This window comes from Shigella sp. SIG6, from assembly GCF_053555815.1.
This window is the reverse complement of the sequence record NZ_JBQZXC010000017.1, coordinates 1-45,147: the sequence shown is the minus strand read 5'-3', so window position 1 is coordinate 45,147 and position 45,147 is coordinate 1. Positions and strand designations below refer to the sequence as shown.

The 45,147-nt window shown below is 51.3% G+C and carries 40 protein-coding genes, 5 tRNA genes and 2 pseudogenes; 14 read left to right on the top strand and 33 right to left on the bottom strand.

From position 1 onward, the window contains the following. Both ACUU1M_RS05120 and ybhA read left to right on the top strand, forming a co-directional pair. Positions 1-577 (top strand): tyrosine-type recombinase/integrase (locus ACUU1M_RS05120; RefSeq protein WP_449144648.1); only part of this gene is annotated, 577 nt, incomplete at its 5' end. 235 nt (positions 578-812) lie between these two features. Continuing rightward, positions 813-1,631: a bifunctional pyridoxal phosphate/fructose-1,6-bisphosphate phosphatase gene (gene ybhA, locus ACUU1M_RS05115; protein ID WP_005049371.1), complete on the top strand. Its 819-nt coding sequence runs from the start codon at positions 813-815 to the stop codon at positions 1,629-1,631. On the opposite strand, the gene modC is transcribed toward ybhA, so the two are convergent. The 4 genes from modC to acrZ all read right to left on the bottom strand — a co-directional run bounded on the left by modC (position 1,632) and on the right by acrZ (position 4,471). Beyond that, positions 1,632-2,690 (bottom strand): molybdenum ABC transporter ATP-binding protein ModC, encoded by a 1,059-nt coding sequence (gene modC, locus ACUU1M_RS05110; protein ID WP_000891699.1) that lies wholly within the window; start codon positions 2,688-2,690, stop codon positions 1,632-1,634. A 2-nt stretch (positions 2,691-2,692) separates the two neighbouring features. Then, positions 2,693-3,382 carry a molybdate ABC transporter permease subunit gene (gene modB, locus ACUU1M_RS05105; RefSeq protein WP_000604036.1) on the bottom strand — a complete coding sequence of 230 codons (690 nt, stop codon included), beginning with the start codon at positions 3,380-3,382 and terminating at the stop codon, positions 2,693-2,695. After that, positions 3,382-4,155, bottom strand: coding sequence for a molybdate ABC transporter substrate-binding protein (modA, locus tag ACUU1M_RS05100; RefSeq protein ID WP_000101994.1), 774 nt, complete (start codon positions 4,153-4,155; stop codon positions 3,382-3,384). Before modA ends, modB begins: the two co-directional genes overlap by 1 nt. A 166-nt stretch (positions 4,156-4,321) precedes the next feature. Next, entirely contained in the window at positions 4,322-4,471 is a 150-nt protein-coding gene (acrZ, locus tag ACUU1M_RS05095; RefSeq protein ID WP_000891515.1) for a multidrug efflux pump accessory protein AcrZ, read from the bottom strand. 128 nt (positions 4,472-4,599) lie between these two features. Between acrZ and modE the strand changes: the two genes are divergently transcribed. From modE to gpmA, 7 genes are all read left to right on the top strand, one after another. Beyond that, positions 4,600-5,388 (top strand): molybdenum-dependent transcriptional regulator, encoded by a 789-nt coding sequence (modE, locus tag ACUU1M_RS05090; RefSeq protein ID WP_001147439.1) that lies wholly within the window; start codon positions 4,600-4,602, stop codon positions 5,386-5,388. A gap of 67 nt (positions 5,389-5,455) precedes the next feature. Next, a complete protein-coding gene (gene modF, locus ACUU1M_RS05085; protein ID WP_000096895.1) occupies positions 5,456-6,928 on the top strand; it encodes a molybdate ABC transporter ATP-binding protein ModF in 1,473 nt (490 codons plus the stop codon). 260 nt (positions 6,929-7,188) lie between these two features. Then, on the top strand, positions 7,189-8,205 hold the full coding sequence (gene galE / locus ACUU1M_RS05080) for a UDP-glucose 4-epimerase GalE (protein WP_001265431.1): 1,017 nt from the start codon (positions 7,189-7,191) through the stop codon (positions 8,203-8,205). 9 nt (positions 8,206-8,214) lie between these two features. Further along, complete coding sequence (gene galT, locus ACUU1M_RS05075; RefSeq protein WP_000191537.1) at positions 8,215-9,261, top strand: galactose-1-phosphate uridylyltransferase; 1,047 nt, start codon at positions 8,215-8,217, stop codon at positions 9,259-9,261. A 3-nt stretch (positions 9,262-9,264) separates the two neighbouring features. Further along, positions 9,265-10,413: a galactokinase gene (gene galK / locus ACUU1M_RS05070; protein ID WP_000053442.1), complete on the top strand. Its 1,149-nt coding sequence runs from the start codon at positions 9,265-9,267 to the stop codon at positions 10,411-10,413. Then, entirely contained in the window at positions 10,407-11,447 is a 1,041-nt protein-coding gene (gene galM / locus ACUU1M_RS05065) for a galactose-1-epimerase (RefSeq protein ID WP_000931389.1), read from the top strand. The genes galK and galM overlap by 7 nt, the downstream gene beginning before the upstream one ends. A gap of 202 nt (positions 11,448-11,649) precedes the next feature. Further along, positions 11,650-12,402: a 2,3-diphosphoglycerate-dependent phosphoglycerate mutase gene (gene gpmA, locus ACUU1M_RS05060; protein WP_005073358.1), complete on the top strand. Its 753-nt coding sequence runs from the start codon at positions 11,650-11,652 to the stop codon at positions 12,400-12,402. Between the two features lie 166 nt (positions 12,403-12,568). Here the strand turns inward: gpmA and aroG are convergent, their stop codons facing one another. Then, on the bottom strand, positions 12,569-13,621 hold the full coding sequence (gene aroG / locus ACUU1M_RS05055; RefSeq protein ID WP_152028977.1) for a 3-deoxy-7-phosphoheptulonate synthase AroG: 1,053 nt from the start codon (positions 13,619-13,621) through the stop codon (positions 12,569-12,571). A gap of 315 nt (positions 13,622-13,936) precedes the next feature. On the opposite strand from aroG, the pseudogene ACUU1M_RS05050 reads away from it, so the two are divergent. After that, positions 13,937-14,317, top strand: a pseudogene (locus tag ACUU1M_RS05050) (YbgS-like family protein). Positions 14,318-14,430: 113 nt separating this feature from the next. Beyond that, a complete protein-coding gene (gene zitB / locus ACUU1M_RS05045; RefSeq protein ID WP_001120660.1) occupies positions 14,431-15,372 on the top strand; it encodes a CDF family zinc transporter ZitB in 942 nt (313 codons plus the stop codon). Here zitB and pnuC read toward each other — a convergent pair. The 20 genes and pseudogenes from pnuC to mngA all read right to left on the bottom strand — a co-directional run bounded on the left by pnuC (position 15,369) and on the right by mngA (position 32,376). Beyond that, complete coding sequence (gene pnuC, locus ACUU1M_RS05040) at positions 15,369-16,088, bottom strand: nicotinamide riboside transporter PnuC (RefSeq protein ID WP_000345425.1); 720 nt, start codon at positions 16,086-16,088, stop codon at positions 15,369-15,371. The two genes, zitB and pnuC, sit on opposite strands and share 4 nt — an antisense overlap. 37 nt (positions 16,089-16,125) lie before the next feature. Continuing rightward, complete coding sequence (gene nadA / locus ACUU1M_RS05035) at positions 16,126-17,169, bottom strand: quinolinate synthase NadA (protein WP_000115305.1); 1,044 nt, start codon at positions 17,167-17,169, stop codon at positions 16,126-16,128. 248 nt (positions 17,170-17,417) lie between these two features. Beyond that, positions 17,418-17,493, bottom strand: a tRNA-Lys gene (locus ACUU1M_RS05030). 3 nt (positions 17,494-17,496) lie between these two features. After that, positions 17,497-17,572: transfer RNA gene (locus ACUU1M_RS05025), tRNA-Val, on the bottom strand. 51 nt (positions 17,573-17,623) lie between these two features. Continuing rightward, a tRNA-Lys gene (locus tag ACUU1M_RS05020) sits at positions 17,624-17,699 on the bottom strand. A 2-nt stretch (positions 17,700-17,701) separates the two neighbouring features. Further along, a tRNA-Val gene (locus ACUU1M_RS05015) sits at positions 17,702-17,777 on the bottom strand. A gap of 35 nt (positions 17,778-17,812) precedes the next feature. Further along, positions 17,813-17,888 (bottom strand) — tRNA-Lys (locus ACUU1M_RS05010). 164 nt (positions 17,889-18,052) lie between these two features. After that, on the bottom strand, positions 18,053-18,844 hold the full coding sequence (gene cpoB, locus ACUU1M_RS05005) for a cell division protein CpoB (RefSeq protein WP_000097580.1): 792 nt from the start codon (positions 18,842-18,844) through the stop codon (positions 18,053-18,055). A gap of 9 nt (positions 18,845-18,853) precedes the next feature. After that, positions 18,854-19,375 carry a peptidoglycan-associated lipoprotein Pal gene (gene pal / locus ACUU1M_RS05000; protein WP_001295306.1) on the bottom strand — a complete coding sequence of 174 codons (522 nt, stop codon included), beginning with the start codon at positions 19,373-19,375 and terminating at the stop codon, positions 18,854-18,856. A 34-nt stretch (positions 19,376-19,409) separates the two neighbouring features. Continuing rightward, positions 19,410-20,702 carry a Tol-Pal system beta propeller repeat protein TolB gene (gene tolB / locus ACUU1M_RS04995; protein WP_001295307.1) on the bottom strand — a complete coding sequence of 431 codons (1,293 nt, stop codon included), beginning with the start codon at positions 20,700-20,702 and terminating at the stop codon, positions 19,410-19,412. 132 nt (positions 20,703-20,834) lie between these two features. Then, a complete protein-coding gene (gene tolA, locus ACUU1M_RS04990) occupies positions 20,835-22,076 on the bottom strand; it encodes a cell envelope integrity protein TolA (RefSeq protein WP_152028929.1) in 1,242 nt (413 codons plus the stop codon). A 64-nt stretch (positions 22,077-22,140) separates the two neighbouring features. Then, the gene (gene tolR / locus ACUU1M_RS04985) at positions 22,141-22,569 is read right to left on the bottom strand and encodes a colicin uptake protein TolR (protein ID WP_000090097.1); all 429 of its coding nucleotides are present in this window, start codon (positions 22,567-22,569) and stop codon (positions 22,141-22,143) included. A gap of 3 nt (positions 22,570-22,572) precedes the next feature. Then, complete coding sequence (gene tolQ / locus ACUU1M_RS04980) at positions 22,573-23,265, bottom strand: Tol-Pal system protein TolQ (RefSeq protein WP_000131314.1); 693 nt, start codon at positions 23,263-23,265, stop codon at positions 22,573-22,575. After that, positions 23,262-23,666, bottom strand: a complete 405-nt coding sequence (gene ybgC, locus ACUU1M_RS04975; protein ID WP_001098384.1) for a tol-pal system-associated acyl-CoA thioesterase — start codon at positions 23,664-23,666, stop codon at positions 23,262-23,264. Before ybgC ends, tolQ begins: the two co-directional genes overlap by 4 nt. A 149-nt stretch (positions 23,667-23,815) precedes the next feature. Then, on the bottom strand, positions 23,816-24,109 hold the full coding sequence (gene ybgE, locus ACUU1M_RS04970) for a cyd operon protein YbgE (RefSeq protein WP_000034602.1): 294 nt from the start codon (positions 24,107-24,109) through the stop codon (positions 23,816-23,818). Further along, positions 24,109-24,222 carry a cytochrome bd-I oxidase subunit CydX gene (gene cydX / locus ACUU1M_RS04965; protein ID WP_000270282.1) on the bottom strand — a complete coding sequence of 38 codons (114 nt, stop codon included), beginning with the start codon at positions 24,220-24,222 and terminating at the stop codon, positions 24,109-24,111. The genes ybgE and cydX overlap by 1 nt, the downstream gene beginning before the upstream one ends. A 14-nt stretch (positions 24,223-24,236) precedes the next feature. After that, positions 24,237-25,376, bottom strand: a complete 1,140-nt coding sequence (cydB, locus tag ACUU1M_RS04960; RefSeq protein WP_000568275.1) for a cytochrome d ubiquinol oxidase subunit II — start codon at positions 25,374-25,376, stop codon at positions 24,237-24,239. A gap of 15 nt (positions 25,377-25,391) precedes the next feature. Further along, positions 25,392-26,960: a cytochrome ubiquinol oxidase subunit I gene (cydA, locus tag ACUU1M_RS04955; RefSeq protein ID WP_000884361.1), complete on the bottom strand. Its 1,569-nt coding sequence runs from the start codon at positions 26,958-26,960 to the stop codon at positions 25,392-25,394. Between the two features lie 848 nt (positions 26,961-27,808). Next, positions 27,809-30,442, bottom strand: a pseudogene (gene mngB / locus ACUU1M_RS04950) (mannosylglycerate hydrolase). 17 nt (positions 30,443-30,459) lie between these two features. Then, positions 30,460-32,376 carry a PTS 2-O-a-mannosyl-D-glycerate transporter subunit IIABC gene (gene mngA / locus ACUU1M_RS04945; RefSeq protein ID WP_005073381.1) on the bottom strand — a complete coding sequence of 639 codons (1,917 nt, stop codon included), beginning with the start codon at positions 32,374-32,376 and terminating at the stop codon, positions 30,460-30,462. A gap of 169 nt (positions 32,377-32,545) precedes the next feature. Between mngA and mngR the strand changes: the two genes are divergently transcribed. Then, positions 32,546-33,268, top strand: coding sequence for a mannosyl-D-glycerate transport/metabolism system transcriptional repressor MngR (mngR, locus tag ACUU1M_RS04940; protein ID WP_000509906.1), 723 nt, complete (start codon positions 32,546-32,548; stop codon positions 33,266-33,268). A gap of 103 nt (positions 33,269-33,371) precedes the next feature. On the opposite strand, the gene sucD is transcribed toward mngR, so the two are convergent. The 8 genes from sucD to sdhC all read right to left on the bottom strand — a co-directional run bounded on the left by sucD (position 33,372) and on the right by sdhC (position 43,078). Next, positions 33,372-34,241, bottom strand: a complete 870-nt coding sequence (gene sucD / locus ACUU1M_RS04935; protein WP_000025451.1) for a succinate--CoA ligase subunit alpha — start codon at positions 34,239-34,241, stop codon at positions 33,372-33,374. Further along, positions 34,241-35,407, bottom strand: coding sequence for an ADP-forming succinate--CoA ligase subunit beta (gene sucC, locus ACUU1M_RS04930; RefSeq protein ID WP_001048600.1), 1,167 nt, complete (start codon positions 35,405-35,407; stop codon positions 34,241-34,243). The genes sucD and sucC overlap by 1 nt, the downstream gene beginning before the upstream one ends. A 93-nt stretch (positions 35,408-35,500) precedes the next feature. Continuing rightward, positions 35,501-36,718, bottom strand: a complete 1,218-nt coding sequence (gene odhB, locus ACUU1M_RS04925; protein WP_152028930.1) for a 2-oxoglutarate dehydrogenase complex dihydrolipoyllysine-residue succinyltransferase — start codon at positions 36,716-36,718, stop codon at positions 35,501-35,503. A 14-nt stretch (positions 36,719-36,732) separates the two neighbouring features. Then, the gene (gene sucA, locus ACUU1M_RS04920) at positions 36,733-39,534 is read right to left on the bottom strand and encodes a 2-oxoglutarate dehydrogenase E1 component (protein ID WP_001181462.1); all 2,802 of its coding nucleotides are present in this window, start codon (positions 39,532-39,534) and stop codon (positions 36,733-36,735) included. Positions 39,535-39,834: 300 nt separating this feature from the next. After that, a complete protein-coding gene (sdhB, locus tag ACUU1M_RS04915; protein ID WP_001235263.1) occupies positions 39,835-40,551 on the bottom strand; it encodes a succinate dehydrogenase iron-sulfur subunit SdhB in 717 nt (238 codons plus the stop codon). A gap of 15 nt (positions 40,552-40,566) precedes the next feature. Continuing rightward, entirely contained in the window at positions 40,567-42,333 is a 1,767-nt protein-coding gene (gene sdhA, locus ACUU1M_RS04910; RefSeq protein ID WP_000775540.1) for a succinate dehydrogenase flavoprotein subunit, read from the bottom strand. Beyond that, a complete protein-coding gene (sdhD, locus tag ACUU1M_RS04905) occupies positions 42,333-42,680 on the bottom strand; it encodes a succinate dehydrogenase membrane anchor subunit (protein ID WP_000254365.1) in 348 nt (115 codons plus the stop codon). The genes sdhA and sdhD overlap by 1 nt, the downstream gene beginning before the upstream one ends. Continuing rightward, positions 42,674-43,078 carry a succinate dehydrogenase cytochrome b556 subunit gene (gene sdhC, locus ACUU1M_RS04900; RefSeq protein ID WP_000263347.1) on the bottom strand — a complete coding sequence of 135 codons (405 nt, stop codon included), beginning with the start codon at positions 43,076-43,078 and terminating at the stop codon, positions 42,674-42,676. The genes sdhD and sdhC overlap by 7 nt, the downstream gene beginning before the upstream one ends. A 380-nt stretch (positions 43,079-43,458) precedes the next feature. Between sdhC and ACUU1M_RS04895 the strand changes: the two genes are divergently transcribed. Further along, a complete protein-coding gene (locus ACUU1M_RS04895) occupies positions 43,459-43,566 on the top strand; it encodes a hypothetical protein (RefSeq protein ID WP_001305582.1) in 108 nt (35 codons plus the stop codon). A 205-nt stretch (positions 43,567-43,771) separates the two neighbouring features. Further along, complete coding sequence (gene gltA, locus ACUU1M_RS04890) at positions 43,772-45,055, top strand: citrate synthase (RefSeq protein WP_000785836.1); 1,284 nt, start codon at positions 43,772-43,774, stop codon at positions 45,053-45,055. The last annotated feature ends 92 nt before the right edge of the window (positions 45,056-45,147 follow it).

The following is a 45,147-nucleotide window of genomic DNA, read 5'->3' as shown; positions in this document are numbered from 1 at the left end:
TCTTGCCGAAGAAGATCCAGCTTCTGCAACCAGGCCATTCAGAACTGAAGTGAAGCGCAGTCGACTGTTAATTGACGAGTATCTGTTAATCAGGAAAATAGCAGACGTCCAGAACGAATGGTTCGGCCTTTGCATGGATCTTGCACTGGTAACAGGACAGCGCGAAGGAGATCTGGCGGCTATGAGATGGGAGGATATAAGAGATGGCAGGCTATACGTGGAACAACAAAAAACAGGGGCAAAAATTCGCATTTCTCTCCCCACCACGATTTCCAGATTGAATTTAACACTTGCCGATGTACTGGATAACTTGAAAAAAATAAACGGTAAAAACGAAAAGTTACTCGGAGGGAAGACAGCCAGGACAATCGCAGCACAGTTCAGGATTGCCCGAGACACATCCGGATTGAAATGGGAAGGTGACCCACCGCCATTTCATGAAATCCGAAGTTTATCCGGTCGCCTGCACTCAGCAGAAAAAGGCAGTGATTTCACTCAGGCGCTCCTTGGACATCGTTCATCCAGCATGACGGATAAATACCGTGACGGACGAGGGAGGGAATGGAAAGACATTTAGAATTAATTTCGAATGATTTCGAAATACCACTTGTAATTAATTGATTGTAAAGGATTAATTCCTAAAGAGCATTTGCTTCATGAATGCTCCTTTGCATTTAGCAACTGACTGTAACAGCTAAAATTAGTCGCTTTTGGCGGTGAATGCTGAATTAAAACGCAGAATTTTGTCCGATAGTGGTATCGGTGTACCATTCGCGCAGACGAAAATTCTTAACCTTAATCTGGAATACGCCATGACCACACGCGTGATTGCTCTCGACTTAGACGGCACCTTATTGACCCCGAAAAAGACCTTGCTTCCATCATCGATAGAAGCCCTGGCCCGCGCTCGCGAAGCAGGCTATCAATTAATCATCGTCACAGGTCGCCATCACGTCGCTATTCATCCTTTTTATCAGGCGCTGGCGCTGGATACACCTGCTATTTGCTGTAATGGCACCTATTTGTATGATTATCATGCAAAAACCGTGCTGGAAGCGGACCCAATGCCCGTTAATAAAGCCCTGCAACTCATTGAGATGCTGAATGAACACCACATTCACGGTCTGATGTATGTCGATGATGCAATGGTCTATGAGCACCCGACCGGGCATGTCATTCGCACGTCTAACTGGGCGCAAACCCTGCCGCCGGAACAGCGTCCGACTTTCACACAAGTCGCTTCTCTGGCTGAAACGACGCAACAAGTTAACGCCGTATGGAAGTTCGCCCTGACGCACGATGACCTGCCGCAATTGCAGCATTTTGGTAAGCATGTCGAACATGAACTGGGACTGGAGTGTGAATGGTCCTGGCACGATCAGGTTGATATTGCACACGGCGGCAACAGCAAAGGTAAACGTTTGACGAAATGGGTTGAGGCGCAAGGTTGGTCGATGGAAAACGTCGTGGCATTCGGCGATAACTTTAATGATATCAGTATGCTGGAAGCCGCTGGTACAGGCGTGGCGATGGGCAACGCCGATGACGCGGTAAAAGCGCGCGCCAACATTGTGATTGGTGATAACACCACCGACAGCATTGCCCAGTTCATTTATAGCCACCTGATTTAATCAGGCGGTTATCGACACACTTTTAATTTGCGCGTACAGCCACAGGCCAGGTTTGATCGCCAGTTCATCCCTGGCCCACGGGCTGATACGCGCCCACAGCGTTTTACCGCCGACTTCCAGCTCCACTTCCACCTGGCCGTTGTCGTCATAACTATTAACAACTTTTGCCCGCAATACGTTACGAATGCTGGTTTGCTGCGGCGGTTGTAAAACCAGAGAAACATCGGAAGCCTGAATGCGGATACGTAGCGCAGCTTGCAGCGGTTCGCCCAGCTTATTGACCCACAAATGCTGATCGCCCAGCGCCAGCGCGGTCATCGCGTAATGCGGATGATGCTCAAGCACCGTCACTTTCAGAATGCTACTTTGTTGCTCTTTCGGCAGCCACGGATTCATCACGCTACTGCCCCACACTTCCTCCAGCGCGCCAAAGGCTTTCACCTGACCGTTTTCCAGTACCATCACTCTGTCTGCCAGATGGAGGATCTCATCCAGCGAATGGCTGACATACAACATCGGAATGTTGATTTCCCGTGTCAGCCGTTGCAGATAAGGCAACAGTTCGCGTTTACGCGGAATATCCAGTGACGCCAGCGGTTCATCCAGCAACAGCAATTCCGGTGCTGTCAGCAAAGCCCGACCAATCGCCACGCGCTGTTTTTCGCCTCCGGACAGGCTGCCTGGTAAACGGTCAAGCAACGGTTCAATGCCTAAAAGCGCCACCAGCTTATCGAACTGAACGACCATACTTTTCGACATGCCGTAGCGCAGATTGCCACGCACTTTGTAATGCGGGAACAACCGCGCATCCTGAAAAACATAGCCAACACGACGCTTTTCCGGCGTCAGGCAGATACCTTTTTCGGCATCATTTAGTACCCGCCCATTGAGGACAATCCGCCCTTTTTGCGGGCGCGTCAGTCCACTGATGGCGTTAATCAGCGAAGTTTTTCCGGCACCGGAGACGCCAAAGATAGCAGTGATGCCATTGGCGGGCAGCGTTTCATTAATGGTCAGGCAATGGTTGCCCAACGTCTGGGAAAAATTCAGCTCCAGCATGATTAGCGCCCCGCCCGTTCACGGCTGATTCTGGCCAGCCATTCTGAAATCAACAGGGAGATCATCGCCAGCGCAATAGAAATAATGCACAGTCTCGCCGCGCCACTTTCCCCGCCGGGGGTCTGGATCAGGGTATACATGGCAGAAGGAATGGTTCGCGTTTCGCTAGGAATGTTCGACACAAAGGTGATGGTTGCACCAAACTCACCGAGAGAACGAGCAAAAGCCAGTACCGTACCAACAATAATTCCCGGTAAGGTCAGCGGTAACGTGATAGTAAAGAAAACGCGCCAGCGCCCGGCACCTAGTGTTCTTGCGGCCTGTTCCAGTTTGACATCAACCCCTTCCAGCGCCAGACGAATTGCCCGCACCATCAGCGGAAACGACATGACGGCGGCAGCGAGAACCGCGCCGCGCCAGCTAAAGGCGAAGGTAATACCAAACCAGTCATACAGACGTTCACCGATAAATCCGCGCCGTCCCATCGAAACTAATAATAAGTAACCGACGACCACGGGCGGTAACACCAGCGGTAGATGCAGTACGCTGTCGAGCAGAGCTTTGCCCGGAAACGTGCAACGCACCAGTAACCAGGCAAAAAAGATCCCAAACGGCAGGCTAAACAGCACAGCCAGGGAAGAAACTTTCAGGCTTAATAAAACTGCCTGCCATTCTGGATCGGTCAGTATCATTACTTGGTTGTAAATCCGTAACGTTTAAAGATTTCCGCTGCCTGCGGTCCCTTCAGATAATCATAAAATGCTTTCACTGTCGCATTGTTATGCCCTTCCACAACAGCAACCGGATATTCCACTTTTTTATGTGAATCTTCCGGGAAGGTGGCAACCACTTTTACCCCTTTGCTGGCAACTGCGTCAGAACCGTAGACAATGCCCAGAGGCGCTTCGTTACGTTCGACCAGCGCCAGCGCCCCACGAACATCTTCCGCTGGGGCCAGTTTCGGAGAGAGCGTATCCCATGCGCCCAGTTTTTGCAGTGCTTCTTTTGCATAAATGCCAGCGGGAACATGTTCCGGATCGCCAACCGCCAGGCGACCGCCATTCAGCAGCGAAGTCCAGTTAGTTTTGCTGTCGATGGTGAAATCTTTCTGCTCGCTGGCTTTCGGTGCTACAACGACCAGGCTATTGCCGAGCAGTGTCTGACGCGTAGCAGTATCGATCGCTTTTTTATCAACCGCATAATCCATCCATTTCTGATCGGCAGAAATAAACAGATCCGCAGGGGCACCCGCTTCAATCTGACGGGCGAGAGTAGATGACGAAGCGAAAGAAGAAACCACATCCACGCCTTTCTCTTTTTTATACTGCGTAGCAATGTCCTGCATTGCGTTAGTCAGTGATGCGGCGGCGAACACCGTGATTTTCCCTTCATCTGCCAGTGCATTGCCAGCAACTGCGAAAGAGAGTGCCGCCCCGGCAAACAAGTTCAACCATTTACGAGCCATTGGTAACCCCTTAATGTAACGTTATGTAGGCGACAATATAACGACTAACTCGGAATTTTCCCAGCAGTTATTGCTAACCTTTGTGAGGTAGATAAGAAAAAATATCGGCAGGAAAAGCAGGAAGTTGAGAAAAAGAAAATGCCCGACTAAGCGGGCATTCAGGGAATCAATGATTTTGTCCGGGCTGGTCTTTTTTACCAACACCAGAAAAGATGTTGAATACTTCACCAAGACCGTAAATCAGACCCAGGATGATGGCCATCACGACAGGTACCATGATTACGGCGAATACCAGACTTTTTAATAACTCTAACATGGTCAACTCCAGATATAGTCATGAGACTATTCTAACCGCTAAGCACAGAAAAGCACTCCCCTTTTGTGCGGTCAGCTTTGCGTGGCGTTCGTTTTCCGTCACAATAAGACTTTTGCTAGGACATTGTTATGCAGGCCGAAATCCTTCTCACCCTTAAGCTCCAACAAAAATTATTCGCCGACCCGCGCCGCATTTCGCTACTAAAACACATTGCGCTTTCCGGTTCCATTAGCCAGGGAGCGAAAGATGCCGGTATCAGCTATAAAAGCGCCTGGGATGCCATTAACGAGATGAATCAGTTAAGTGAGCATATTCTGGTCGAGCGCGCAACAGGCGGTAAAGGTGGCGGAGGCGCAGTACTGACCCGCTATGGTCAGCGACTGATTCAGCTCTATGACTTACTGGCGCAAATCCAGCAAAAAGCCTTTGATGTGTTAAGTGACGATGACGCCCTGCCGCTGAACAGCCTGCTGGCCGCGATCTCACGTTTTTCACTGCAAACCAGCGCCCGTAACCAGTGGTTCGGTACCATCACCGCCCGCGATCATGATGACGTTCAACAGCATGTTGATGTCTTACTGGCTGACGGAAAAACACGCCTGAAAGTCGCAATTACCGCACAAAGCGGCGCACGTCTGGGGCTGGATGAAGGCAAAGAAGTGTTGATATTGCTAAAAGCGCCGTGGGTAGGCATTACTCAGGACGAAGCGGTCGCACAAAACGCCGACAACCAATTACCGGGTATTATTAGTCATATTGAGCGCGGCGCAGAGCAGTGCGAAGTATTAATGGCGCTACCCGACGGGCAAACACTGTGCGCCACAGTGCCGGTAAATGAAGCGACTTCTCTTCAGCAAGGGCAGAATGTCACGGCCTACTTTAATGCCGACAGCGTGATTATCGCCACGCTGTGCTAAGCGTGTTGACAATTTGTTATGAAACACGTATCCCTGTCAGAAATCGCTGCACAAAATGGGATATAAAATATCATCGTTGCAAATTTTGCAAGGCACGTTTCGTCTTAGCGACACAAAAACGCTGCAATTGCCTCAGCTAACGTTAAACGCGGGTGATAGTTGGGCGTTTGTCGGTTCGAATGGAAGTGGAAAGTCGGCGCTGGCCCGCGCGCTGGCGGGGGAACTTCCGCTTTTGAAAGGTGAACGGCAAAGCCAGTTTTCCCACATCACTCGTCTCTCCTTCGAGCAATTGCAAAAGCTCGTCAGCGACGAATGGCAACGGAATAACACCGATATGCTCGGCCCTAGCGAAGATGACACCGGACGCACTACGGCTGAGATTATTCAGGATGAAGTAAAGGATGCACCGCGTTGCATGCAACTGGCGCAGCAGTTCGGTATTACCGCCCTCCTCGACCGACGCTTTAAATACCTTTCCACTGGCGAGACGCGAAAAACCCTGCTGTGTCAGGCGCTGATGTCGGAGCCTGACTTGTTGATTCTTGATGAGCCGTTCGATGGCCTGGATGTTGCCTCACGTCAGCAGCTGGCTGAGCGACTCGCCTCGTTACATCAGTCCGGTATTACTTTGGTACTGGTGCTCAATCGCTTCGATGAGATCCCGGAATTTGTCCAGTTTGCTGGCGTGCTGGCGGATTGTACGTTAGCGGAAACTGGCGCTAAAGAGGAACTGCTCCAGCAAGCACTCGTCGCGCAACTTGCGCATAGTGAACAGCTTGAAGGTGTGCAACTGCCGGAGCCGGATGAACCTTCAGCACGTCACGCCTTACCCGCCAACGAATCGCGCATTGTGCTGAACAATGGCGTGGTTTCTTATAATGATCGCCCCATTCTTAATAACCTTAGCTGGCAGGTGAATCCAGGCGAACACTGGCAAATTGTCGGGCCAAATGGCGCGGGAAAATCGACGTTATTAAGCCTGATTACTGGCGATCATCCGCAAGGTTACAGCAACGATTTGACGCTTTTCGGCCGACGTCGCGGCAGCAGCGAAACCATCTGGGACATCAAAAAGCATATCGGTTACGTCAGCAGTAGTTTGCATCTGGATTACCGGGTCAGCACTACCGTGCGTAATGTGATTCTTTCTGGCTATTTTGATTCGATTGGCATTTATCAGGCCGTTTCGGATCGCCAGCAAAAACTGGTGCAGCAGTGGCTGGATATTCTCGGCATTGATAAACACACGGCTGACGCTCCGTTCCATAGTCTTTCCTGGGGACAGCAGCGTCTGGCGCTGATCGTCCGCGCACTGGTGAAACATCCGACGTTGCTTATTCTCGATGAACCACTACAGGGGCTTGATCCGCTCAATCGCCAACTTATCCGCCGTTTTGTTGATGTGCTGATTAGCGAAGGTGAAACGCAATTGTTGTTTGTTTCGCACCACGCTGAAGATGCGCCTGCCTGTATTACCCATCGCCTTGAGTTCGTGCCGGACGGTGGACTCTATCGCTATGTGCTGACAAAAATATATTGAGTCGGTAGTGCTGACCTTGCCGGAGGCGGCCTAAGCGCCCTCTCCGGCCAACGGTTCGACGCATGCAGGCATGAAACCGCTTCTTTTTTCAGATAAAAAGCGCAATCATTCATAAACCCTCTGTTTTATAATCACTTAATCGCGCATAAAAAACGGCTAAATTCTTGTGTAAACGATTCCACTAATTTATTCCATGTCACACTTTTCGCATCTTTGTTATGCTATGGTTATTTCATACCATAAGCCTAATGGAGCGAATTATGAGAGTTCTGGTTACCGGTGGTAGCGGTTACATTGGAAGTCATACCTGCGTGCAATTACTGCAAAACGGTCATGATGTCATCATTCTTGATAACCTCTGTAACAGTAAGCGCAGCGTACTGCCTGTTATCGAGCGTTTAGGCGGCAAACATCCAACGTTTGTTGAAGGCGATATTCGTAACGAAGCGTTGATGACCGAGATCCTGCACGATCACGCTATCGACACCGTGATCCACTTCGCCGGGCTGAAAGCCGTCGCCGAATCGGTACAAAAACCGCTGGAATATTACGACAACAATGTCAACGGCACTCTGCGCCTGATTAGCGCCATGCGCGCCGCTAACGTCAAAAACTTTATTTTTAGCTCCTCCGCCACCGTTTATGGCGATCAGCCCCAAATTCCATACGTTGAAAGCTTCCCGACCGGCACACCGCAAAGCCCTTATGGCAAAAGCAAATTGATGGTGGAACAGATCCTCACCGACCTGCAAAAAGCCCAGCCGGACTGGAGCATTGCCCTGCTGCGCTACTTCAACCCGGTTGGCGCGCATCCGTCGGGCGATATGGGCGAAGATCCGCAAGGCATTCCGAATAACCTGATGCCATACATCGCCCAAGTTGCTGTAGGCCGTCGCGACTCGCTGGCGATTTTTGGTAACGATTATCCGACCGAAGATGGTACTGGCGTACGCGATTACATCCACGTAATGGATCTGGCGTACGGTCACGTCGTGGCGATGGAAAAACTGGCGAACAAGCCAGGCGTACACATCTACAACCTCGGTGCTGGCGTAGGCAGCAGCGTGCTGGACGTGGTTAATGCCTTCAGCAAAGCCTGCGGCAAACCGGTTAACTATCATTTTGCACCGCGTCGCGAAGGCGACCTTCCGGCCTACTGGGCGGACGCCAGCAAAGCCGACCGTGAACTGAACTGGCGCGTAACGCGCACACTCGATGAAATGGCGCAGGACACCTGGCACTGGCAGTCACGCCATCCACAGGGATATCCCGATTAAGGAACGACCATGACGCAATTTAATCCCGTTGATCATCCACATCGCCGCTACAACCCGCTCACCGGGCAATGGATTCTGGTTTCACCGCACCGCGCTAAGCGCCCCTGGCAGGGGGCGCAGGAAACGCCAGCCAAACAGGTGTTACCTGCGCACGATCCAGATTGCTTCCTCTGCACAGGTAATGTGCGGGTGACAGGCGATAAAAACCCCGATTACACCGGGACTTACGTTTTCACTAATGACTTTGCGGCCTTGATGTCTGACACGCCAGATACGCCAGAAAGCAACGATCCTTTGATGCGTTGCCAGAGCGCGCGCGGTACCAGCCGGGTGATCTGCTTTTCACCGGATCACAGTAAAACGTTGCCAGAACTGAGCGTTGCGGCATTGACGGAAATCGTCAAAACCTGGCAGGAGCAAACCGCAGAGCTGGGAAAAACGTACCCGTGGGTGCAGGTCTTTGAAAACAAAGGTGCGGCGATGGGCTGCTCTAACCCGCATCCGCACGGACAGATTTGGGCAAATAGCTTCCTGCCTAACGAAGCTGAGCGCGAAGACCGCCTGCAAAAAGAATATTTTGCCGAACAGAAATCACCAATGCTGGTGGATTATGTTCAGCGCGAGCTGGCAGACGGTAGCCGTACCGTTGTCGAAACCGAACACTGGTTAGCCGTTGTGCCTTACTGGGCTGCCTGGCCGTTCGAAACGCTACTGCTGCCCAAAGCCCACGTTTTGCGGATCACCGATTTGACCGACGCCCAGCGCAGCGATTTGGCGCTGGCGTTGAAAAAGCTGACCAGTCGTTATGACAACCTCTTCCAGTGCTCCTTCCCCTACTCTATGGGCTGGCACGGCGCACCATTTAATGGCGAAGAGAATCAACACTGGCAGCTGCACGCGCACTTTTATCCGCCTCTGCTGCGCTCCGCCACCGTACGTAAATTTATGGTTGGTTATGAAATGCTGGCAGAGACCCAGCGAGACCTGACCGCAGAACAGGCAGCAGAGCGTTTGCGCGCAGTCAGCGATATCCATTTTCGCGAATCCGGAGTGTAAGAAATGAGTCTGAAAGAAAAAACACAATCTCTGTTTGCCAACGCATTTGGCTACCCTGCCACTCACACCATTCAGGCGCCTGGCCGCGTGAATTTGATTGGTGAACACACCGACTACAACGACGGTTTCGTTCTGCCCTGCGCGATTGATTATCAAACCGTGATCAGCTGTGCACCACGCGATGACCGTAAAGTTCGCGTGATGGCAGCCGATTATGAAAATCAGCTCGACGAGTTTTCCCTCAATGCGCCCATTGTCGCGCATGAAAACTATCAATGGGCGAACTACGTTCGTGGCGTGGTGAAACATCTGCAACTGCGTAACAACAGCTTCGGCGGTGTGGACATGGTGATCAGCGGCAATGTGCCGCAGGGTGCCGGGTTAAGTTCTTCCGCTTCACTGGAAGTCGCGGTCGGAACCGTATTGCAGCAGCTTTATCATCTGCCGCTGGACGGCGCACAAATCGCGCTTAACGGTCAGGAAGCAGAAAACCAGTTTGTTGGCTGTAACTGCGGGATCATGGATCAGCTAATTTCCGCACTCGGCAAGAAAGATCATGCCTTGCTGATTGACTGCCGCTCACTGGGGACTAAAGCAGTTTCCATGCCGAAAGGTGTGGCTGTCGTCATCATCAACAGTAACTTCAAACGTACCCTGGTTGGCAGCGAATACAACACCCGTCGTGAACAGTGCGAAACCGGTGCGCGTTTCTTCCAGCAGCCAGCTCTGCGCGATGTCACCATTGAAGAGTTCAACGCTGTTGCACATGAGCTGGACCCAATCGTGGCGAAACGCGTGCGTCATATCCTGACTGAAAACGCCCGCACCGTTGAAGCTGCCAGCGCGCTGGAGCAAGGCGACCTGAAACGTATGGGCGAGTTGATGGCGGGGTCTCATGCCTCTATGCGCGATGATTTCGAAATCACCGTGCCGCAAATTGACACTCTGGTAGAAATCGTCAAAGCTGTGATTGGCGACAAAGGTGGCGTACGCATGACCGGCGGCGGATTTGGCGGCTGTATCGTCGCGCTGATCCCGGAAGAGCTGGTGTCTGCCGTACAGCAAGCTGTCGCTGAACAATATGAAGCAAAAACAGGTATTAAAGAGACTTTTTACGTTTGTAAACCATCACAAGGAGCAGGACAGTGCTGAACGAAACTCCCGCACTGGCACCCGATGGTCAGCCGTACCGACTGTTAACTTTGCGTAACAACGCAGGGATGGTAGTCACGCTGATGGACTGGGGTGCGACTTTACTTTCCGCCCGTATTCCGCTTTCCGATGGCAGCGTCCGCGAGGCGCTGCTCGGCTGTGCCAGTCCGGAATGCTATCAGGATCAGGCTGCGTTTCTGGGGGCCTCTATTGGTCGTTATGCCAACCGCATCGCCAATAGTCGTTATACCTTTGACGGTGAAACCGTGACGCTTTCGCCAAGCCAGGGCGTTAACCAGCTGCACGGCGGCCCGGAAGGGTTCGACAAACGTCGCTGGCAGATTGTGAACCAGAACGATCGTCAGGTGCTGTTTGCCCTGAGTTCAGATGATGGCGATCAGGGCTTCCCGGGTAATCTCGGCGCGACGGTGCAATATCGTCTGACCGACGATAACCGTATCTCCATTACTTATCGCGCCACAGTTGATAAACCTTGCCCGGTGAATATGACTAATCACGTCTATTTCAATCTTGACGGCGAGCAGTCTGACGTGCGCAATCACAAGTTGCAGATTCTGGCGGACGAATATCTTCCGGTTGATGAAGGCGGCATTCCGCACGACGGCTTGAAATCTGTCGCCGGAACGTCTTTTGATTTCCGCAGCGCCAAAATCATCGCCAGTGAGTTTCTTGCCGACGACGATCAGCGCAAAGTGAAAGGTTACGATCACGCATTCTTGTTACAGGCCAAAGGCGATGGCAAGAAAGTGGCGGCGCATGTCTGGTCAGCAGATGAAAAATTGCAGCTGAAGGTCTACACCACCGCTCCGGCTCTTCAATTCTACTCCGGCAACTTCCTCGGCGGCACACCGTCGCGGGGAACCGAACCTTACGCCGACTGGCAAGGGCTGGCGTTGGAAAGCGAGTTTCTGCCGGACAGCCCGAACCACCCTGAATGGCCGCAACCGGACTGCTTCCTGCGTCCTGGCGAAGAGTATTCCAGCCTGACGGAATATCAGTTTATTGCTGAGTAATGTTAAGCCCTCGTCATGAGGGCTTTATCTTCATATTGTTCAAATCACCAGCAAACACCGACATATTTGCAACTCAATATTCACAACAACCTTACACTGCGCCACTATTTTCGCTATGGTTATGCGTAAGCATTGCTGTTGCTTCGTCACGGCAATATAATGAGAATTATTATCATTAAAAGATGATTTGAGGAGTAAGTATATGGCTGTAACTAAGCTGGTTCTGGTTCGTCATGGCGAAAGTCAGTGGAACAAAGAAAACCGTTTCACCGGTTGGTACGACGTGGATCTGTCTGAGAAAGGCGTAAGCGAAGCAAAAGCAGCAGGTAAGCTGCTGAAAGAGGAAGGTTACAGCTTTGACTTTGCTTACACTTCTATGTTGAAACGCGCTATCCATACCCTGTGGAATGTGCTGGACGAACTGGATCAGGCATGGCTGCCCGTTGAGAAATCCTGGAAACTGAACGAACGTCACTACGGTGCGTTGCAGGGTCTGAACAAAGCGGAAACTGCTGAAAAGTATGGCGACGAGCAGGTGAAACAGTGGCGTCGTGGTTTTGCAGTGACTCCGCCGGAACTGACTAAAGATGATGAGCGTTATCCGGGTCACGATCCGCGTTACGCGAAACTGAGCGAGAAAGAATTGCCGCTGACGGAAAGCCTGGCGCTGACCATTGACCGCGTGATCCCTTACTGGAATGAAACCATTCTGCCGCGTATGAAGAGCGGTGAGCGCGTAATCATCGCCGCACACGGTAACTCCCTGCGTGCGCTGGTGAAATATCTTGATAACATGAGCGAAGAAGAGATTCTTGAGCTGAATATCCCGACTGGCGTGCCGCTGGTGTATGAGTTCGACGAGAATTTCAAACCGCTGAAACGCTATTATCTGGGTAATGCTGACGAGATCGCGGCGAAAGCAGCAGCCGTTGCGAACCAGGGTAAAGCGAAGTAAACGTCATTCGTTTAAAAAATGAGAAAGCCGACTGCAAGTGAGTCGGCTTTTTTGTTTGTCGTTGCTAACAATGGAGCACATTGCCTGATGCGACGCTGCGCGTCTTATCAGGCCTGTGGTGATTCATCGGATACGCCACTCTGACGGCGCATCCGACAATTAAACCTTACCCGCGACGCGCTTTTACTGCATTCGCCAGTTGACGTAACAGAGCATCGGTATCTTCCCAGCCAATGCAGGCATCGGTGATGCTCTTACCGTAGGCCAGCGGCTCCCCGCTATCGAGGCTCTGATTGCCTTCCACCAGATGGCTTTCCACCATCACGCCAATAATGGCCTTTTCGCCACCGGCAATCTGCTGGCAAACGTCAGCACAAACATCCATCTGCTTTTTGAATTGTTTGGACGAATTAGCATGGCTGAAATCGATCATCACCTGAGCTGGCAGACCTGCTTTGTTCAGCCCTTCTTTCACTTCAGCAACGTGCTTCGCGCTGTAGTTAGGCTCTTTACCGCCGCGCAGAATGATATGGCAATCGCCGTTACCACTGGTATTCACAATCGCCGAATGCCCCCATTTAGTTACGGACAGGAAGCAGTGCGGCGCACCGGCGGCATTAATGGCATCGATAGCCACTTTAATCGTACCGTCTGTGCCATTTTTAAAACCTACCGGACAAGAAAGACCAGACGCCAGTTCACGGTGCACCTGCGATTCCGTGGTACGTGCACCAATTGCGCCCCAGCTCATCAGGTCAGCGAGATACTGAGGAGTGATCATATCGAGAAACTCACCCGCCGCTGGCAGACCGCTGTCGTTAATATCAAGCAGCAATTTACGGGCTATACGCAGACCGTCGTTGATCTGGAAGCTGTTATCCATATGCGGATCGTTAATCAACCCTTTCCAGCCCACCGTGGTACGCGGCTTTTCAAAATAGACGCGCATTACGATTTCCAGCGCATCTTTCAGCTCTTCACGCAGCGCCAGCAAGCGAGTGGCATACTCTTTAGCCGCGACAGGATCATGAATTGAGCACGGGCCAATCACCACCAACAGGCGATCATCATTACCTTTCAGGATCTTATGGATCGCTTTTCGGGCATGGGCAACCGTATTCGCGGCATTTTCAGTTGCGGGGAATTTTTCCAGCAATGCGACAGGAGGAAGTAACTCTTTGATTTCTTTGATGCGTAAATCGTCGTTCTGATAATTCATGTCTGTTCCAGTGTTGCCATACTTATCTTAGTGAATGCAATACTTCCAATCTATATCTTCCGTCAGAATGTGTAAACGGGGTTTTACACTATGAACGGATTAATCCTGGAATTAGCAAGAAAAACGCCAGATTGTCGCGAAAAACGAGATCTCTCCTACAATTTCTAACTGTAACTCCTTTGTTTGTTAATTATTTCAAGATTCTCTGCTGCGTTTCATAAACCGGCTGAAATCTTAAACCAATGCCTTATATTCACCTGCAAATGCACTGTTGGAAGAGGTTATCCGACATAACGACCATAACAGGAGCATCCTATGAAAATGACAAAACTGGCTACATTATTTCTGACTGCCACTCTAAGCCTTGCCAGCGGTGCCGCACTGGCTGCCGATAGCGGAGCGCAAACTAATAACGGCTAGGCAAACGCCGCAGCTGATGCGGGCCAGGTAGCCCCTGACGCCCGTGAAAATGTCGCGCCAAATAACGTCGACAATAACGGGGTAAATACCGGTTCTGGCGGCACAATGCTGCATTCGGATGGTTCTTCAATGAACAATGACGGAATGACCAAAGATGAAGAGCACAAGAACACCATGTGCAAAGATGGTCGATGTCCGGATATCAATAAAAAGGTACAAACCGGTGATGGCATCAATAATGATGTCGATACCAAAACCGACGGTACCACGCAGTAACCCTGCAAAATAGCCAATAATGGGAGAGCGGAGTCTCTCCCTTTTAATTTTTCACTTCTAAAAGCAGTATGATGTCATAAAGTTAAGTGAGAATAATTAAGGGATGACTCGTCATGCCGCACTCACACTCACACACGTCCTCACACCTGCCAGAAGATAATAATGCTCGTCGCTTGTTGTATGCTTTCGGCGTGACTGCCGGGTTTATGCTGGTAGAAGTCGTTGGTGGTTTTCTTTCTGGTTCTCTGGCATTGCTGGCCGATGCGGGTCATATGTTGACCGATACTGCCGCCCTGCTTTTCGCCCTACTCGCCGTGCAATTTTCACGTCATCCGCCCACCATTCGCCACACTTTCGGTTGGCTAAGACTGACCACGCTCGCGGCGTTTGTGAATGCCATCGCCCTCGTGGTAATTACCATTTTGATTGTCTGGGAGGCGATAGAACGCTTCCGCACGCCGCGTCCGGTCGAGGGAGGCATGATGATGGCAATTGCCGTGGCTGGGTTGCTGGCAAATATACTTTCTTTCTGGTTACTTCATCACGGCAGCGAAGAGAAAAACCTCAACGTACGAGCAGCGGCACTGCATGTGCTCTGGGACCTGCTGGGTTCGGTTGGGGCTATTATTGCCGCGTTGATTATTATCTGGACTGGCTGGACACCTGCTGACCCCATTCTCTCGATACTGGTGTCGCTTCTGGTTCTGCGTAGCGCGTGGCGACTGTTGAAAGATAGCGTGAATGAATTACTTGAAGGTGCACCGGTATCGCTGGATATCGCTGAACTGAAGCGTCGTATGTGCCGGGAAATCCCGGAAGTCCGCAATGTGCACCATGTACATGTATGGATGGTAGGCGAGAAGCCGGTGATGACGTTGCATGTGCAGGTGATCCCGCCACACGATCACGATGCCTTGTTGGATCAGATCCAACACTACCTGATGGATCACTATCAGATTGAGCACGCCACCATTCAGATGGAATATCAACCTTGTCATGGGCCAGACTGCCACCTGAATGAAGGGGTGTCTGGCCATTCACATCATCACCATTAATGGGACAGCGCGCGTGAGCCTCTTTCACGTGCGCTGTTGATCCACATCCGGCTGCCGTTGAGCGCAATAAAGGTCAGGATGATGTACTCCAGAGACATGGCGTAAACGCCCTGAAGTGCAAAAATAACGACGCTAATCACGTTAATAATCACCCACAACAGCCAGTTTTCCACATACTTACGCGTCATCAGAATCATTGCCACGATAGATAACACCATCATGCATGAATCCCAGAACGGGAAAGCGTCCGGTTGCAGTTCAGGCATCACAACCTGTAATCCTAATGCTTGCATGATCATGACTGCCACGCGGGTCAAAAATGCAAACACCGGATTGATAAATACCGTCATCAGACCAATCGAAACAACGCAAACCGCCAACCAGCTGAGTGCCTTCGGCAATGGCAACCAGCGAATTTTCAACTCCGCCTCGTTCTGACTGGTTTGTCGCGACCACACATACCAGCCGTAAATATTCGCGGCAAAGAAAAACACCTGTAATAGCAGGCTGGCATACAGCTGAATCTGAAAGAAAATAATGCCAAACAAGGTAACGTTGATCAGGCCAAAGAAGTAGTTGCTGATCTTCTCCAGACTGGCAAGGCCAATACACAGCAACCCGGCGATCGTGCCTACCGCTTCGATCCATGAGAGATCATAACCGCCCGCCCCTATTGGTATATGTACCAAGATATTCTGCACACTAAAAAAATCCATCTTTCCCCCAAAGCGTAACGTTACGCCTTATTATTCGTTATCCACGTAGTGTAGCCGCAAAATCCAGCATACGATTGAGCGGCACCAGCGCCCTCTCTCGCAGCCTCTCATCGACATGAACCTCGTGATTACTTCCTTCCTGTTCTAATGCCTCTGCGATAGCCTGAAGGCCATTCATGGCCATCCACGGACAATGCGCGCAGCTGCGGCAGGTTGCGCCCTCACCCGCGGTTGGTGCTTCCAGTAACTCTTTATCTGGCACCGCCTGCTGCATTTTGTAGAAAATACCCCGATCGGTTGCCACAATAAGCCTCTGATGAGGCAATGCTTTTGCAGCAGCGATCAGTTGACTGGTGGAACCGACCGCATCCGCCATATCGACAATAGCTTGTGGTGATTCTGGATGCACCAGTATGGCAGCATCCGGGTATTCTTCTTGCAAGCGGGTTAACGCCTGAGTCTTAAATTCATCATGCACAATGCAGGCACCCTGCCAGCATAAAATGTCTCCACCCGTCTGTTTTTGCACGTAACGCCCCAGATGTTTGTCGGGTGCCCAGATGATTTTTTCACCCAAACTATCAAGATGATCAATAAGTTCGACGGCAATGCTTGAAGTTACCACCCAATCTGCGCGCGCTTTTACCGCAGCAGAAGTGTTGGCGTAGACGACGACAGTACGATCGGGATGGGCATCGCAAAATGCGTTAAATTCTTCAACAGGGCAGCCGAGATCCAGTGAACACTCAACCTGAAGTGTCGGCATCAGAATTGTTTTTTCCGGACTGAGAATTTTGGCGGTTTCTCCCATAAATCTCACCCCAGCGACTAACAAAGTAGAAGCGGGATGCTTTGCACCGAAGCGCGCCATTTCCAGAGAATCAGAAATACAGCCACCGGTTTCTTCTGCCAGTTGTTGAATTTCGGGATCGGTATAGTAGTGGGCAACCATCACCGCATTACGTTCTTTTAGCAGACGTTTTATCTTCTCGCGGTAATACGCTTTTTCATCAATGCTTAACGGCGTCGGCTTCGGGGGGAAAGGATAAATCGCCGTGTCTGGATCAAACATTACGCTCATCTTACCATCTCGTTTTACAGGCTTAACGTTAAAACCGACATTAGCGTAACATTCGCTGTTATCGGTGTAATTTGTTTTATATGCTAAACAAGATAGTCGAATGGTGGGGAAAAGTCACTCGAATTACGCCTAATTCCACCGACGTAGAGTTGCTTGCACAGTAAGCTCTGACGATGTCATCAGGTTTACAAAGTGAAATTGAGGATGCCTGAATAGCAAAAAAGCGCCTTTAGGGCGCTTTTTTACATTGGTGGGTCGTGCAGGATTCGAACCTGCGACCAATTGATTAAAAGTCAACTGCTCTACCAACTGAGCTAACGACCCGAGTGGTGGGTGATGACGGGATCGAACCGCCGACCCCCTCCTTGTAAGGGAGGTGCTCTCCCAGCTGAGCTAATCACCCGACACTACGCTGGATACTACAAACTACTTCCACCGAACCCACCGTAATTAGTGGTGGGTCGTGCAGGATTCGAACCTGCGACCAATTGATTAAAAGTCAACTGCTCTACCAACTGAGCTAACGACCCGGTGGTGGGTGATGACGGGATCGAACCGCCGACCCCCTCCTTGTAAGGGAGGTGCTCTCCCAGCTGAGCTAATCACCCGACACTACGCTGGATACTACAACTAACTATGTTAGTGGTGGGTCGTGCAGGATTCGAACCTGCGACCAATTGATTAAAAGTCAACTGCTCTACCAACTGAGCTAACGACCCACTTTTTCGTTGCTTTCGGTTTGTTTGATATCCCGTGGCAACGGCGGCATATATTACTGATTTCAGACTTGAGCGCAACAAAAATTTCGATGCAGATCACTCAACTGCTTATGATTCGCACGACACGACCAGAAATAATGCGACTTCTGGTCGTGTGTTATGCATTACATCGCGTTCAGACGTTTTTGTGCCTGTTTAGCGCCATCAGTACCAGGGTATTTACTGATAACCTGCTGGTATACGGCTTTCGCTTTTGCGGTGTCACCTTTGTCCTGCATGATGACGCCGACTTTAAACATCGCATCAGCAGCCTTTGGTGACTTCGGATAGTTTTTCACTACCGAAGCAAAATAGTACGCCGCATCATCTTTTTTACCCTTGTTGTAGTTTAACTGACCCAGCCAATAATTGGCGTTTGGCAGGTAAGTTGAATCAGGGTAATTTTTGATGAAATTCTGAAATGCCACCATTGCGTCATCCTGGCGGGATTTATCCTGCACCAGCGCAATAGCTGCATTGTAATCCGTGTTTGCATCGCCGCTTTTCACCGGCGCGCCAGCATTCGCAGTACCAGCATCAGCTGTCGGCGTCGTTGATGCCGCCGCACCGCTTTGATCGCTGCTGGTTGATTGCGCCGCTGCACCACCGCTGCTGAGGCTGTCGATCTGCAACAGGATCTGCTTTTGCCGCTCCACGACCTGATTCAGTTGATACTGATTTTCCTGAATCTGACCACGCAGGGAATCAATATCGGATTGATTATCAGAAAGTTGTTGCTGGAGTTGGGTTAAAAGCTGGCTGTGAGCATTAGAAATACGCTCAAGTTGAGTGACGCGGTCTTCGACCGAGCCTGAGCCGACACTACTGATTGGTGCCTGAGCAAAAGCGGCCCAGGGGGCCGCTATACCAACCAGTAACGACAGACTCAATAGTTGATGTCTGAAGTTACTGCTCATGCAATTCTCTTAGTAAACCAGTACCGCACGACGGTTTTTGGAGTATGCCGCTTCGTCATGACCCAGTACTGCAGGTTTTTCTTTACCGTAAGAAACGATGGAGATCTGGTCTGCAGAAACGCCTTTACCCTGCAGGTACATCTTAACGGCGTTCGCACGACGTTCACCCAGGGAGATGTTGTATTCCGGAGTACCACGTTCGTCCGCGTGACCTTCTACGGTGACTTTGTAAGACGGGTTGCTACGCAGGAAGTTTGCATGTGCATCCAGCATTTGAGCGAAGTCAGAACGGATATCGTACTTGTCCAGATCGAAGTAAACGATGTTGTTCTGCTGCAGCTGTTGCATTTGCAGACGAGCCTGCTCTTCGGAAGACATGTTGCCGTTGCCGCCGTTCGCATCCATACCAGTGCCGGCACCCAGCATGCCTTCGCTGCCGTCATTGCTGGCGTTCTTGTTGGAAGAACATGCCGCAATTGCCATAACAGGCAGAGCAATCATCAGCCCTTTCAGCACTTTGTTCAGTTGCATTTCAATGATTCCTTTACTATTCAATTAATTATTATCACAGATACGGCGACCAGGCAGGGAATTTGACCTGTCCATCAGTTGCCGGAAGACGCGCTTTGAAACGCCCATCTGTAGAAACCAAATTCAGCACGGATCCCATCCCCTGAGAAGAGCTGTAGATTACCATAGTGCCGTTAGGTGCCAGACTTGGCGTTTCATCCAGGAACGTGGACGACAGAACTTGTACGCCTCCCGTTGCCAGATCTTGTTTGGCAATGTGCTGCTGCCCACCATTGGAGCTGACCATTACCATAAATTTACCGTCGCTGCTGACATCCGCATCCTGGTTCTGCGAACCTTCCCAGGTAATACGTTGTGGCGCACCGCCGTTGATATTCACTTTATAAACCTGCGGACGACCGGCCTGGTCAGAAGTAAATGCCAGGTTCTGGCTATCCGGGAACCAGGTCGGTTCGGTATTGTTACTGCGACCATCAGTCACCTGGCGGATCTGACCAGAAGCCAAATCCATTACGTACAGGTTCAGACTACCGGTTTTCGACAAGGCGAATGCCAGTTTGCTGCCGTCTGGCGAGAATGCAGGTGCACCGTTGTGACGCGGGAATGAAGCCACCTGACGTACAGCGCCATTTGCCAGCGTCTGAATAACCAGCGCGGAACGACCGCTTTCGAAGGTCACATAAGCCAGTTTAGAACCGTCTGGTGACCACGCCGGAGACATCAGCGGCTGCGGTGAACGGTGAACGACAAACTGGTTGTAACCGTCATAGTCAGATACGCGCAGTTCATACGGGAACTGACCGCCGTTGGTCTGAACAACGTAGGCAATACGGGTACGGAACGCACCTTTAATGCCGGTCAGTTTTTCAAACACTTCATCACTGGCGGTATGACCAGCATAACGCAGCCACTGCTTGTTCACTTTGTACGAGTTCTGAGCAAGTACAGTACCCGGTGCGCCGCCAGTGTCAACAAGTTGATAAGCAACATTGTAAGAACCATCCGGATTCGGAGTGACCTGACCGACAACTACAGCGTCAATGCCCAGTGCGGACCATGCAGCTGGTTGTACTTCCTGCGCACTACCCGGCTGCTGTGGCAGACGAGCGCGATCTAACGGATTAAATTTACCGCTGTTACGCAAGTCAGCAGCAACGATGCCGCCAATATCTTCAGGTGCCGCACCAGGCCCCGCCCACTGGAAAGGAACAACACCAATAGGACGACCGGAATCTACACCGCTGTCGATCACAATGCGGACTTCAGCATGCAGAACTGATGCCCACAGTATGAGAAAACCAAATGCTACTCGTAATGCCTGCTTCATCATATCTCCCTTATCTGGACCGATGGCCCACGATAATTTAGCAGAATGTTAACAAACTAAAATACACAAAACTACCAGAACCCCGTGGCAACCGGTGCCTGATGTTGACCGTCCGAACAGTCAACATCGCGATTACGGTTTGAAGTCCAATGGCGCGTTTTTGAACACTTCATATACTGCCTGGCTTGGTGGTTTCGGGATCTTCGCAAGTTTAGCTGCTGCCAACGCAGCCCGACAAAGTGCGGGATCGCCACCTTCAGGTTTGATATCCAGTAACATACCATCGGGTGCCAGTTTTATGCGCAGCGTACAGGTTTTGCCTGCATAGGACGATGCGTCATAGAACTTACTTTCGATAGCAGATTTAATCTGCCCGGCATAGTTATTGATATCGGCCCCTGATGCGCCATTGTTTTTAGTATTACCACTCCCGGCAGGCGAAGCATTGTTCCCTTTCGCCCCTCCCCCCGTTTTCGGTGCATTCTTACCAGAGCTTAGCTCACCGAAAATATCATCTGCCTCTGCGGCAGCTTTTGCTGCAGCGGCTTTTTCAGCTGCTGCTTTTGCCGCTGCCGCTTTTTTGTCTGCGGCGGCTTTTTCTGCCGCTGCTTTCTTATCAGCTGCTGCCTTATCAGCAGCCGCTTTTTCTGCTGCTTTTTTGTCGGCTGCAGCTTTCTCTGCTGCCGCTTTCTTATCAGCTGCAGCCTTTTCAGCAGCCGCTTTCTTCTCAGCTTCTGCCTTGGCTTTTTCAGCAGCTTCAGTTGCCGCTTTCTTTCTTGCTTCAGCTGCAGCTGCTTCTGCCGCTTCCGCTTTCTTCTTCAGTGCCGCAGCGGCTACCTCGGCTTTTTTCTGCGCTTCGGCTGCGGCTTTGGCGGCTTCTGCTTCTGCTTTTTTCTTCGCGTCTGCAGCCGCTTTCTTCGCTGCTTCTTCCGCAGCTTTAGCATCTGCCGCCGCTTTCGCTGCTGCCACTTCAGCTTGCTTCTGCTTTAACTCGGCCTGTTTTGCGGCTTCTTCAGCCTGCTTTTTCTGCTCCTGAGCCGCTAACCGCTCTTTCTCAAGTTGCTTCAGGCGTTCCTGTTCAGCCGCTTGTTTCTCACGCAGTTCTTCAGCAGCCTGCTGTTCCTTCATCTTGCGCTGTTCATCAGAACGCTTCGCGCTTGATTCCTGGCTTTGCATGCGTTTGTACTGCTCAACTACCGCACCTGAATCAACCATGACAGCGTCGATGGACGAACCACCGCCGCCTCCGGCTGAAGCTTCTATATTCTCATCGAACGAACTCCAGATCAGCGCCGCAAATAAGATGACATGCAGCACTGCTGAAATAATTATCGCCCGCTTGAGCTTGTCGTTTTGTTCGGTTGCCTTTGACACTCTCGGTTTCCAAAAACTGTTCGCCTGTTACCCGCTCTCTTTCAAGCAAGGGAAACGCAGATGTTTAGATAGGCTGCGTCATTAAACCAACCGATTTCACACCCGCACTATGTAACAAGTTCAGTGCTTTAATTATTTCATCGTAAGGCACATCTTTTGCGCCACCGATCAGAAAGACCGTTTTCGGGTTGGCCTTGAAACGGCTGGACACTTCCGCCACCACCTGCTCTGGTGGTAAACGCTCCAGGCGATCTTTCTCAACCACCACGGTGTACTGACCAATACCAGACACTTCAACAATCACTGGCGGATTATCGTTACTGCTCACCGCCTGTGATTCAGTAGCGTCTGGCAGATCGACCTCCACGCTCTGGGTGATGATGGGCGCTGTCGCCATAAAGATCAGCAACAGCACCAGCAGTACGTCCAGCAACGGTACAATGTTGATTTCGGACTTGAGATCGCGACGACCTCGTCCACGCGCTCTGGCCATGGCTTACCCCTTGTTGCTCTCGCTAACGGTAAACGCCTGGCGGTGCAGAATCGCGGTAAACTCTTCCATAAAGTTGTCGTAATTCAGTTCCAGTTTGTTTACGCGCTGGTTGAGACGGTTATAAGCCATTACCGCCGGAATTGCGGCGAACAGACCAATTGCCGTCGCAATCAACGCTTCTGCGATACCGGGCGCAACCATTTGCAGTGTTGCTTGTTTTACCGCCCCGAGGGCGATAAAGGCGTGCATGATCCCCCAGACCGTACCAAACAGACCAATATACGGGCTGATGGAGCCAACCGTACCGAGGAACGGAATGTGCGTTTCCAGATTTTCAAGTTCACGGTTCATGGAGATACGCATAGCACGCGACGCCCCTTCCACTACGGCTTCCGGCGCATGGCTATTGGCACGATGCAGGCGCACAAACTCTTTGAACCCGCTGTAAAAGATTTGTTCCGAACCAGTCAGATTATCCCGTTTCCCCTGACTCTCTTGATAGAGGCGAGAGAGTTCGATTCCAGACCAGAATTTATCTTCAAACGCTTCGGCTTCACGCGCCGCTGCGTTAAGAATACGGGTTCGCTGGATAATAATGGCCCAGGATGCGATTGAAAAACCAATCAAAATCAACATGATAAGTTTAACCAGAAGGCTAGCCTTCAGGAACAAATCAAGGATATTCATGTCAGTCACTGCTTAAACTCCGCGACAATAGACTTGGGAAGCGCACGAGGCTTCATTTTGAGTGGGTCAACGCAAACAACCAGAACCTCTGCTTCATTCAGCAAAGTATTCTCGGCGTTGACAATACGTTGCGTGAAAACCAAAGAGGTGCCACGCATTGATGTTATTTCAGTCTGTATTTCGAGCATATCGTCGAGCCGCGCAGGTGCGTAATATTCCACCGTCATTTTACGTACCACAAAGGCAACGCGTTCAGCCATCAGCGCCTGCTGACTGAAGTGATGATGACGCAGCATCTCTGTGCGTGCTCTTTCATAAAAAGCGACGTAACTGGCGTGGTACACCACACCACCGGCATCGGTATCTTCATAGTAGACGCGAACCGGCCATCGAAACAGCGTTGTATTCACTTTACATCCCGGTAATGCAACAAAAGTTAGAGCTTTTAAACGCTGCTACTATACGCGCGCGATTGAGGTTTGGGAATGAGGGCAAGTTAAGGGAGCGTAAAAATTTATGGGCCTGGAGCGGCCCATAATTTTTTAAAGAGAATTCTGATTTAAAAGAAGAAGAAAATCAGCCCGACAATGAGAACAATATCGGCAAGCAATGGGCAAAAAATCCCTTGCCAAAGAACCTTCTGCGGACGAAAGCCCACGCCGTGAATCACACCAGCACAGACGGCCCACATCAGCAATAAACCATGCCAGATTTCCAGTTCACTGGTCTTCGCGGCAAAACGAGATGGGTCCCAAAACATACATCCTGCTAACAGAAGCGCCATCACGAAGGAAAGCGCCCGCAGGGGGCGCTTGTCCATTACCGCATACAAGGTCGCGATAATCTTACTCATCAGATGTCTTCTTGACCGGCTTTGCCTGATTCGACGTGTTCAAGCGCCAGCGCGGTGATTACCCCAAACGAACAGGCAAGAAGCGTTCCCAGAATCCATGCGAAATACCACATTTTTAGCTCCTTACTTAGTACAGAGAGTGGGTGTTACGTTCAATATCTTCTTTGGTGATACGACCGAACATTTTCCAGTAACACCAGGCGGTGTAGAGCAGAATGATCGGTACCAGAACCACCGCAACCCAGGTCATGACGTTAAGCGTCAGCTGGCTGGAAGTTGCATCCCACATTGTCAGACTTGCGTTCATCATGGTGCTGGACGGCATCACAAACGGGAACATTGCGATACCGGCTGTCAGGATGATGCAGGCCAGCGTCAGGGAGGAGAACACAAACGCCCACGCGGCTTTATCCATACGTGCAGTCAGGATGGTCAGCAGCGGCAGAACCACACCCAGTGCCGGAATAGCCCACAGAATTGGCGTGTTGTTGAAGTTAACCAGCCATGCGCCAGCTTCACGAACCACTTCTTTATTCAGTGGGTTAGAGGCTGCGTAATGGTCCATTGTCGATTTCACGACATAACCATCGATACCGTACATCACCCATACGCCAGCCAGTGCGAAACAGACCAGTGTCACCAGCGCAGCCACCTGAGCCGTTGCACGGGTACGCAGGTGCAGTTCGCCCACGGTACGCATTTGCAGATAGGTTGCGCCCTGAGTAATGATCATCCCTACGCTCACCACGCCTGCCAGCAGGCCGAACGGGTTAAGCAACTGGAAGAAGTTACCGGTGTAGTACAGACGCAGATATTCATCAACGTTGAACGGTACGCCCTGCAACAGGTTACCGAACGCTACACCAATTACCAGCGGCGGAACGAAGCTACCAATGAAGATGCCCCAGTCCCACATGTTACGCCAGCGGGTTTCTTCAATCTTGGAGCGGTAGTCAAAACCGACCGGACGGAAGAACAAAGACGCCAGCACGAGGATCATCGCCACATAGAAGCCGGAGAACGCAGCGGCATAGACCATCGGCCAGGCAGCAAAGAGTGCGCCGCCCGCGGTGATCAGCCAAACCTGGTTACCGTCCCAGTGTGGTGCAATGGAGTTAATCATAATTCGACGCTCGGTGTCGTTACGACCGAGGAAACGGGTGAGCATGCCCACCCCCATGTCGAAACCGTCAGTGACAGCAAAACCAATCAGCAGAACGCCAACCAGCAGCCACCAGATAAAACGCAATACTTCATAATCGATCATTTGACGACTCCTGTCTTAGCGTGCCGGCTGAGTAGTCGTGGAAGACTGCTCAAAGTGATAGCGACCGGTTTTCAGGCTGCTTGGGCCGAGGCGTGCAAACTTGAACATTAAGAACAATTCTGCCACCAGGAACAGGGTATACAGGCCGCAAATCAGCACCATTGAGAATATGAGATCGCCTGCGGTCAGTGACGAATTCGCCACAGCTGTCGGCAGCACTTCACCGATAGCCCACGGTTGGCGGCCATATTCAGCCACGAACCAGCCCGCTTCTACAGCAATCCACGGCAGCGGAATACCGTACAGCGCGGCGCGCAGAAGCCATTTTTTCTCGCCAATGCGGTTGCGGATGACACTCCAGAAAGAGAGCGCGATGATTGCCAGCAGCAGGAAGCCACACGCCACCATGATACGGAACGCAAAGTACAGCGGCGCTACACGCGGGATGGAGTCTTTGGTTGCCTGTTGAATCTGCGCTTCGGTCGCATCAGCCACGTTTGGCGTATAGCGTTTCAGCAGCAGACCGTAACCGAGGTCTTTCTTCATGCTATTGAACTGGTCACGAACCGCCTGGTCGGTAGAACCAGAACGCAGTTGTTCGAGCAGAGAGTACGCCTTCATCCCGTTACGAATGCGTTCTTCATGCTGCACCATCAGCTCTTTCAGGCCGATAACCGGGGTATCCACGGAACGCGTTGCAATGATGCCCAGTGCGTAAGGGATCTGAATCGCAAATTTGTTCGTCTCCTCTTCCTGATCAGGAATGCCGAACAAAGTAAAGGCAGCAGGCGCAGGTTGCGTTTCCCACTCGGCTTCAATAGCAGCCAGTTTGGTTTTCTGCACGTCGCCCATTTCGTAGCCGGATTCATCACCCAGAACAATAACAGACAGAACAGCAGCCATACCGAAGCTGGCAGCGATAGCAAAGGAGCGTTTAGCGAAGGCGAAGTCACGACCTTTCAGCATATACCATGCGCTGATACCGAGGATGAACATCGCGCCAGTCACATAACCAGACGCTACAGTGTGAACGAATTTCACCTGAGCAACCGGGTTAAGCACCAGCTCGGAGAAGCTCACCATCTCCATACGCATAGTTTCAAAGTTGAAATCGGACGCGATTGGGTTTTGCATCCAGCCGTTCGCAACCAGAATCCACAGTGCGGACAGGTTTGAACCGAGCGCCACCAGCCAGGTGACACACATATGCTGAACTTTACCCAGACGATCCCAACCGAAGAAGAACAGACCTACAAAGGTGGATTCGAGGAAGAAGGCCATCAGACCTTCGATTGCCAGCGGCGCACCGAAGATATCCCCTACATAGTGGGAATAGTAAGACCAGTTAGTCCCGAACTGGAACTCCATGGTCAGACCGGTAGCCACACCCAGAGCGAAGTTGATACCAAACAACTTGCCCCAGAACTTGGTCATATCTTTATAAATCTGTTTGCCGGAGAGGACGTAGACCGTTTCCATAATGGCCAGGAGGAACGCCATACCGAGCGTCAGTGGCACAAAAAGGAAGTGGTACATCGCGGTCAAGGCAAACTGTAAGCGCGACAGTTCGACTATATCTAACATCATGACTCCTTGCTCATCGCATGAAGACTCCGAGAGTGAACCCCGTTAGAAAGGGTCACACGCATGCCCCAATAGAAATTTGTTTGAACACTTTCATCATACCATGTGAATGCACACAAAAACGGCGTAAAGAAAGGTTGCAAACATGTTAATAAAAACTCAAATTGATCCCACGTATATATTACGCCGCAAAATCCTTACAATAAACAGGTTTTTGTTGAAGCAAATTTGCATTTTTCGACGGTGATCAATTTATAGCTAAATTGCCGCCTTTCAGCCAATTTGATCGAGAACAATTTATCTCTTTTTGATGCCCATTTCCAAGACTTATACATTGATAAATATCAATTTCTACAAATTATGTTAATCATGTTTCAACAAGGTAACTTTAGTGACATTTATGTTTAAAATGTGTGAATTATAAGGCTGAAATTAGTTTCGGTTGGCAATTAAAGATAAAAAGAGACGAAGCAAAAACAGCACGGTTGACTTTAATTCTTTTTTTGGTCACTGGCTAATACGACGCAGAGTTTCAGGATTATTAATAAAGGCATAAATCTCCCCCCCGCCGATATTAACATTTAATTAACTTATAATTATATTATAATTAACTCACCCGGGGTTATTATTTTGTTAAAAATAAAGCCACATATACGTGGCTTGAGAGTGAAGATAAACGCAAAATTACCTGATGCGCTACGCTTGCCAGTGTCTACATCATCTCTGCAATATATTGAATTTGCCTGCTTTTGTAGACCGAATAAAGCGTTCATGCCGTATCCGGCATGAACAAAGCGCCCTTTGTCAACAATCTGGCCGCGCATATGTGGCTTCGGTTTGATTGCTATTCAGGCAAGCCGGTAACTGAACGTCCGTGACTGGCCGGGTAAAAAAGGCCCCGATAGATTTGAACCTTGATTTTCCTCGGTGGTAATGTGTTCATCCATCATCGTTTCTGAGCAAGAAATCACCTCGCGACTGAAAGCAACAGTCGCATCACAGGTTGCTGATTCAGCCGGATTAAACAGCCGTAAAATCACTTCTTGTCGGTCTTCAGCTTTCTTAAGTGCGCTTATCAGGCATCCCACTGGGGGCATTTTCAACAAACTATAACTTTCCGGCACGTTGAATCCGGCTTTGTTGAGCTTCATCGCATCCCATGGGATTTTGTTGTAACACTGTACTGGAGTCAGCCATGCTCGCGCCTGCTGAGCTACACCAGCGGCGGTTGGCGTACCGGTATAACTCAATAAACTTAGGCGACAAGAAAGCAGACCACGTAGTTGTGAGTCCGGGACTGGCATTTTAATTCCCGAAGGCCGCCTAGGCCTTAAAAGCAGATCTTCTTTCCCCAGTAAGCCCACGCCGCGCAGCAACGTAATGGCAAAGGTTTTCTTCTCTTCACCGATGACTTCAAATTCACGTAGCCCTTCGCTAAAGACAGCCATGCCGTTACGCCCTTCCTGTAAGGCTGCATAGTTGAGCATATTCCATACCGGAACCGGCGCTTCTTTCCAGCCTTCTTGCTGCCAGTTGTTCATTGCACTGTCGTTCACGGGGCGCGTTAGCGAACCAAACTGGGTATCTGCCAGAACACTATCGGTGTTAAAAGATGTAGGGATCAGGACGCGAAGGCGATGATCGTCAGCCTGGTTATCAAGGTTGATATCCACATCAATGCGCCTGTTGTTATGACTAAGAGTGACAACCAACTCGACACCTACTCTGCCAGTGGATTGTCTTGCGCTGCGTTGTTGCAGATTACGCGGCACCGCCATTTCATAGCGGATAACAGCCCTGCTCTGCCAGGCCTCATGAATAATCTCGCATTGCGGTTTCGCATTCGCCGAAGTAATTACCCACTCTTCTTTTGCGGGTGAATAGTCATATTCATCACCATCATCAGAGCTTTCTTCAATTTGCAACACCCGGTCATAGCGCACACCGCTATCTTTATCTACCAGTTGTAGCGTTCCATCCTCATTGAGCGCAATTTGCCAGAAAGCATTTTCCAGTATCCCTTCAGCGTCACTTTTTGCCGCAATCACGTTGCCAGGCTGATTCGCTTCGATATAAAGCGTGCGATAGCCCATAGAAGGGACAATCTGGTTGATCTGTATATCAAACTCCATAAAGGGATCGTAATTACCGTAATGAACTATTTGCCGATCGATTAGGCCTGGATCGATCTCACGGGCATGGCGAATAAAATACGGTACAGGCTGACCGCGATCGTCTCGTAGATTAAACTGGCTGGCGCGCAGCCGCACAGTGGTGTTGATCACTTCTTCCCGCGGCCAGGGCATCAGGTTAAACAGGACGAGTTTGTCGGCGTCGCTCTGCGGCATGTTGTCGGCGATTTTACGCATATAGAAACGCAGCAGATTATCCGCCATGTCTTCAGCCAGTTCGAAGCGGGCGACGATTTCGCGATGAACTTTGTCACTACAGCAGCAGCCGATGCTGTCGTGGGCATGATTTTTTAAGATCTCTTTCCACATTTTCTCCAGCAAGCCGTGGTGGTATTCAAAACCCAACGTCTAGGCCAGCGTTGCCAGCGGTTCCAGCAGATTAACAATCTTATTTTCAATACGTGCGTGGGCAACTTTGATATCCATGCGCGTGGAACCGATGGTGCGATGCACGCGCATATATTTGCCATCAATAAATTCCCCTTTCAGGGTTGCCAGATTATCTCGCTGCGCTTCGATCTTCTCAAATACCTCTTCAAAGCGGCTCATCACAAACTTTCGTTGAGGATAAATTTCGCGCAGTTTCTCCATCACTTCGAAGATATTTTGCTGCAATGGCATCTGATCATGCCCATTCGGCAGCAAAATCTCTTTGGTTACAGACGCTTTTTCCAGCACGTCAAAATAACTGTCGAGGCGTTTGCGTAATCCGTTTTCGTCCGCAGGTAAGTACTTACCGATGGCATAACCCAACGGCATCACCTGCGCCGTCACTTCGCTACCGTCACTGCTTTGCCACAAAAACTCGGTTTTATCCGTACCGTGGCGCTCAGAACATCCACGCCAGAACATGGTGCAGGTAATGCCAAATCCATTGTAGATATGCGGCAGTTGCCCGGACATGCCAAAGGAATCGGGTAAATAACCTATTTTCATCGGCTCGCCAAACGCGAGGCAGTCACGCATTCCGTACATCAGATTACGGACGATGGATTCCGCAGAAACAATCGTGGTATCGGTCTGGGTATACTAGGGGCCGATAATCAACTTGCCGGCTTCTACCAGTTTCTTCACGCGGTCTTTGTTTTCCGGTTTCACCGCGAAATAATCTTCGAGGATCGCCGTTTGCCCGTCGAGTACGTAATATTTGTATTCGTTGTCCTGTTCCAGTCGGCACAGGATCTTTTCCATATTATTGACCAGCAGAATGCGTGACTCTTCGGTGGTGAAATACCACTCCCGATCCCAGTGCATATGCGGGGTGATGTGAACGCGAGATACCGCTTTCATCGTCGTTTCCTTTTTGTTTATGGCATTACGCCATCAGTCAGATAGTTGCCATGCTTAACCGCGTGACGCCGCCAGATCAGGAGAATTGCAGTCGAGATTGCAGCCCCCACCAATGCCGCACCAAACCAGCCAATTGCCGCCATAACACCGCCCGCGCCATTATCATGAAGTAAAAAGAGCGAGAAAATGCCAGCACCGGGTGTCGAAAGGCCGATATTCATCGCACCGACAATAGCGCCCGTTACCATAGAGCCCAGCACAAACGAACCAATAACCCGCAGCGGATCTTCAATCGCCATCGGGATCGCCCCTTCGGTAATACCTGCCAGCCCTAACAGCCAGGTGGATTTCCCGGTCTCAATTTCAAACTCTTTAAACAGGCGCGGTGCGAGCATCGTGGAAGCGGTTACGGTAAATGCCGAAACCATTTTGACGGAGGCGAAAATGGCATACGGGCCGTAAACGCCGTTCGCCATTGCGCCCAGGCAGAATGCATAAGCGGCTTTATTCACTGGCCCTCCAAGGTCAAAGGTACACATAAAACCGAGAATGGCACCCAGCAACAGCGCGTTACTTCCTGACAGACCGTTCAGCCAGGCGGTAAGCGAGTTATTGATCCAGGCGACAGGTTCCCCCACCACAAACAGCATCAGACTGCCCGCTCCCAATGTACCGAGCACCGGGTAGAGATAAAAAGTCAGGAAGCCATTGAATTTACTGCTAAGACGCAAGTGATTTTTCATCCAGCGTATCAAGTAACCGGCTATCAATCCGCCAACGACCGCGCCGAGAAACCCGGAGCCGATCATGTTGGCGGCAAGTCCAGCCGCAAAGCCTGGCGCTAACGCCGGTTTATCTGCCAGCGAATAGGCGGTATAGGCTGCCAGCACCGGTACCATCAAAATTCCGAGCAGCCCGCCGCCCAGTTTGCGGTACATCCACAGCCAGGAGTTTTCTTCATTAAACAGATCTTGTAGCCCGAAGATTTGCGACAGTAATACCGCGACCGCCAGCACCGTCCCCCCCGCGACAATCAACGGTACGGCAAAAGAGATCCCGCTCAACAGTGCCTGTTTCAGCTCCGTTTTGACGCTTTTCACCGGTTGCGTATCTTGCTGTACGGTACGCGTCTCATCGCCACGCTCGAGGGTAAGCGATTGTTGGATCAACGCTTCTGCATGGCGAATCGGCTCGGCAACAGGCACAGAAAGCGCAGGAATGCCGTTAAAACGCTCACTCTCCTTGATGGCGACTTCAGCCGCAAAAATACAGGCAGTTGCACTATTGAGTTGATCCGCCGTTAAACGCCCTTCAATACCGTTAGCACCTTGCTTTTCAACGTAGACATTCACGCCGAGTTTGCGTCCGGCTTTTTCCAGATACTCCGCAGCCATGTAGGTGTGAGCAATACCCGCCGGGCAGGCCGTTACGCAAACGATAGTTGGCGCGTTGGAAAAAGAGGCAGAAGGTTGCGTGCCTCCCTTGTCATCCAGCGCCGAGAGCAATTCATCAGGCGTCGTCGCCGACTGTATACGCGCCCGAATCTCATCATCCGCCAGGCGCGTGGTCAGCGCTGTCAGCAGTTGCATGTGCGTAGTACCCGCTTCATTGGGGGGAATCGCCAGCAACACCACTAAATCAACCGCTTCCGGGCCATCCACGCCTTCCCACTGAAGCGGCTCGCTGAGTGTGGCGACCGCAAACGCCGCTTCTTTTACCGCAGCAGTTTTGCCATGCGGCACAGCCAACCCTTCACCTAAGGCGGTCGGGCCAAGGCTTTCACGGCGATACACTTCTTTCAGAAATTGCTCAGTACTGGAAATTTTCCCCAGAGCAGCAAGACGTTGAGTCAACGCGTGAATGGCCTCTTCACGGCTGGTAAAGCGCGCATTCAGACACAACGCATCGCGGTGGGTCAGAGTCGTCAGGTTCATCATGATCCTCACTTGATCGTTTTTATAGTCGCGCCAGTGTGCCCGATAAAACAACACCATTGCGTAATCAATTTCACTTGATTGAAATTATTTGCATTGTATTTGTGCTATTTACAGGATGAATTTGTCGGGCATAATGGCTAAATTCATATTAATGAGATGCTAAATAATGGGACACAAACCCTTATACCGACAGATTGCTGATCGCATTCGTGAGCAAATTGCGCGTGGCGAGCTTAAACCTGGCGATGCGTTACCTACCGAATCGGCATTACAAACAGAGTTTGGCGTCAGCCGGGTTACGGTGCGTCAGGCTTTGCGCCAGTTAGTCGAGCAACAGATCCTCGAAAGCATTCAGGGCAGCGGGACTTACGTCAAAGAAGAGCGGGTCAATTACGATATTTTTCAGTTAACCAGTTTTGATGAAAAACTGTCGGACCGTCACGTCGATACACACAGTGAAGTTCTGATATTTGAAGTGATTCCGGCTGACGATTTTCTTCAGCAACAGCTACAAATCACCGTGCAGGATCGTGTGTGGCATGTGAAGCGCGTGCGCTATCGCAAGCAAAAGCCAATGGCGCTGGAAGAAACCTGGATGCCGCTTGCGTTGTTCCCGGATCTCACCTGGCAGGTCATGGAAAATTCGAAATATCACTTTATTGAAGAAGTGAAGAAGATGGTTATCGATCGTAGCGAACAGGAAATCATTCCTCTGATGCCAACCGAAGAGATGAGCCGTCTGCTTAATATCAGCCAGACAAAGCCGATTCTTGAAAAAGTATCGCGTGGATATTTAGTTGATGGTCGGGTGTTTGAATATAGCCGCAACGCTTTTAATACCGATGACTATAAATTTACCCTGATAGCGCAGCGAAAATCATCGCGATAAGCACAAAAAAGGCCATCATACGATGGCCAACCATGTCGAAACCGACAGCCCTTCGCCATTCCTGTAGAGGGACGCGGCGAGGGCTATTTCTTATTACAGATATTTATTTCAGAACAGTTTTCAGTGCTTCACCGATATCCGCCAGGCTGCGAACGGTTTTCACGCCTGCGGCTTCCAGAGCAGCGAATTTCTCATCCGCAGTCCCTTTCCCACCGGCAATGATCGCACCCGCGTGGCCCATACGTTTGCCTTTCGGCGCAGTCACACCAGCGATGTAACCCACAACTGGCTTGGTAACATGCTCTTTGATGTACGCTGCCGCTTCTTCTTCAGCGCTACCGCCGATCTCACCGATCATCACGATCGCTTCGGTCTGCGGATCTTTTTCGAACATTTCGAGAATGTCGATAAAGTTAGAGCCAGGGATCGGGTCACCGCCGATACCGACACAGGTCGACTGACCGAAACCGTAATCCGTGGTCTGTTTAACCGCTTCATAGGTCAGTGTACCGGAACGGGAAACGATACCCACTTTACCCGGTTTGTGAATGTGACCCGGCTGGATACCGATTTTGCATTCACCCGGGGTGATAACGCCTGGGCAGTTCGGGCCGATCATACGAACGCCTGCTTCGTCCAGTTTCACTTTCACGGTCAGCATATCCAGCGTCGGGATGCCTTCAGTGATGGTGATAATCAGTTTGATGCCTGCATCGATAGCTTCCAGAATGGAGTCTTTGCAGAACGGTGCTGGTACGTAAATAACAGACGCGGAAGCGCCAGTAGCAGCAACAGCTTCACGCACGGTGTTGAACACTGGCAGGCCGAGGTGGGTAGTGCCGCCTTTACCTGGAGTTACGCCACCAACCATTTTAGTGCCGTATGCAATGGCCTGTTCTGAGTGGAAAGTCCCCTGGCTACCGGTAAAGCCCTGGCAGATAACCTTGGTGTTTTTATCAATTAAAATGGACATTATTTCCCCTCCACTGCGGCAACAACCTGCTGAGCTGCATCCGTCAGACCTTTTGCTGCAATAATATTCAGGCCGCTGTCAGCCAGTTTCTTCGCGCCGAGTTCGGCGTTGTTACCTTCCAGACGTACCACGACCGGTAGGTTAACACCCACTTCCGCTACCGCGCCGATGATACCGTCAGCGATCAGGTCGCAACGAACGATACCGCCGAAGATGTTAACCAGAACGGCTTTCACTTTGTCGTCAGAGAGGATGATTTTGAACGCTTCGGTTACACGTTCTTTGGTTGCGCCGCCGCCAACGTCCAGGAAGTTAGCCGGTTCGCCGCCGTGCAGTTTAACTATGTCCATCGTACCCATCGCCAGACCTGCGCCGTTAACCATACAACCGATGTTACCGTCCAGCGCAACGTAGTTCAGTTCCCACTGTGCAGCCTGTGCTTCACGCGGATCTTCCTGCGACTGGTCACGCATTTCGCGCAGATCAGGCTGGCGGAACAGGGCGTTGCCATCAGCGCCCAGTTTGCCGTCGAGGCAAATCAGATCGCCCTGTTTGGTGATGACCAGCGGGTTGATTTCGATCAGCGCCAGGTCGCGCTCCAGGAAAATGGTCGCCAGGCCCATGAAGATTTTGGTGAACTGCTGAACCAGTTTACCTTCCAGACCCAGTTTGAACGCCAGCTCGCGTCCCTGATACGGCATCGGGCCAGTCAGCGGATCAAGCGCAACTTTATGGATCAGGTGCGGAGTTTCTTCCGCCACTTTTTCGATTTCCACGCCGCCTTCGGTGGAGGCCATAAAGACCACGCGACGGGAACTACGGTCTACAACGGCACCGAGATACAGCTCTTTAGCGATATCGGTCGCCGCTTCAACCAGAATCTGGTTAACCGGTTGGCCATTGGCATCTGTTTGATACGTTACCAGACGCTTGCCCAGCCAGTTTTCTGCAAAAGCACGGATGTCTTCTTTGCTGTTTACAACTTTCACACCGCCCGCTTTACCGCGGCCACCAGCGTGAACCTGACATTTCACCACCCACGGACCGGCACCGATTTTTGAAGCGGCTTCTTCTGCTTCGCGCGGAGTAGTACAGGCATAACCCACCGGTGCTGGTAAGCCATAGCGGGCAAACAGTTGTTTTGCCTGATATTCATGTAAGTTCATGTGTTCTGTCCATCCTTCAGTAATCGTTATCTTTTAAACCGTAGACCGACACCCTATCCACGTCGGTCTACAGTGCAGGTGAAGCTTAAACTACTACACGTCCAGCAGCAGACGCGTCGGCTCTTCCAGCAACTCTTTGATCGTTACCAGGAAGCCCACGGATTCGCGACCATCGATCAGACGGTGATCGTAGGACAGCGCCAGGTACATCATCGGCAGGATCTCAACCTGACCATTCACCGCCATCGGACGATCTTTGATAGCGTGCATACCCAGAATTGCGCTCTGCGGCGGGTTGATGATCGGCGTAGACATCAGGGAACCGAACACACCACCGTTGGTGATGGTGAAGTTACCACCGGTCAGATCTTCAACCGTCAGCTTGCCATCACGGCCTTTGACTGCCAGCTCTTTGATTTTCTTCTCGATGTCTGCCATGCCGAGGGTATCGACATCACGCAGAACCGGCGTCACCAGGCCGCGCGGCGTAGAAACCGCCATGCTGACGTCGAAATAGTTGTGGTAAACCACGTCATCGCCGTCGATAGACGCGTTCACTTCCGGGTAACGTTTCAGGGCTTCAACCAACGCTTTCACGTAAAAGGACATAAAGCCCAGACGGATGCCGTGGCGTTTTTCAAACGCTTCACCGTACTGCTTACGCAGATCCATAATCGGCTTCATGTTGACTTCGTTGAACGTGGTCAGCATGGCGGTGGAGTTTTTCGCTTCCAGCAGACGCTCTGCCACACGCTTACGCAGGCGAGTCATCGGGACACGTTTTTCACTACGTGCAGCCAGAGCCGGTTGCGCCGCCGGAGCAGCCGCTGCCGGAGCAGACTCTTTCGCCGGGGCTTTCGCCAGATGTTTTTCCACATCTTCACGAGTCAGACGACCACCCACACCGGTGCCTTTAATGGCGCTGGCGTCGAGATTGTGTTCAGCCAGCAGGCGACGGATCGCCGGGCTTAACGCATCGTTGTTTTGCTCTTCCAGAGACGCCTGCTGACGTTGCGCCGGAGTGGACGCTTTCTCTTCAGATTTGGCGCTGGTTTCTTTACCGGCGCTGTTGTCTTCACGCAGGCGACCAAGGATCTGACGAGACGTTACCGTTGTACCTTCATCTTCCAGAACCGCATCCAGAATGCCGTCTGCTGATGCCGGTACTTCCAGTACCACTTTGTCAGTTTCGATTTCTACCAGCACTTCATCACGTACGACTGCGTCGCCGGGTTTTTTATGCCAGGTTGCGACGGTGGCATCGGCTACGGATTCAGGCAGGTCAGGGACCAGAATATCTACGCTACTCATTGTGTATCCTTTATTTATTCGACGTTCAGCGCGTCATTAACCAGATCTTGTTGCTGTTTCTGGTGAACGGACATATACCCTACCGCCGGAGAGGCGGAGGCCGGGCGGCCTGCATAACGCAGAGAAGCCCCAAACGGAATCACTTCACGGAAATGATGCTGGCTGCAGTACCATGCGCCCTGGTTGAGCGGCTCTTCCTGGCACCAGACAAAATCCTTGACGTGAGCAAACTGCTGCAACACTTCCTGCATCGCTTTATGTGGGAACGGGTAGAGTTGCTCGATACGCACAATGGCGACATCGTGTTGATTGTTCTTACGACGCTGTTCCAGCAGGTCGTAATAAACCTTACCAGAACACATCACTACGCGCTTCACGCCCTTCGGATCAAGCTCGTCGATTTCACCAATGGCTGGCAGGAAGGTGCCGTTCGCCAGTTCTTCGAGGCTGGAAACCGCCAGCGGATGACGCAGCAGGGATTTCGGCGACATCACGACCAGCGGACGACGCATCCCGCGCAGCGCCTGACGACGCAGCATGTGGTAAACCTGTGCCGGGGTAGACGGTACGCAAACCTGCATGTTTTGCTCAGCACAAAGTTGCAGATAACGTTCCAGACGCGCGGAGGAGTGCTCCGGCCCCTGCCCTTCGTAACCGTGCGGCAGCAACATCACCAGACCACACATCCGGCCCCATTTCTGCTCGCCAGAGGAGATGAACTGGTCGATAACCACCTGCGCACCGTTGGCGAAGTCACCGAACTGCGCTTCCCAGATGGTCAGGGTGCGTGGTTCTGCGGTGGCATAACCATATTCAAACGCCAGCACGGCTTCTTCTGACAGTACGGAGTCCCAGACACGGAACGCGCCCTGACCGTTATGGATGTGTTGCAGCGGCGTGTAAGTGGAACCGTTAGACTGGTTGTGGATCACCGCGTGGCGGTGGAAGAAGGTACCGCGACCGGAGTCTTCACCCGACAGGCGAACCGGAATGCCTTCATCAACCAGCGTGGCGTAAGCGAGGTTTTCCGCACCGCCCCAGTCGAACAGTTTCTCACCGGCTGCCATCGCCTGGCGATCGCCATAAATCTTGGCAACGCGAGACTGCATTTCAACTGCTTCTGGTACCGTACTGATACGTTTAGCCAGTTCCTGCAGGCGCTTCATCTCAACTTTGTTCGGGTACTCTTCGTCCCATTCGTGGTTGAGGTACGGCGACCAGGTGAAAGAGTGCATGTTCATCGGACGCCACTCTGCCACTACGCAATCGCCAGCATCCAGCGCATCGCGGTACAGGTTAACCATCTCGGTGGCATCTTCCAGCGTCGCCACTTTTTCCTGCTCCAGCTTGTCAGCGTAGATTTTGCGCGGTGTCGGATGTTTTTTGATTTTCTGATACATCAGTGGCTGGGTTGCGCTCGGCTCGTCGGCTTCGTTGTGGCCGTGACGGCGGTAGCATACCAAGTCGATGAAGACATCACGTTTAAAGGTGTTACGGAAATCGAGCGCCAGACGGGTCACAAAGGCAACGGCTTCCGGATCATCCGCGTTAACGTGGAAAATCGGTGCCTGAACCATCTTACCGATATCAGTACAGTACGGTGTAGAACGGGCATCCAGCGGGTTAGAGGTGGTGAAACCAACCTGGTTGTTGATAACGATACGTACCGTACCGCCAACTTCATAACCACGCGCTTTCGACATGTTCAGAGTTTCCTGAACCACGCCCTGCCCGGTCACTGCGGCGTCACCGTGGATGGTGATTGGCAGCACTTTGTTGCTGCTCGGCTCATCAAGTCTGTCCAGACGGGCACGAACAGAGCCGATAACGACCGGGCTTACAATCTCAAGGTGAGACGGGTTAAACGCCAGCGCCAGGTGCACCAGGCCGCCATCGGTCTGGAAGTCAGACGAGAAGCCCATGTGGTATTTCACGTCGCCTGTGCCGAGGTGTTCTTTATGTTTACCGGCGAACTCGTCGAACAAGTCTTGCGGTTTTTTACCCAGCACGTTCACCAGCACGTTCAGACGACCACGGTGCGCCATCCCGAGAACCACTTCGCGGGTGCCGCTGTTGCCAGCGTGGCGGATCATCTCTTTAAGCATCGGGATTAACGCGTCACCGCCTTCCAGCGAGAAGCGTTTTGCGCCAGGGAATTTTGCGCCGAGGTAACGCTCAAGGCCTTCAGCGGCGGTCAGTTCGCTTAAGAAGCGTTTTTTCTCTTCGCTATTGAAAGTCGCGCGACCAGACTCGATACGCTGTTGGATCCAGCGTTTTTCTTCGGTGCTGGTGATGTGCATATACTCGGCACCAATCGGGCCGCAGTAGGTTTGCTTGAGGGCGGAAATAAGCTCGCCGAGTTTCATGGTTTCTTTGCCGCTGGCAAATGAACCGACGTTGAAGGTTTCCTGGAAGTCTGCTTCGGTCAGATCGTGGAAAGACGGATCCAGATCGGCCACTTTATCTTGCTGCCACAGTCCCAGCGGATCTAGATTCGCATGCTGGTGACCACGGAAGCGGTATGCGTTAATGAGCTGCAGGACTTTAACCTGCTTCACATTGGTGTCAGGGTCGGAGATCGTTGAAGAGTAACGTGAAGCGTCTTTCGCCAGGCGGCGGAAATATTCACGCGTTTGAGAGTGGAATTGATCCGGTTTGACTCCCGTACCAGGTAACTGCTGGAACGTCGAACGCCAGTTAGCGTCAACCGAGTCAGGATCGGTTAAGAAGTCTTCATAGAGCTGTTCTATCCAGCTCTGGTTTGCGCCAGAGAGGTAAGAAGAGTCCAACCAGGCTTTCAAAGCGCTGTTCTGCATCGTGATCCCTTAAGCATCTTTTTTATGCTTACTTCGCCGTGGATACTACCACGCACAGTGATGTGCGTGCCGGGGTTCACTTACGAGCTCTTGTCTACGTAGTGGCTCGCGAAGGAACCTTTAAAAACTGTCTTAGTGTCAGGGGCAGTTTTTAAAGATTTCCTGCATTTCTTTGTTACGCCTGATGCGCTGCGCTTATCAGGCCTGCGGGTAATGACTTGTAGGCCGGATAAGGCGTTCACGCCGCATCCGGCACTGGTTGCCTGATGCAACGCTTGCGCGTCTTATCAGGCCTACAGTTTACGCATTACGTTGCAACAACATCGACTTGATATGGCCGATGGCGCGCGTCGGGTTCAGCCCCTTCGGACATACACTGACGCAGTTCATGATGCTGTGACAGCGGAATACGCTGAATGCATCGCTCAAACCGTCGAGGCGGCTGTCAGTCTCGGTATCACGGCTATCGATCAGGAAACGATATGCCGCTAACAAGCCTGCCGGGCCGATAAACTTATCGGGATTCCACCAGAAAGACGGACAAGAGGTTGAACAACATGCGCAGAGAATACATTCATACAGCCCGTCGAGTTTTTCGCGCTGCTCTGGCATCTGTAAATGCTCGCGAGCTGGCGGATTTTGTCCATTATTCAACAGGTAAGGCTTAATTTTCTCATATTGCGCATAGAATTGTCCCATGTCTACCACCAAATCGCGGATCACCGGTAAACCTGGCAGCGGGCGAATCACAATCTTCTTGCCCGGCTGGTTGAGTGCCGAAATCGGGGTAATACAGGCCAGACCATTCTTGCCGTTCATGTTCAGACCGTCGGAACCGCACACACCTTCACGGCAGGAGCGGCGGAACGACAGGCTGGGATCTTTCTCTTTCAGCTGGATAAGCGCATCCAGCAGCATCATGTCGCGACCTTCTTCCGCTTCCAGGGTGTAATCCTGCATACGCGGAGCATCATCAACATCCGGGTTATAGCGATAAATTGAAAACTCGAGTCTCATTTTCCTGTCTCCGCATTAGTAAGTACGAATCTTCGGCGGGAATGCCGGGCGCAGTTTCGGTTCCATGTTGACGCTTCGGCGCGTCATGGATTCCGACTCAGGCAGATACAGGGAGTGGCACAGCCAGTTTTCATCATCACGATCCGGGAAGTCGAAGCGGCTATGTGCGCCACGGCTTTCGGTACGGAAGTTGGCAGAAACAGCCGTTGCATACGCCGTTTCCATCAGGTTATCCAGTTCCAGGCACTCAACGCGCTGGGTGTTGAACTCGCTGGAAGTGTCATCCAGACGGGCATTTTTCAGACGCTCGCGGATCACTTTCAACTGCTCAAGCCCTTTCGCCATCGCATCACCTTCACGGAAGACCGAGAAGTTATGCTGCATACATTCTTGCAGCGCTTTACGGATCGCCACCGGATCTTCACCGTTACGATTATTGTTCCACCGGTTCAGGCGATCCAGAGACGCTTCAACATCAGACTCGCTGGCATCGCGCAGTGCGCCCTGCTCGGCGATAGACTCTTGCAGATGCAGACCTGCCGCGCGACCAAAGACCACCAGGTCCAGCAGCGAGTTGCCGCCCAGACGGTTAGCGCCGTGTACCGATACACAAGCGATTTCACCAACGGCAAACAGTCCCGGAACAACCACATCTTCGCCTTTCTCATTCACAGTCAGCGCCTGACCGGTAACTTTGGTCGGAATACCGCCCATCATGTAGTGACAGGTTGGGATAACCGGAATCGGCTCTTTCACCGGATCGACGTGAGCGAAGGTACGGGAAAGCTCCAGGATACCCGGCAGACGGGATTCGAGAACTTCTTTACCCAGGTGATCGAGTTTCAGTTTCGCGTGTGGCCCCCACGGACCATCACAGCCGCGACCTTCACGGATTTCAATCATGATGGAACGCGCCACCACATCACGGCCCGCCAGGTCTTTGGCGTTCGGCGCATAACGCTCCATAAAGCGTTCGCCATGTTTGTTCAGCAGATAACCGCCTTCACCACGGCAACCTTCGGTGACCAGTACGCCCGCACCGGCAATGCCGGTCGGGTGGAATTGCCACATTTCCATATCCTGCACCGGTACGCCTGCGCGGATAGCCATGCCGACACCGTCGCCAGTGTTAATGTGGGCGTTAGTGGTGGACTGATAAATACGCCCTGCCCCGCCAGTCGCCAGCACGGTAGCGCGGGCTTTGAAATAAACCACTTCACCGGTTTCGATGCACAGTGCGGTACAACCCACCACCGCGCCATCCTGGTTTTTCACCAGATCCAGCGCATACCACTCGGAGAAAATGGTGGTGTGGTTTTTCAGGTTCTGCTGATAAAGCGTGTGCAACAGTGCGTGACCGGTACGGTCAGCAGCCGCCGCAGTGCGTGCCGCCTGCTCGCCGCCGAAGTTTTTCGACTGACCGCCAAACGGACGTTGATAGATACGACCATCATCGAGACGCGAGAACGGCAGGCCCATGTGTTCGAGTTCCAGAATCGCTTCCGGCCCGGTTTTACACATATATTCAATCGCGTCCTGGTCACCGATATAGTCCGACCCTTTTACGGTGTCGTACATATGCCATTCCCAGTTATCTTCATGGGTATTACCCAGCGCAACGGTAATGCCGCCTTGCGCAGAAACGGTATGGGAACGGGTCGGGAAGACTTTAGAGAGCAGCGCACAGGTCTGGCCGCTCTGGGAAATTTGCAGCGCCGCGCGCATACCTGCGCCACCGGCACCAATCACAACTGCATCAAATTCTCTGACTGGCAATTTCATCACACACCCCACACCACAACGAATCCATAAATCACGTAAACCACCAGTGCAACGACAATCACCAGTTGCAGCATCAGGCGCAAGGCCAGCGGTTTAACGTAGTCGGTCAACACCTGCCACATGCCGATCCAAGCATGAATCAAGATAGAAAACAGCGCCAGCAGGGTGAACACTTTGGTGAACGCAGAGGCGAAGAAACCGATCCAGACTTCATATGTCAGTTCGCCACTGGTGGCGAAAAAACCGACCATATAAATGATGTAGAGCGTCAGGACGATAGCGGTAGCGCGAACGAGGATGAAATCATGTACGCCATTGCGTCCTAATGCGGAGGCGTTGCTTACCATACGAGGACTCCTGCGAGAAGTGAAAGCACGACAGTAATAACAAAGGAGATTTTGGCGGAGCGTTTACCCGCTTCGAATGTTTCTTCCAGATAGCCAAAATCCATCATCATGTGGCGAATACCTACGACGACGTGATACGCCAGAGCGGTAAGGATGCCCCACATGATAAATTTGACGAAGAAGCTGCCCATAATCGCGGAAGCTTGCTCGAAACCTTCAGGGGAAGAGAGGCTGGTACCCAGAAGCCACAGCAGGATGCCCACTGCAACAAAGGTGATCACACCGGAAACGCGATGGAGAATGGACGCTATCGCCGTGATGGGGAACCGGATGGTCTGTAGGTCCAGATTAACAGGTCTTTGTTTTTTCACATTTCTTATCATGAATAACGCCCACATGCTGTTCTTATTATTCCCTGGGGACTACGGGCACAGAGGTTAACTTTCTGTTACCTGGAGACGTCGGGATTTCCTTCCTCCGGTCTGCTTGCGGGTCAGACAGCGTCCTTTCCATAACTGCGCATCATGCAAAACACTGCTTCCAGATGCGAAAACGACACGTTACAACGCTGGGTGGCTCGGGATTGCAGGGTGTTCCGGAGACCTGGCGGCAGTATAGGCTGTTCACAAAATCATTACAATTAACCTACATATAGTTTGTCGGGTTTTATCCTGAACAGTGATCCAGGTCACGATAACAACATTTATTTAATTTTTAATCATCTAATTTGACAATCATTCAACAAAGTTGTTACAAACATTACTAGGAAAAGCATATAATGCGTAAAAGTTATGAAGTCGGTATTTCACCTAAGATTAACTTATGTAACAGTGTGGAAGTATTGACCAATTCATTCGGGACAGTTATTAGTGGTAGACAAGTTTAATAATTCGGATTGCTAAGTACTTGATTCGCCATTTATTCGTCATCAATGGATTCTTTACCTGCAAGCGCCCAGAGCTCTGTACCCAGGTTTTCCCCTCTTTCACAGAGCGGCGAGCCAAATAACAAACGGGTAAAGCCAGGTTGATGTGCGAAGGCAAATTTAAGTTCCGGCAGTCTTACGCAATAAGGCGCTAAGGAGACCTTAAATGGCTGATACAAAAGCAAAACTCACCCTCAACGGGGACACAGCTGTTGAACTGGATGTGCTGAAAGGCACGCTGGGTCAAGATGTTATTGATATCCGTACTCTCGGTTCAAAAGGTGTGTTCACCTTTGACCCAGGCTTCACTTCAACCGCATCCTGCGAATCTAAAATTACTTTTATTGATGGTGATGAAGGTATTTTGCTGCACCGCGGTTTCCCGATCGATCAGCTGGCGACCGATTCTAACTACCTGGAAGTTTGTTACATCCTGCTGAATGGTGAAAAACCGACTCAGGAACAGTATGACGAATTTAAAACTACGGTGACCCGTCATACCATGATCCACGAGCAGATTACCCGTCTGTTCCACGCTTTCCGTCGCGACTCACATCCAATGGCAGTCATGTGTGGTATTACCGGCGCGCTGGCGGCGTTCTATCACGACTCGCTGGATGTTAACAATCCTCGTCATCGTGAAATTGCCGCGTTCCGCCTGCTGTCGAAAATGCCGACCATGGCCGCGATGTGTTACAAGTATTCCATTGGTCAGCCATTTGTTTATCCGCGCAACGATCTCTCCTATGCCGGTAACTTCCTGAATATGATGTTCTCCACGCCGTGCGAACCGTATGAAGTTAATCCGATTCTGGAACGTGCTATGGACCGTATTCTGATCCTGCACGCTGACCATGAACAGAACGCCTCTACCTCCACCGTGCGTACCGCTGGCTCTTCGGGTGCGAACCCGTTTGCCTGTATCGCAGCAGGTATTGCTTCACTGTGGGGACCTGCGCACGGTGGTGCTAACGAAGCGGCGCTGAAAATGCTGGAAGAAATTAGCTCCGTTAAACACATTCCGGAATTTGTTCGTCGTGCGAAAGATAAAAATGATTCTTTCCGCCTGATGGGCTTCGGTCACCGCGTGTACAAAAATTACGACCCGCGCGCCACCGTAATGCGTGAAACCTGCCATGAAGTTCTGAAAGAGCTGGGCACCAAAGATGACCTGCTGGAAGTGGCTATGGAGCTGGAAAACATCGCGCTGAACGACCCGTACTTTATCGAGAAGAAACTGTACCCGAACGTCGATTTCTACTCTGGTATCATCCTGAAAGCGATGGGTATTCCGTCTTCCATGTTCACCGTCATTTTCGCAATGGCACGTACCGTTGGCTGGATCGCCCACTGGAGCGAAATGCACAGTTACGGTATGAAGATTGCCCGTCCGCGTCAGCTGTATACAGGATATGAAAAACGCGACTTTAAAAGCGATATCAAGCGTTAATGGTTGATTGCTAAGTTGTAAATATTTTAACCCGCCGTTCAAATGGCGGGTTAATTTTTATATGCCTAAACACAAAAAATTGTAAAAATAAA

Coding starts and splice junctions, on each gene's coding strand:
- ybhA (WP_005049371.1), top strand. CDS start 813: ATGACCACACGCGTGATTGCTCTCGACTTAGACGGCACCTTATTGACC.
- modC (WP_000891699.1), bottom strand. CDS start 2,690: ATGCTGGAGCTGAATTTTTCCCAGACGTTGGGCAACCATTGCCTGACC.
- modB (WP_000604036.1), bottom strand. CDS start 3,382: ATGATACTGACCGATCCAGAATGGCAGGCAGTTTTATTAAGCCTGAAA.
- modA (WP_000101994.1), bottom strand. CDS start 4,155: ATGGCTCGTAAATGGTTGAACTTGTTTGCCGGGGCGGCACTCTCTTTC.
- acrZ (WP_000891515.1), bottom strand. CDS start 4,471: ATGTTAGAGTTATTAAAAAGTCTGGTATTCGCCGTAATCATGGTACCT.
- modE (WP_001147439.1), top strand. CDS start 4,600: ATGCAGGCCGAAATCCTTCTCACCCTTAAGCTCCAACAAAAATTATTC.
- galE (WP_001265431.1), top strand. CDS start 7,189: ATGAGAGTTCTGGTTACCGGTGGTAGCGGTTACATTGGAAGTCATACC.
- galT (WP_000191537.1), top strand. CDS start 8,215: ATGACGCAATTTAATCCCGTTGATCATCCACATCGCCGCTACAACCCG.
- galK (WP_000053442.1), top strand. CDS start 9,265: ATGAGTCTGAAAGAAAAAACACAATCTCTGTTTGCCAACGCATTTGGC.
- gpmA (WP_005073358.1), top strand. CDS start 11,650: ATGGCTGTAACTAAGCTGGTTCTGGTTCGTCATGGCGAAAGTCAGTGG.
- aroG (WP_152028977.1), bottom strand. CDS start 13,621: ATGAATTATCAGAACGACGATTTACGCATCAAAGAAATCAAAGAGTTA.
- zitB (WP_001120660.1), top strand. CDS start 14,431: ATGCCGCACTCACACTCACACACGTCCTCACACCTGCCAGAAGATAAT.
- pnuC (WP_000345425.1), bottom strand. CDS start 16,088: ATGGATTTTTTTAGTGTGCAGAATATCTTGGTACATATACCAATAGGG.
- nadA (WP_000115305.1), bottom strand. CDS start 17,169: ATGAGCGTAATGTTTGATCCAGACACGGCGATTTATCCTTTCCCCCCG.
- cpoB (WP_000097580.1), bottom strand. CDS start 18,844: ATGAGCAGTAACTTCAGACATCAACTATTGAGTCTGTCGTTACTGGTT.
- pal (WP_001295306.1), bottom strand. CDS start 19,375: ATGCAACTGAACAAAGTGCTGAAAGGGCTGATGATTGCTCTGCCTGTT.
- tolB (WP_001295307.1), bottom strand. CDS start 20,702: ATGAAGCAGGCATTACGAGTAGCATTTGGTTTTCTCATACTGTGGGCA.
- tolR (WP_000090097.1), bottom strand. CDS start 22,569: ATGGCCAGAGCGCGTGGACGAGGTCGTCGCGATCTCAAGTCCGAAATC.
- ybgE (WP_000034602.1), bottom strand. CDS start 24,109: ATGAGTAAGATTATCGCGACCTTGTATGCGGTAATGGACAAGCGCCCC.
- cydX (WP_000270282.1), bottom strand. CDS start 24,222: ATGTGGTATTTCGCATGGATTCTGGGAACGCTTCTTGCCTGTTCGTTT.
- cydB (WP_000568275.1), bottom strand. CDS start 25,376: ATGATCGATTATGAAGTATTGCGTTTTATCTGGTGGCTGCTGGTTGGC.
- cydA (WP_000884361.1), bottom strand. CDS start 26,960: ATGTTAGATATAGTCGAACTGTCGCGCTTACAGTTTGCCTTGACCGCG.
- mngA (WP_005073381.1), bottom strand. CDS start 32,376: ATGAACCTGACGACTCTGACCCACCGCGATGCGTTGTGTCTGAATGCG.
- mngR (WP_000509906.1), top strand. CDS start 32,546: ATGGGACACAAACCCTTATACCGACAGATTGCTGATCGCATTCGTGAG.
- sucD (WP_000025451.1), bottom strand. CDS start 34,241: ATGTCCATTTTAATTGATAAAAACACCAAGGTTATCTGCCAGGGCTTT.
- sucC (WP_001048600.1), bottom strand. CDS start 35,407: ATGAACTTACATGAATATCAGGCAAAACAACTGTTTGCCCGCTATGGC.
- odhB (WP_152028930.1), bottom strand. CDS start 36,718: ATGAGTAGCGTAGATATTCTGGTCCCTGACCTGCCTGAATCCGTAGCC.
- sucA (WP_001181462.1), bottom strand. CDS start 39,534: ATGCAGAACAGCGCTTTGAAAGCCTGGTTGGACTCTTCTTACCTCTCT.
- sdhB (WP_001235263.1), bottom strand. CDS start 40,551: ATGAGACTCGAGTTTTCAATTTATCGCTATAACCCGGATGTTGATGAT.
- sdhA (WP_000775540.1), bottom strand. CDS start 42,333: ATGAAATTGCCAGTCAGAGAATTTGATGCAGTTGTGATTGGTGCCGGT.
- sdhD (WP_000254365.1), bottom strand. CDS start 42,680: ATGGTAAGCAACGCCTCCGCATTAGGACGCAATGGCGTACATGATTTC.
- sdhC (WP_000263347.1), bottom strand. CDS start 43,078: ATGTGGGCGTTATTCATGATAAGAAATGTGAAAAAACAAAGACCTGTT.
- ACUU1M_RS04895 (WP_001305582.1), top strand. CDS start 43,459: ATGCGTAAAAGTTATGAAGTCGGTATTTCACCTAAGATTAACTTATGT.
- gltA (WP_000785836.1), top strand. CDS start 43,772: ATGGCTGATACAAAAGCAAAACTCACCCTCAACGGGGACACAGCTGTT.